The organism is Halorubrum cibi (genome assembly GCF_900182635.1).
In the GTDB taxonomy this organism is placed as follows: domain Archaea; phylum Halobacteriota; class Halobacteria; order Halobacteriales; family Haloferacaceae; genus Halorubrum; species Halorubrum cibi.
In genome coordinates this window covers 1-56,498 of sequence record NZ_FXTD01000002.1, presented here as the reverse complement: position 1 = coordinate 56,498, position 56,498 = coordinate 1, and the positions used below count along the sequence as shown (strand labels likewise).

Here is a 56,498-nt window from a genome sequence, read left to right as displayed (position 1 = left end):
CGTTTGGGCGCGATGGAGTCGAGTTCGTCAATGAAGACGATCGACGGCGACTCCTCTTTCGCGTCCTCGAAGATCTCCCGGAGCTGCTGTTCGGACTCGCCGTAGTACTTCGAGATGATCTCCGGGCCGGCGATCGAGAAGAACGAGGCGCTCGTCTCGTTGGCGACCGCCTTCGCGAGCAGGGTCTTCCCGGTTCCCGGCGGGCCGTGAAGAAGCACGCCCTGCGGGGGCTCGATCCCGAGCTTCGAGAAGATCTGCGGGTGTTTCATCGGCAGCTCGACCATCTCGCGGACGCGCTGGATCTCGCTCTGGAGCCCGCCGATGTCCTCGTAGGTGATCCCGCTGCCGGTCTTTTCGAACCCGGAGATCGGTTCCTCACGCAGTTCGACCTCCGTGTCCTCGGTGATGAGACAGACGCCGTCGGGCTCGGTCTCGACGGCGATGAGCGGGATCGCCTGGCCCGGCGAGCGCATGAACGGGTGGTTCGTCGAGGACATCACGGGGACGATGTCGCGCTCGACGACCGGCCGCTTGAGGATCTGACGTTTCACCATGCCGGCGGCATCCGAGCCGAACTGGACCGACGCTTCCTCCGGCGGGGCCAGAACGAGCTTGTCGGCCTTCTCCGCTTCGGCCTTCCGGATCGTGACGCGCTCGCCGATCCCGACGTCGGCGTTCTGACGGGTGAACCCGTCGACGCGGACCGTGTCGGTGTTCCAGTCCTGGCGGTCCGCGCGCCACACCTTCGCGGCGGTCGTCTCCGCGCCCTCGATCTCGATGATGTCGCCGGGCGAGAGCTTGAGATGGAGCAGGGTGTCGGGGTCGAGTCGCGCGATACCGCGCCCCGAGTCGTTCGGGTACGCCTTCGCCACTTCGAGTTGGACTTCGTTCATGGTTCCTCGCGGGGGATAGCCGTACCTGCACCCGGTTCGGGAATAAGCCTGTTGCTCCGAGGGGTCCCTCCCGTCGATCGGACGGTTCGTGGGCCGTCCGCGATGAGGTGTGCCATCTTATCTCATGGTACAGCCTCCGCGTTTAAAACCCCGTCGTCACCGTGCGTTTTCACCGGGGGACCGGGAGCGCGGTCGGTCGACGAGACGGCGGTCAGTGAGACGGCGGTCGGCGAGCGGGCCGATCGATCAGTCCGCGACCTCGAAGACCGCAACGTCCTCGACGGTCAGGCCCTCGGCCGCCGCCCGCGACTCGCCTGAGACGAGGTCGGTCGCGTCGACCGCCTCGTCGATCCCGACGACGGCGGGTTCGGATCCGAAGTTGAGCAGCACGACGTAGCTCGTCTCTTCGCCCTCGCGAGCGAAGGCGACGACGTCGGCGGCGTCGGTGTCGGCCGTCCCCGCCGTCTCGTAGTCGACGCGGGCGAGGTCGCCGGCGGAGCCGAGGACCGGATGCGCCTCGCGGAGCGCGAGCAGGTCGTCGTAGTGGTCGCGGATCTCCTCGCGGGCGTGATCCCACGCGAGGGGGTCGCGGTTGCCCCGTTGGCCGAGCTCCTGGCCGCCGTACAGCATCGGGATCCCCGGGAGGGTGAACAGCGCGCCGGCGGCGGCCTTCGCGGCGTCGTCGCCGCACTCGACGAGGTACCGCGTCTCGTCGTGGTTCTCCAAGTAGAGCATGAACGCGGCGTGGTCCGGGAAGCCGGAGCGCGCCCGGCCCTCGATCGCGTCGAGCAGGGAGTCGGCCGGCTCGTGGCCGCGGCCGACCTGTCGGAGGGTGAAATACAGCGTGGTGTCGAAGTGGACGTCGAACATCCCCTCGTGGAAGTCGGCGATGTACGGGATCGTCTCGTCCAACAGCAGGAACTCCGGATCCTCGGCTTTGAGCCGCTCTCTGAGTTCCTTCCAGAACGACTCGGGGACCGCCCACGCCATGTCACACCGGAACCCGTCCGCGACCGCGGCCCACGTGTCGGCGGCGTCGAGGAGGTGCCGGCGGACTTCGAGGCTGGTGAAATCGAAGTTGGCGATGAGCTCCCAGTCGAAGTAGGTGCCTGGCTCGCCCGACTCCTGCCACTCGTAGCGGTCGCGGTACGGCGAGTCGGGGTTTCCGTAGGCGTCCCGGAACCACTCGTGGTCGCGCGCGGAATGGTTCAACACGAGGTCGAAGAGCACCTTCATCCCCCGGTCGTGGGCCGCGTCGACGAACGCCTCGTAATCCTCGCGGTCGCCGAGGTCGTCGGCGATGGAGAAGAAGTCCGTGATGTTGTAGCCGTGGGGCGCGCCGTCGTGTTGGAGCACCGGCGTGAGCCACAGCGTGTCCACGCCGAGCTCCGCGAGGTAGTCGAGCCGCTTCTCGAGCGCCTCGAAGGTCGTCTCGGCCTCGTCGTCGTCGGCCGCGTAGCCACGGACGTAGATCTCATACAACGTGGCGTCCGTCGCCCACGCCGGCGGGTCGTTGAGCCGCGTGACGCCGAAGTCGTCGCCGTCGCCGAGCCGATCGACGCTGACCGCGTCGGCGACGCTGTAGCTCGCGCCGACTGCGACCCCGTGGACGCGGAGCCGATCGTCGATCGCCGCGAGCGGGACGCGAAGCTCGCGGCCCTCGATCGTCACGTCGCCGCGGGTCACGCCGTCGCGGTCGTCGAGGAGGAACTCCACGTCGAGGTCGCTCGCATCTCGCAACGAGTCCGGGTGCGGCGTCGGGGTCGCCCGGACGACCGCCTCCTCACCCTCGATATCGGCGTCGAGCCGGACGCGCGGCCGGCCGTCCTCGTGTTCCGTCGGCTCCTCGCGCGCACCCGATCCGGAGCCCGAGGCGAAGCCGCTCTGCCCGCCGCTCTTGCGGGCGGAGCCGCTCCGCCCGCCGTACCCGCTCTCCCCGCTGTGTCCGCTCCGTCCGGTGGCCCCGGCACCGCCGGCCCCCTCGCCGGTGGGTCTGTGGTCGCCCGGAAAGACGCGGATCGTCAGGTTATGGCGTTCCGCGGGCGTCTCCAGCGTGATCCGGTACCGTCCTGGCGTGTCGGGAACGAACTCCTCGACCGCCCCGTCGCCGACGGTCGCCTCGCTCGCGATCGGTGTCTCGGTGACCGTCCACCGGTAGGTGGCCTCGGGGTCGGGGTCGCGTGGCGCTAACTGTATCGCGTCGCCGACGGCGACGAACTGCGGCGGGCCTGGATGGTCCATATTACTTCCCGACTCGGCCACTTCGGGCTTAGGTGTTCGGAAATCACAGCGGGCAGACATACTGAACGTCCCTGATCCATATTCGGGTCGAAAGAGACGTTCTTCGCCGTTTCGTCGACGTTCGACGAACCGGTATCGTTCTCGAAATGTGATTGATATCCCGTGTAGTGGCGACCTATCCGTCCGTGGGTTCGGATCCGACGGCCGGTGTCGCGCCGGCATCGAGTGGGACGGCTCTTTATTCATCGGCCGTGTTCGTACCCCCATGCGTACGCTCGCTTTCGACGGTCGGACCGGCGCGGCCGGCGACATGATCTGTGCCGCGCTGATCGCGGCCGGTGCCGACCCGGCGGCGCTCGATCCGGTCGAGGAACGACTCTCCGTCCGCTACGCGGTCGACGAGACGACCAAAAACGGGATCCGGGCGACGACGGTCGACGTGCTTCTCGAGGAGGAGTTGGACGACGCCGACCGCGGCGCTGACGGGGAGAACCACGGCGACGGCAGTCCTCACGGTCATTCTCACGGTCACGGCCACGATCACGACCACGGCCATTCTCACGACCACGACCATAGTCATGATCACAGTCACGACCACGGACACACGCACGCCGAGGGAGCCGGCGTCCACCGGACCTACCCGGAGGTCGTCGAGGTCGTCGAGTCGATGGGGCTGCCCGCCGCGGTCGAGTCGACCGCGCTCGAAGCCTTCGAACTGCTCGGTCGGGCGGAGGCGTCGACGCACGGGACCGACCTCGAGGAGACGGCCTTCCACGAGGTGGGCGCGGACGACGCGATCGCCGACGTCGTCGGCGCGGCGCTGCTCCTCGACGATCTCGACGTCGACCGCGTCGTCACCACGCCCCTGGCGGCAGGCGGCGGCGAGGTCGAGATGGCTCACGGCGTCTACCCGGTTCCGGCTCCGGCGGTGGTCGGGATCGCGGAACGCGCCGGCCTCACGCTCGTCGGCGGCCCGGTCGACCGCGAACTGCTGACGCCGACCGGGGCGGCGATCCTCGGGGCCGTCGCCGAGGCCGTCGACGCGCTGCCGGAGCTCCGCGTCGACGGCGCGGGGTACGGTGCGGGCGACGCGACCTTCGACCGCCATCCCAACGTGCTCCGCGCAGTCGTCGGCGACGGCGGGACGGGGACCGAATCGATCGAGGAACGCGGCTCCGGTTCCGGCGGGCTCGTCGACGACGACGTCGCCGTTCTGGAGACCAACCTCGACGACGCGGCGCCGGAGGTGCTCGGCGGCCTCCAGGAGTCGCTCGCGGCGGTCGGCGCTCGCGACGTGACGGTCGTGCCGACGACGATGAAGAAGTCGCGGCCGGGCCACCTCGTGAAGGTGATCTGTAAGCCGGGGGACGCGGCGGCGGTCGCGGAGCGGCTCGCTCGGGAGACCGGTACCCTCGGCGTGCGACAGGCGGGCGCGAGCCACCGCTGGATCGCCGAGCGCGCCTTCGAGACCGCGACGCTCTCGATCGACGAGGTCGATCACGAGGTGTCGGTGAAGGTGGCCTCGACCGCCGACGGCGACGTCTACGACGTGAGCGCCGAGTACGACGAGGCGGCAGCGGTCGCCGCCGAGACGGGAATCCCCGTCCGCGAGGTGCTCCGCCGGGCCGAGTCGCGCGTCCGCGACGAACTCGCCGAGGTCGACGCGGACGAGTGAGCCGGGAGACCGCCCGGATCCGCGCGTACGACCCGTTCACCAACGCGAGGACGCCGGAGCTCCGACGCGAAGACGACAGGCCTATGACCGACGCCCGGCCACTCGGAGGTAAGCTACCCTATGATCGAGCGAATTCACACGTCGGAGGTCGACCCGGACGCGGACGAGGTCGCGATCGCGGGCCACGTCCACGAGATCCGGGACCTCGGCGGACTGGTCTTCCTAATCGTGCGCGACCGCGAGGGACTCATCCAGGTCGTCTTCAAGGAGGAGCGGGAGCCGGAGCTGTTCGAGGCCGTTCAGGACGCGGGCTCGGAGGACGTCGTCCGGGTCGTCGGTAAGCCGCTCGAAAGCGACCAGGCACCGGGCGGGGTCGAACTCGCGCCGACGGCCTACGAGGTCCTCGACGAGGCGGACTCGCCGCTTCCGCTCGAGATATCGAAGGACGTCGACGTCGACCTCTCGACCCGGCTCGACAACCGCGCGCTCGACCTCCGCAAGCCCGAGACGCTCGCGGTGTTCTCGCTGCGCTCGAAGCTGATGACCGCGATGGAGGAGTGGTTCGACGAGGAGGGGTTCGTCGACATCAAGACGCCGCTGATCTCGAAGGGCGGCGCGGAGGGCGGCGCGGAGCTGTTCCCGATCCTCTATTACGACCGTGACGCGTTCCTCTCGCAGAGCCCGCAGCTGTACAAGCAGATCCTGATGGCGGCCGGCTACGAGGCGGTCTACGAGACCGGCACCGCGTTCCGCGCCGAGGACTTCGCGACCTCCCGGCACGTCTCCGAGATCGCGATGTTCGACGTCGAACTGGCGTACATCGAGGACCACGACGACGTGATGGACGTCCAGGAGGAGTCGCTCCGGCACGCGATCCGGGCCGTCGTCGAGAACGCGGAGCGCGAACTCGACCTGCTCGACGTGGACCTGACCGTCCCCGAGGAGGACTTCCCCCGGATCACCTTCGACGAGGCGCTCGACCTCCTCGAGACGGAGTTCGGCCACTTCCCGGAGGACCCGACCGACCTCGACACCAAAGGCGAGAAACTGCTGGGCGAGCACTTCGCGGAGCAGGGGCACCCCGCCTTCTTCGTCGTCGGCTACCCCGACGAGAAGTTCTACTACATGCAGGACGTGGAGGGCGACGAGATCGCCTCCCGGAAGTTCGACCTCATCTACGAGGGCCAGGAGCTCTCCTCTGGAGGCCAGCGCGAACACGACGTGGAGCGCATGGTCGAAGTGATGGAAGAGGAGGGCGTCGAGCAGGCGAACTTCGAGTTCTACATCGAGGCGCTGAGCTTCGGGACGCCCCCGCACGGCGGGTACGGGCTCGGCATCGACCGGCTCGTCCAGCAGGTCGCCGGCCTCGACAACATCAAGGAGGCGATCATGTTCCCGCGCGACCCCAACCGGCTGGAGCCGTAGACGCCGGGATCGGCCTACTCCTTCGTTCCGGTCGCTGCCGCCCCGAGCAGCGCCTCGTACGCCGGCTCGTATCGATCCGCGACGACATCGGGATCGCCGCGCTCCCCGCCGGACAGCGCGGGCAACCGAGCCGTCGCGAGCGGCTCGATCATCTCCGTCACCGTTCCCGTGTGCTCCTCGAGGCTGCCCTCCCGCGGGCTGCCGGAGGCGACCGCGCGGGCCTTGCGGTACCGGTCGCCGGCGTAGATCCGCGCCCTACCGGGTTCGACGACGGCGACCGCGTCGTACTCGACGGACAGCGGGGCAGCGACGTCCCCGTAGGACTCGACGACGACCGGGACGGCCGCGTCCTCGACGCGCTCCGCGAGCCGGTCGAACGCGGGGAGGTACGCCTCGGCGGTCGTCTCGTCGAGTTCGGCCACGTCATCGACGCGGACCGCGTCGGCGAACGGGAGACGTTCCCGGAGCGTCTCCGGGATCAGCCCCGCGTCCGTGGCCGCGCCGTTGAGCACGAACCGCGATCCGCCCCCGTCGGCCGCCGGGGACGTGACCCGGTCACAGAGGAACGTCCGATCCGACTCTCCCAACATTCCGGTCCGGCCGGGCGTCGGTCGCCACAGCCGGTGGAGGGGGTTGATCGACTCCGGCGTGACCGCGCCGCGAGCGGGCGATTCGTCGTGACCGACGGCCTCACCGCCCGACGCGCCCAGCGGGCAGGTGCTCGCGGCCGCGAGCTTTCGCGCGTCCTTGCCGTACAGTCGGCCGGAACCGGTGGCAATCCGGACGTCGTCCTGGTCGAACCAGTAATCGTTTCCGGCGCGGGGTTTCACCCCGGTCGCGTCGCCGACCCGCGCCGCGAGCGTCGCGAGCAGCCCCGTCGAGAACGTCGTCTTCCCGGCGTCGACGCGCGCGCCGCCGGCGACGAGCAGGGTCGGCGGATCCGACGGGTCCTCGCCGCGTGCGTTCGCGCTCACCGTTCGTCGGCGGCGTCGGCATCGTCGCCGGGAGAGCCGGTGGCCGCATCCGTCGCCAGCCCGTAGTATCCGGGACTGTCGTCGGTCGGCGGCTCGGCGACGACCATGTCGTCGGCGTGGACCATCACCCACGGGATCGCCCAGTCGATCAGCACGGCCTCGGTGTCCGCGTCGATCTCGGCGTCGGGCTCGAGCCCCTGGAGCAGTCGCCCGATCTCCGGGATCGTGTACAGCAGGTCCGGATCGAACAGCTCGGCGGGCTCGTAGAAGTCACACGGAAAGGTCTCCTCGAAGGCGGATCTCGGTCTCGGCATGTCCGTCGGCTACGCGTGCGGTTGCGTAAACGCTGGCGATGTTCGACGCGCTCGACGAACTCGGGGACGATCAAACGGCCGCCGCTGGCGACCGTGGCGGTTCGAAAAAAACGTCGGGATTCGACGCGCGGGGTGGCGCGTTCCGGCTGTCGGGTTACTCGAACAGCTCGACGGCCTGCTCGTAGCGGGCGGACGGCTCCTCCCAGTCGACGACCTCGAAGAAGTTGTCGACGAACTCGCCGCGGGCCGGGCCGTAGTCGTGGTAGTAGGAGTGCTCCCAGACGTCCAGTGCGAGGATCGGGTGACCGCCCCAGATCGCTCCCTGGTCGTGTTTGTCGACCACGACGTTGCGGAGCTGGTTCGAGAACGTGTCGTAAACGAGAAGCGCCCAGCCGCCCGCCGCGGAGGCCGCCGCCTCGAACTCGCCCTTCCAGGCGTCGTACGAGCCGAAGTCCTCCTCGATGCGGTCGGCGAGGTCACCTTCGGGCTCGTCACCGCCCTCCGGCGACATGTTCTGCCAGAACAGGTCGTGGAGAATGTGACCCGAGGAGTTGTGGGTCACGTTGCGGATCGCGCCGCCGGACGAGGAGAAGTCACCCTCCTCGCGGTTGGCCTCGAGCGTCTCCTCGGCCGAGTTCCAGCCGTTCACGTAGCCCTGGTGATGGGTGTCGTGATGCCATTCGAGCACCTGCTCGGAGATGTGCGGTTCCAGCGCGTCGTAATCGTACGGAAGCGGATCGAGTTCGTAGCTCATGTCTGTATCACCTACCTCCGACATCGGTCGGAAACCTGTTAAAGATAATGCGGCACCTGATACCATACGTCACCGGACGCGAGTGTTACCGGACGTCGACGAACGAGGACGGTACGCTCGCGGTTCAGGCGAAACGGCGCTTCCGCAGACGACTGCGAGGAGGCCGGGTCAACCCCGCCGGGCGTAACTACTACCAGTTACACACAGAATCGGAGACGACGGCACCGCGGGACCACGTCGCGCGTTCACGGTGGGGCTGGGATTCGAACCACGGTCGCTCCCGTTCGCTCGCTCACCTCCCGCTCTCTGATTCGAATCCGCTTCACGAGACGCGCGCGACGAGAACTGCGTCACGCGCTCACGGTGGGGCTGGGATTCGAACCCAGGAAGCCGTGAGGCTACCGGTTTTCAAGACCGGCGCAATGGGCCGCTCTGCCACCCCACCTCGAGTTCACGTGTCGCGACCCTCCGACTAAGGGGTGTCGGTGTCGACCCGTCACGACCTCGTCGCCGACTCGAAAACCCCTAAGTCACGGCGACCCAACCTCGGGTATGGTCGAGGCACCAGCGACGGAGGAAGGGTGGTTCGCGCTACACGAGTTCCGGTCGATCGACTGGGACGCGTGGCGGGACGCGCCCGACCGGAAGCGGGAGCGCGCCGTCGAGGAGGGCCGGTCGTACCTGCTCCACCGTGAGAGGCTCGCGGCCGCCGACGCCGGCGACTCCGCGCTCTTCTCCGTGCTCGGGCACAAGGCGGATCTGCTCACGATCCACTTCCGCCCGACGCTCGACGAGCTGTCGACGATCGAGCGGGGCTTCGAGAACACCGCGCTCGCGGAGTTCACGACGAAGGAGTCGTCGTACGTCTCGGTCACCGAGGTGTCGGGGTACGTCTCGGACGACTACTTCGAGGGCGACGAGGAGGCGGTCGACGAGGGACTCCGCCGGTACATCGAGGGGAAGCTGAAACCGGAGATGCCGGACGACGAGTACGTCTCCTTCTACCCGATGAGCAAGCGCCGCGGCGAGGAGTACAACTGGTACGACCTCTCCTTCGAGGAGCGCGCCGAGTTGATGTCCGGACACGGCGACACCGGCCGCGAGTACGCGGGGAAGATCAAGCAGGTGATCGCCTCCTCCGTCGGTTTCGACGACCACGAGTGGGGTGTGACGCTGTTCGGTTCCGACCCGACCGACATCAAGGACATCGTCTACGAGATGCGCTTCGACGAGGCCTCCTCGCGGTACGGCGAGTTCGGGCAGTTCTACGTCGGCCGTCGGTTCCCGCCGGCCGACCTCGGCGCGTACCTGGCCGGCGAGGCGGTCCCGACCGGCGAGGGCGATTCGACTCACGGCCACCACGATGGGGACGACGCGCACGGCCACCACGGCGAGGACGACTCGGCTCATGGCCACCACGATGGGGACGACGCGCACGGCCACCACGGCGAGGACGACTCGGCTCATGGCCACCACGATGGGGACGACGCGCACGGCCACCACGGCGAGGACGACTCGGCTCACGGCCACCACGATGGGGACGACGCGCACGGCCACCACGGCGAGGACGACTCGGCTCATGGCCACCACGATGGGGACGACGCGCACGGCCACCACGGCGAAGACGACTCGACTCACGGACACCACGGCGGTGGTGACGGCGGAGGCGACGCGGATGGGTCCGCCGACGCCGACGAGATCCGCGGCGAACTCGCCGATCTCGACATCTACGCCGGCAAGCCCCACGGCGAGGACGTGTTCGCGACGGTGCTGTACAGCGAGGCCGACGCCGACGAACTGTTCGAGGAGGTCCAGGGCCTCCGCGCCAACTTCGACCACTACGGTACGCACGTGAAGACCGCGGTGTACGGGGGTCGTTCCACCGACCGCGCCGCGGTCGTCTCCCTCTGGGAGACCGCCTCGGCGGCCGAGACCGCCGCCGGGTTCCTCTCGGAGTTGCCGGACGTCGTGGGTCGCGCCGGCGAGGAGTCCGGCTTCGGGACGATGGGTATGTTCTACACCGTCAAACCCGAACACCGCGAGGACTTCACCGACACGTTCGACGAGGTGGGCGAGGCGCTCGCCGGGATGGACGGTCACCTCGAGACGGACCTGATGGTGAACGTCGAGGACGAGAACGACATGTTCATCGCCAGCCAGTGGCGCGCGAGGGACGACGCGATGGAGTTCTTCGGATCCGACGACTTCCGCGAGACGGTCAAGTGGGGACGGGAGGTCCTCGCGGACCGACCCCGGCACGTCTTCTTAGCCTGAGACGGATCGAGTCCGTCCCGGCGGACCGTCTCGACTTCGACCCGCGGAGCGCCACCGACCCCGCCCCGCGACCCGTCGCCGATCCCGCGACCGCCCCCTTTTAACTTCCGCGTCGGCGAACCGTCGGCCATGTTCGACACGATCGTGGTCGCGACGGACGGCTCCGACAGCGTGGGTCGGGCGGTCGACGTCGCGGTCGACGTGGCCGCTCGCTTCGACGCGACGGTCCACGCGCTGTACGTCCTCGACACCGGCGAGGTCGAGTCGTCGCCCGACGAGGTGCGCGAGGACCTCCGAAACGCGCTCGACGACCACGGGGAACGGGCGCTCGCGAACGTGGTCGAGAGCGGCACGGAGCGCGACGCCGACCTCGAGGTCGTGACCGGCGTCCGCGAGGGACGGCCGGCGAGGGAGATCGTCTCGTACGCCGACGAGATCGACGCCGATCTCGTGGTCACCGGGACGCGCGGGCGACACGGGGAGAACCGATTTCTCATCGGGTCGGTCGCCGAGAACGTCGTCAGAACCTGTCGCGTCCCCGTCCTGACCGTGCGGCGGCTCACCGAAGAGGACCCCCGACGAGTCACGTTCTGAGCGACGATCCGGACGGCAGATCAGACGAGGGCCGCTCAGAACACTCGATTTCGGAGTTCCTCGCCCGCGTCGAGTCGATCGAGGTTCTCCGCGAGGATGCCGGCGAGGCGGTCGAAGTACTCGGGCGTGTGCCCGGCGTTGTGCGGCGTGATCGTGACGTCCGAGAGCCCCCACAGGTGGTGGTCTTCGGGGAGCGGCTCGGGGTCGGTCACGTCGAGGGCGGCCCCGCGGATCCGGTTGTTCCGGAGCGCTGAGACGAGCGCGTCGGTGTCGACGACGCGGCCGCGCGCGACGTTGACGAGCACGGCGTCCGCGCGCATGGTCCGGAGGACGTCGCCGTCGACCAGTCCCTCCGTCGCGTCCGAGAGCGGACAGGCGAGCACGACGTACTCGGCGTCGGCGACCGCCTCGTGGATCCGGTCGAAGCCGACGACCTCGTCCGTCGGACCGCCCTTCTCCGGCGTGTAGCGGACGCCGACCGTCTCGACGTCGAACGCGGAGAGCCGGTCGACGATCGTCTCGCCGATCGCGCCCAGACCGACGACGGCGACGCGGGAACCGTACACCTCGGTCGTGGGGTACGAGCGCCACTCGCGGCGCTGTTTCTGGCGCTGGGCGCGGTGGAACCCGCGGGCGTGGCCGATCATCGCGCCGACGACGTACTCGGCGATGTTCGGCCCGTGAACGCCGGAGGCGTTCGTCACCGCGACCCCGCGCTCCTCGAACGCCTCGCGCGGGAGGTGGCCCGTCCCGGCGTACACGCAGGCGAAGAGTTCCAGGTTCTCGGCGGCCGCGAGGTCGTCCTCCTCGGCCGCGAAGCCGGTCGCGACCCGCGCCCGCGAGAGGTACTCGCGCTCCTCGGCTGGCGTCCGCGCGAGCGCGACCTCGCGATCCGGGAGCCGATCGCGGAGTCTCTCGGCGTAGTCGCTCCCCTCGATGCCGTGGATCTTCTGTCGCAGGACGACGACGTCCGGGTCCGTCATGGCCGTGGAGACGGCGAGGGGGACCAAAAGGCTCGGCACCGCGGCCCCGACTACCGGGACCGGCGGATCGTCCGCGGTCGGCTGGTTCCTCCCTCCGGAGAAGAATTCACGTGTTCGGATTTTAATTGTCTATTAAAATCATAGTAAAGTATATATTAAAACACTCACATTGGGTAGTGGTACCATGCCTAGTCCGAACTTTCCGGCGGAGCTCGCATCGATACCGTACGAGGAGGTCATCGGGACGCCGTTGCGCGCCGCCGTCGAGGCGAACGCGAGCGCGTCGATGACCGCGGCGGAGTTCATCCGGACGGTCGGGTTCACCGAACCGGTCGTCGGCGAGGCGGAACCGGTGACGGTCGATTTCGCCTACGAGCGCCGCGAAGTCGACCCGGAGACCGGCAGCGAACGGATCGAGAGCCACACGATGACCGTGCCGCTGCTTCTGTTGATCCACGTCCCGTACTTCGAGGTGGAGACCGTCACGATCGACTTCAACGTGAAGCTGAACTCGGTCGAGGCGTACTCGCGCTCCAGCGAGTTCGAGTTCGACTTCAGCAACCAGTCGGAGGGCGGGTTCGATCTCGGGTTCCTCGACGGAAAGACGAAGACGTCGGTCAACATGAGCTATCAGTCGTCGACTCGCCGCGGACGGGAGGTGGAGCGGACCTACGACCAGCGCGTCCACGTCGAGGCCGGATCCATCGACCCGCCGGAAGGGGTCTCCAAACTGTTCTCCGCGCTGGAGACCACGATCACCGACGTGACGGACGACGGCGACGGCGAAGAGGAGTGACCCGGCGTGAGCCCGACCGACACGCTCGCTGACCTCCCGCTCGCGACGCTGTTCTCCGCGCCGCTGATAGCGGCGATAGACGCCAGCGCGCAGGCGCAGACGGAGACGATCGACCTCCTCCGCGAGGTCGGGTTCGAGTCCGACGGGACTCCCGCGACGGTGTCGTTCGAGTACGCGACGACGGACGTTGACGACGCGACGGGCGAGCAGCGGCGGCGGCCGAAGACGCTCGAGGTCCCGCTGTTGTTGTTCCTCTCAGTGCCCGAACTCGTCGTCCACGAGATCGAACAGACGTTCTCCGCGCGGATCGTCGACGTCGAGGACGTCGAACGCGAGGACGACGATGAGGACGCAGTCACCGGTCGCACGAAGTCGCCGTCGCTGCGCCCGCAGCGGCTCCACGTCGCGCCCGCCGGACAGTCGGAGACGTTCGCGCGCCGGACCAAGACGACGTTCGATCTCGACGTCACCATGCGCGCCGAGGTGGAGAACCGCTCGACCGGGATGGACCTGCTCGAGCGATCGCTGATGACGACCGTCGTCGACGGCGACTCCGAGGCGGCGGGAGCGACGCCGACGGAGCGAGAGAAAGCGAAGCGGGCGAAGGCGGAACGCAAGGAAGCGAGACGAGAGAAAACGAGTCGAGAGGAGGCGACACGTGAGAGATCCGAAGATCCAACGATCAAGGGGGACGACGAATGACTGAGCTCAGACACTTCCTCACGTCGCTTTTCGACGCGGTCTCGGAGGCGGAGATGCAGGCGCTGTTGAACGGGCGAACTCGGCTCGAACGGATGGTCGAGTCCGGGCGATTTCCGGAGGACGTGAGCCTACCCGTCTACCACGCGAACGACCTCTCCGTGTCGCTCGACGTCGGACTCGAGGCCAAACGGACGAAACGCGGGATCCAGCTGTTCGTCACGGAACCCGGCGAGGGCGACGACACCGCCCTCGAGTTCGACCTCGAGGTGTACGACTTCCTCGAGGCGGGCGACCTCCCGGACGAAGGCCTCGAGCGGAGGAAACCGGACCACCGGACCGTCGACGTCCACGTGCCGCTCGAGGACCCCCCGGCGGGAGCCGGCCGCGAGGCCGATCCGGACGACTACGGGACGAGCGGAGAACGAGTCGATCCGAAAGAGGAGTACTATCGAAAACAGGAGCGTGAGGAGCAGAAACGGAAGGAACGCGAGGAACGCGAACGGCGCGAGGAACGCAAGGAACGCGAACGGCGCGAGGAACGCGAGAAGCAGTCGAGCGAACGAAGCGGCGCGAACGATGAGCGAACCAATGACGACACCGAAACGGACCGACGGCGGTCGGATCGATCGGCGGACGACGAGAAACGGGCTGAGCCTCCCTCGAGAAAGCGGAGATCGTCCGATCGAGGTGAATCCGGTTCGAGCCGGCCGTTCCTCGGGATCGACCTCCCGGAGGGCTGGCCGCTCCGGCGGGCGGGGACGCTCGACGCGACGGACGAGGGAGACGAACCGACGGGGGAGAAGCGATGACTGACGACGACGTCGTTCATCGGTACTTCGAGCCGCTGACGACCGACCAGCGCGAGTCGCTGCGGGCGCGCATGGAGCGGTACCGCGACGGACTGGAGAGTCGCGGGTACGCGCTCGCGCTCGCCGAGGGCGTCGGCGGACTCTTCGCCGGCGTCCTCGTGATCGACGACGAGCGGGGGCGCGCCGGATTCCTCGAGGCCAACGGCGCGGTCACTTGGCTCGACGGGTCGACTGGCGGGCTCGGCGCGCTCGGATCGGCGATCGCACAGAACCACACCGACGCGCTCGACGCGGCGGTCGACGTCCCCGACGGCGTCGACATCGAGTAGCACCCCGCCCGGATCGGACGCGGCCGAACGCCCGCCCGCTCACTCCAGTGCGGCGTCGAACGCTCGCTGGAGGTCCGCCTTCATGTCGTCGACGTGCTCGATGCCGACCGAGACGCGGATCAGCCCGTCGGTGAGCCCGGCGGCGAGCCGCTCATCGCGAGGGATCGCGGCGTGGGTCATCGCGGCCGGCTGCTCGATGAGGCTCTCGACGCCGCCGAGCGACTCCGCGAGGGTGAACACCTCCGTCTCCTCGACGACCGTCGAGGCCTGCTCGAGGCTGCCGTCGAACTCGAAGGAGAGCATCCCGCCGAAGTCGTCCATCTGTTCGGCGGCGAGGTCGTGGTGCGGGTGCGACTCGAGTCCGGGGTAGTAGACCCGGCTCACGTCGTCGTGGCCCTGGAGCCACTCGGCGAGCTCGGCGGCGTTCTCGCAGTGGCGGTCCATCCGCACCGGGAGCGTCTTCGTGCCTCGAAGGACGAGGAACGCGTCGAACGGGCCGGGCGTCGCGCCGACCGAGTTCTGATAGAAGCCGATCTCCTCGTCGAGGTCTGCGTCGTCGACGATCAGCGCCCCGCCGATCGTGTCGGAGTGGCCGCCGAGGTACTTCGTGAGCGACTGGCAGACGACGTCCGCGCCGTGCTCGAGCGGGCGCTGGAGGTACGGCGTCGCGAACGTGTTGTCGACCGCACACAGCGCGTCGTTCTCGTGGGCGATGTCGGCGAGCGCGCCGACGTCGTTCACGTTCATCAGCGGGTTCGTGGGCGTCTCGACCCAGACCAGCTCCGTGTTCGGCTCCATCGCCTCGCGGACCGCGTCGTGGTCGGTGGTGTCGACGAAGGTGGTCTCGAGGTCGTACTTGTCGTACACCTGCGTGAGGATCCGGTGGGTGCCCCCGTAGACGTCGTCGCCGGCGACGACGTGATCGCCTGCCGAGAGCAGGTTGAGGACGGTGTTTATCGCGCCCATGCCCGAGGAGAAACAGCGGGCGTGACTGCCCGATTCCAGCGCCGCGAGGTTCTCCTCGAGGTCGGTTCGCGTCGGGTTCCCGGTCCGGGAGTACTCGTAGCCGCGGTGGTCGCCCGGACCGTCCTGCTTATACGTCGAGTTGGCGTGGATCGGCGTCATCAGCGCGCCCGTCTCAGGGTCCGGATCCTGACCGGCGTGGATCGCCCGCGTCTCGAATCGGGCGTCTTCGGAATCGACGTCGTCGCCGCCGTCGGTCGCTGGGTCGCGGTCGCTCATGCCTGGGTCCTCGGCGGCCGGGGTCGTCACTCTTGTCCTTCCGGTCGGCGACGGGGAGGAAGCCGGCGGCTCCGAAGTCGGCTGCGCGAGAAGTGCTCGGTCAGGGATTTGAACCCTGGTCGTCGGCTGTCTTCCGAACCGGCACGGCGACGTACCGCGTTCGTCGAAAGGCCAACATGATTGGCCGGACTACACCAACCGAGCGCGTTCACCCGTTACGACGGGGTCGATTTAACTCTTCTCAACTCTCTTCACCGAGACACGCGTTCACACGCCCGCGAATCGAGACAGAGCTGTCGCGATCGTTGGTCAGTCACGATCGTCAGTCGGCAGTGACCGTCGATCGGAGGCCGATCACCACGCAGTCACGAGTCGATCGTGGGCCGATCACGCTCATATATATCTCTGGTTCAATATATGTATTCGGTAGAAAGCAACCGACTTCCTCATCCGAAATGATCCAGTCTCGCGACGCTCCACGCGTGGGGCGGAAGCCCTTTCGAATCGAACTATATATTTCCAGTACAGTCTTAAGTCGAGGCGACCACAACTCGCGTACATGGAAACGCGGAAGGTGCAAGTCACCGGCGGCTCGACGTACACGGTCTCGATCCCGAAGTCCTGGGCGACCGAAAACGACGTGGGCGCGGGCACCGAAGTCGAGTTCTATCCCGACGGCGACTCGCTGTTCCTCACGCCGCGCTCGGAGGAGGAGCGGACCCGAGGCAGCCTCGAGATCACCGACCTGACCGGTCAGGACCTCACCCGCGCGGTGACGACGATGTACGTCAGCGGGTTCGACGTCATCGAACTGACGGGCGGCGAGATCACCACCGAACAGCGCTCGACGGTCCGGGAGGCGGTCCAGAGCCTCGTCGGCCTCGAAGTGCTGGAGGAGACTCGCGACCGCGTCGTGGTCCGGGACCTGCTCGATTCCTCGGAGCTGTCGATCCACAACGCCGTCACCCGGATGCGGCTGATCTCGCTGTCGATGCTCCAGGACGCGATCACGGCGCTCTCCGAGCTCGACCACGACCTCGCACGCGACGTGATCGGCCGCGACGACGACCTCGACCGGCTGTGGCTCGTCGTCTCGCGGATCTTCCGGGCCACCCTCCGGACGCCGAAGGCCGCGGAGGAGCTCGGACTCCCCCGCGAGGAGTGTTTCGACTACCACTCGAGCGCCCGCCAGCTGGAGCGGATCGGCGACCACGCGACCAAGATCGCCCACCTGACGCTGAACATCGAGGAGCCGCTTCCCGAGGACGTGATCGACGCCATCGACGACCTCCACGGCGACGCCGTCGAGGTCGTCGACACCGCGATGGACGCGCTGTTCGCCGAGGACAACGACGAGGCCACCCGGCTGGCGAACGAGGCGCGAACCGGCGTGCGGGCCATCGACGAGCGCGTGCGGGCCATCGACGAGCTACTCCGCGGGCTCGACCCGACGCGGGCACAGCTTCTGGGTCTCGTGGTCGACTCCGTCCTCCGGTCGGCCGACTACGGCGGAAACGTCGCCGAGACCGCCCTCCAGAAGGCCGCGCCGACGCCGTGAATCGCCGGACCGTCCGTCGGCGATCCGGGCTCGAACGGGTAGCCGTGTCTTTTTGTCCGTTGACGCCGGACTCCGTGGCATGCCCGAGATCGAGTTAGGCGTCCCGCGAGGGGTCATCGAGTCGTTGCCGGAGGGAGACGAGACCGCCGAACGGGACATGCGGCGGGCCATCGCCGGGATCCAGTCCCGGCTGAACGAGGAGATCGGCGGGAGCGACCCGGCGGACGCGGCGGCGGTCGTCGTCGACGCGGTCGAACGCATGGAGGAGCAGGCGAGCACCTACCACGAGTTCGTCCCCGAGCTCCGCGCGTGGGGACAGTCGCCGATCTACGCGATCGCCTGGCGGAACCTCTACGTCGAGCTGATCGGGCAACTGTACGAACACGAGTGGCTCGCCGGCGAGCTCGACCGCGAGCGCAACTTCCGGCTCGTCGACGACGGGATCCGGCTCTCGGACCTGTAGCGACCCGACTCACAGGGGAGACGGAACTCGGCTGGTCCCCGGCTGGTCCCCGCGCTCCGCTCACTTCCCGTCGTCTCCGCTCTCCGCCGCTCGATACAGCCAGAGGTGGCCCCCGCCCTGCGGGAGGTCCACCGGTCGGTAGGTGCGACGGAGCGTCCGACCGTCGGCGAGGTCCAACCGCTCGTCGTAGACCGGCTCTCGATCCTCGACGACCGCGTTGATTCGCGTGACGAACCCCTCCGGGTCGGCACACCGGTCGCTCACCTCGATCGCGAACCGTTCGCAGTCGGCACCCACCGCCTCCTCCGGGTCGCCGTCGACGTCGAACAGGTCGTACAGCCGGTCGTTGACGGCGAGGACGTTCCGGTCGGCGTCCTCGACGAGCACGCCGTGCGGGAGCGTGTCGAACACGGTCGAGAGGACGGCGTTCGTGCGCTCGAGTTCGCGCTTCCGCTCCTCTCGTTCGGTGATGTCCTCGAACTGCGAGAAGACCCGGATCACCTCGCCGTCGTCGTCGGTCACCACCTGGTTGTGCCACGCACACCGGATCCGCTCGCCGTCGCGGGTGACGTTTTCGTTGACGCTCCGGTACCCGCCGCGGTCGGCGAGCAGACCGCGTTCGATCTCCGCCACGCGACGCCGCTGGTCCTCGGGGACGATCGGCATCCACGTGCCGCCGACGAGCTCCTCGGCGTCGTAGCCGGTTATCTCCTCGGCGATCGAGTTCACCCGAACGATCTCGAACGTCTCGTCGTACTCGATGGTGCCGAGCGGCGACTGCTCGATGAACCGCGAGAGCCGGTCCTGACTCGCCGCAAGCGCCCGCTTGGAGCGGTGCTGGTCGACCGCGTTTCGCACCCGGTTGGCAAGCACGGTGTACTGGTCGGTGCCGCCGTCCTTCTGGAGGTAGTCGGTGACGCCCGCGGAGATCGCCTCGCTCGCGATCTCCTCGCTTCCCTTCCCCGTGAACAGCACGAACGGGACGTCGACGTCTCGCTCGCGGACCGTCTCGAGGAGCTCCAGTCCGTCGGTCCCCGGCATGTCGTAGTCGCTGACGATACAGTCGATCCGTTCGTCTCCCGCCTCGAGCGCCTCCAACGCGTCGGCCGCGGTGGTCTCCGACCGGACCGAGAAGGCGTCGTCGATACGCTCGAGGTACGTGGCGACGAGTTCGGTGAACGACGGATCGTCGTCGACGTGGAGGACTCGGATCCCGTCGTCCCGGACGGTCTCCGACCGGTGGAGGGGATCGGCCATGATAGTACGACAGACTGTCGCGTGAAATATATCTTCGGGTGGGAGGACCGACGTGCGTCGTCTCGAGGTACCGGGACCGTCGATAGACGATCGAACGTGGTATTATGATCCGGAATCGGTCGGATAATTCCCGGCGTCTCGCGCGTTCGGTTTCGACCCGTCGGCGTTCGCGAGCCGGAAGAGCCCGACGAGCGCGCCGGCGACGACCACGGCTCCCTCGATCCGGGCGGCCGCGAGGACCCACGACTTCGGCTCCGCGTCCTCGGCGTTTCGGTAGGCGACGCGGGTGAGCACTCGGACGAGCGGACCGGGCGCGACCGCCTCGATCAGCCCGAGGATCCCGGCGGCGAGGAGTAGGTGAGCTCGCATGCTCGCCCTACCACGGGAGACGACAAAAGCGATGCGGCCACGCCGGGAAAGGTAGCTTTTACTCCGTCTCCGGGGAAGGTTGAGGTATGGATGAGGACTACCGCACGGAGGAGGACAGCCTCGGGGAGATGCGAGTGCCGGCCGACGCCTACTGGGGCGCACAGACCCAGCGGGCCGTCGAGAACTTCCCCGTCTCGGGGATCGGGTTCGGACGGCGGTTCGTCCGCGCTCTCGGCGTGGTGAAGAAGGCGGCCGCGCAGGCGAACCGGGACCTGGGGCTCGTCGACGACGACACCGCGGAGGCGATCGTCGCCGCCGCCGACGAGGTGATCGCGGGCGATCACGACGACCAGTTCCCCGTCGACGTCTTCCAGACGGGCTCCGGCACCTCCTCGAACATGAACGCCAACGAGGTGATCGCCAACCGCGCCGCCGAGATCGCGGGCGCGGAGATCGGCGACCGCGTCGTCCACCCCAACGACCACGTCAACTACGGGCAGTCCTCGAACGACGTGATCCCGACGGCGATGCACGTCGCCGCCCTCGAGGCCGTCGAGAAGGACCTCGTGCCCGCCCTCGAGACGCTCCACGCGGAACTGGAGGCGAAGGAAGCCGAGTTCGACGGCGTCGTCAAGACCGGGCGCACCCACCTCCAGGACGCGACGCCGGTCCGGCTCGGCCAGGAGTTCGGTGGCTACCGGACGCAGATCGTGAAGGGGATCGAACGCGCCGAGGCCGTCCAGCCGAACCTGCGCGAGCTGGCGCTCGGCGGCACCGCGGTCGGCACCGGACTCAACACGCACCCCGAGTTCCCGGCGCTCGCGGCGGAGTACATCTCCGAGGAGACGAACACGACCTTCCGCGAGGCCGACAATCACTTCGAGGCGCAGGCCGCCCACGACGCGATGGCCGAGGCGCACGGCGCGCTCCGCACCGTCGCCGGGAGCATGAACAAGATCGCGAACGACCTGCGGCTCCTGGCCTCCGGCCCCCGAAACGGACTCGGCGAGGTCGAACAGCCGGAGAACCAGCCCGGCTCCTCGATCATGCCCGGGAAGATCAACCCGGTCGTCGCCGAGTCGGTCAACCAGGTCCACAAGCAGGTGGTCGGCAACGACGCCGCCGTCTCCGCGGGCGCGGCCCGCGGCGAGATCGACTTGAACCTGTACAAGCCGGTCGTCGCGCACAACTTCCTCCAGTCGGCCGAGCTGCTCTCGAACGCGGCCGAGACGTTCGGCGAGAAGTTCGTCGCGAAGCTGGAGGCGAACGAGGAGCACTGCGAGACTCGCGTCGAGCAGTCGATGGCGCTCGCGACCGCGCTCAACCCCGCGATCGGCTACGACAAGGCCTCGAAGGTGGCCAAGCAGGCGCTCGCCGAGGACAAGAGCGTCCGCGAGGTCGCCGTCGCGGAGGGGTACCTCACCGAGGCGGAGGCCGACGAGGTGCTCGACCCCGAGGCGATGACCCACCGCGTCATCCTCGGCGACGAGGAGTGAACTGAGACGCGTTCCGCGACGCGTCGAGCCGGAATCGGCACCATTTAAGCCGGCGTCGCCCGCTCTTCGAAACGGATGAAACTTCACGAGTATCAAGCGAAGTCTATCTTCGCGGACGCCGGGATCCCGGTACCGGACTCCCGGCTCGCGACGACCGTCGAGGAGGCCCTCGACGCCGTCGACGAGATCGGGTATCCGGCCGCGATCAAGGCACAGGTCCACGTCGGGGGACGCGGGAAGGCCGGCGGGATCGAGATCGCGACCGACCGCGAGGAGGCCGAGGAGTACGCCGAGCGGATCCTCGGGATGGACCTCAAGGGGTACACCGTCGAGAAGGTCCTCGTCGAGTCGGGCGTCGACTTCGTCGACGAGCTGTACGTCGGCGTCACGATGGACCGCGGCGAGGGCGAGCCGGTCCTGATGGTCTCGACCGAGGGCGGCGTCGACATCGAGGAGGTCGCGGCGGAGAATCCCGACGCGATCGCCCGCGAACACGTCGATCCCGCGTTCGGGCTCCATCCGTACCAGGCCCGCAAGGTCGTCTACGAGGCCGGCGTCGACGCCGACGTGGCGCTCGACGTGGCGTCGATCCTCTCGACGCTGTACGACCTCTACGAGGACAGCGACGCCTCGGAGATCGAGGTCAACCCGGTGATGATCACGAGCGACCGCGACGTGATCGCGGCCGACGCCGTGATGAACGTCGACGAGGACGCGCTGTTCCGCCAGCCCGAGCTGGCCGAGATGGCCGAGGAGTCCTACGAGGACGACCTCGAGCGCAAGGCCGGCGAGTACGGCTTCGACTACGTCCGCCTGTCGGGCAACGTCGGCATCATCGGCAACGGCGCGGGCCTCGTGATGACGACGCTCGACCTGGTCGACTACTACGGCGGGAAGCCCGCCAACTTCCTCGACATCGGCGGCGGCGCGAAGGCCGACCGCGTCGCGAACGCGCTCGACATGGTCTTCTCCGACCCCAACGTCGACAGCGTCGTCTTCAACATCTTCGGCGGGATCACCCGCGGCGACGAGGTCGCGAAGGGGATCAACGAGGCCTTAGAGCAGTTCGACGAGATCCCGAAGAAGGTCGTCGTCCGGCTCGCCGGCACGAACGCCGAGGAGGGGATGGAGATCCTGAACACGGAACTCGTGGAGGTCGAGGAGACGCTGGAGGACGCCGTCCAGCGTGCGGTGGCAAACGCCGAGGAGGTGACCCAATGAGCATTTTCGTCGACGACGACACGCGCGTGGTGGTCCAGGGGATCACCGGCGGGGAAGGCAAGTTCCACGCCGAACAGATGATCGAGTACGGGACGAACGTCGTCGCCGGCGCGGTGCCCGGCAAGGGCGGCCAGGAGGCCGCCGGCGTTCCGGTGTACGACACGGTCGACGAGGCGGTCGAGGCCGAGGACGCCGACGCCTCCGTGATCTTCGTGCCGCCGGCGTTCGCCGCCGACGCGGTCTTCGAGGCGCTCGACACCGACCTCGACCTCGCGGTCGCGATCACCGAGGGGATCCCGACCCAGGACATGGCGAAGGTGAACAAGCGGCTCTCCGAGACCGACACGCGGCTGCTCGGCCCGAACTGCCCCGGAATCATCACGCCGGGCGAGGCGAAGCTCGGCATCCTGCCGGGCAACATCTTCGCCGACGGCAACGTCGGGCTCGTCTCCCGCTCGGGGACCCTGACCTACCAGGTCGTCGACAACCTCACCGAGCGCGGGATCGGCCAGACGACCGCCATCGGCATCGGCGGCGACCCGATCATCGGCACCTCCTTCATCGACGCCCTCGAGGCGTTCGAGGCCGACGACGAGACCGACGCGGTCGTGATGTGCGGCGAGATCGGCGGCGAGGACGAGGAGGAGGCCGCGGCGTTCATCGGCGAGCACATGGACACCCCGGTCGCCGGCTTCATCGCCGGCCGAACCGCCCCGCCGGGCAAGCGCATGGGCCACGCGGGCGCCATCGTCTCCGGCTCGGGGACGGGCACCGCGGAGTCGAAGATCGACGCGCTCAACGACGCGGGCGTCCCCGTCGGCGACACCCCCGAGGAGGTCGCCGACCACGTGGAGAGCTTCCTGTAGGGCGTTCCAGCCGACTCGGACGCGGCCCCATCATTTCTGATATTTTCACAAAAACTTCAAATAAACACGACCTGTTTCGGCTCGTATGGTAGCACGCCCCGGGAGCGACTCCGAGGAGTCGACGGGGGGGCGGGACGGGAGCCGGAACGAGCGCACGACGCGGCCCGCGAGCGACGCGAGGGGCGCGGTCGTCACGGACGGGGGAACCGCGGACCGGCGGGAGGTCGTGCTCGTCGTCGACGACGAGCCCGGCGCGGCGGATCTGGCGGCGACGTATCTCGAACGACTCCTCGACGGGATCGAGACGATCACGGTGACGTCGCCGACCGCGGCGCTCGAGCGGCTCCGGGAGCGGCCGATCGATTGCGTCGTCAGCGATCACGACATGCCGGAATCGACCGGGTTGGAACTCCTCGAGACGGTTCGTTCCGAGATAGGCGAGGTTCCCTTCCTGCTGTTCACGGGGAAGGGGTCGGAGGAGATCGCGAGCGAGGCGATCTCCGCCGGCGTCACGGACTACCTCCAGAAGGGCGGCGCGGACGGGTACGAGATGCTCGCGAACCGCGTGGACAACGCGCTCTCCCGTCGACAGGCCGAATCGGACCTGCGGGAAGTCAACCGGAAGGTGACCGCGATCCACGATTTCGCGACCGAACTCTCCTGTGTCGACACCGTCGAGGAGGTGTTCGAGCGGGTCATCGACGTCGCGTCCGAGGTCCTCGAGTTCGACCGCTGTCTCACCGCCCGACGGGAGGGAGAGTACGTCCACCCGGCGGCGCTCTCGGAGGGCGTCACCGAGGACGACGTGCGCCGGTTCGAACTCGGCGAGGGGATCGCTGGTCGAACCGTGGCGGAGGAGCGGACGTTCCTCGTCGAGGAGGTCGAAAGGTCGCCGGACGCCGACCCCGTCGCCGACGACATCGAATCGGCGATCAGCGTGCCGATCGGCGGGTACGGGAACTTCCAGGCGATCTCCAGCGGACGGGCCACGTTCGACGAACGGGACGTGGAGTTCGCGGAGTTGGTCACCGCACACGCCGCGGAGGCGATGGAGCAGATCGAAACGGAGGGGGCGCTCCGGGCCGAGCGCGACCGGCTCGCGGCGCTCTTCGACAACGTCCCCTCGCCGGTCGCACGGCTCGCTATCGACGGATCGGGAGCGCGCACGCTCGACGCGACGAACGACGCGTTCGAATCGACGTTCGGCTGTGCGGCCGGCGAGGTCACGTACGAGGAGATGTGTGCGAGGATCGTCCCCGACGGCGTCGACTCGATCGAGCCGGACTGGTCCGACACCGATCTGGACCCGATCCGGACGGAGGTCGAGCGCCGGACGTCGTCGGGGGTCAGGGACTTCATCCTGAACGCGATCCCCACGGAGCGCGACGACGAGGTGCTTCTCCACTTGGTGTACGCCGACATCGACGAACAGAAGCGGATCGAGCGGACCCTCCGCCGGCTCCACGAGGCGACGCGGGAGATGTTCTCCGGCGAGGGCCGCGAGACGGTCGCCGAGATCGCGACGCGGACCGCGATCGACACGCTCGGATTCCCCGCCAGCGGGATCCGGCTGTACGACCCCGACTCGGGGACGCTTCGACCCACGGCGATAAGCGAGGAGGCGACCGCGGTGTTCGGCGAGCGGCCGCCGTTCGGTCCGGGCGACGGGCTGGTGTGGGACGCGTACGATCGCGACGAGACGGTCGTCGTGGACGATCTCCGAAACGAGGAGACGAGCGTGGGGTACGGCGACCTCCGGAGCCTGCTCGTCGTGTCCCTCGGGGGTCACGGCGTGATGCCGCTCGGCTCGCCCGACCCGAACTTCTTCGACGACACGGGCGTCCAGCTCGCGCGGGTGTTGGCCGCGAACGTGACCACCGCGCTGGACCGCGCCGAACGGACCGAACAGCTCCGCGAGCGCGACGCCGCGCTCCAACGGGAGCTCGACCGCCTCGAGAAGTTCGCGGGCGTGGTCTCACACGACCTCCGAAATCCGCTCACGGTCGCGAGCGGGCGCGTCGAGCTCCTCCGTGCGCTGATCGACGACGACGCCGACGAGGTCCACGAACAGATCGACCGGATCGAGAACGCCCACGCGCGGATGGGCGAGCTGATCGACGACCTCCTCGCGCTCGCCAGGGAGGGGAGGACGGTCGACGAACCGGAGCCGGTCGCGCTCGCCGACGCCGCTCGGGAGGCGTGGAGGACCGTCGATACGGACGGCGTCGCTCTGGAGGTCGAAACCGGAAACGCGACCGTTCACGCCGACCCCGAGCGACTCCGGACGATGTTCGAGAACCTGTTTCGGAACAGCGTGGAACACGGTCGTTCGAGAGACGGCGTCGCCGTCTCTCGTGATGACGAAAACTCCTCCTCGGAGTTTTCGAACCATTCCACGAGCAGTCGGCCTACGGCCGACGACAGCGTCGAACACGGTTCGACTGGCAGCCGGATCTCACCCGAATCGGACGGCGACCCGGACGTCACCGTGACCGTCGGACCGCTGCCGGACGGCTTCTTCGTCGCCGACGACGGACCGGGGTTCGACGGGGTCGATCCCGATCAGGCGATGGAGTACGGCGTCTCGAGCGCGGACCACGGCTCCGGGCTCGGACTGGCGATCGTCAGGGAGATATCCGACGCACACGGGTGGCGGATCGCGGTCGGTGAGGGCGGAGACGACGCGGACGAGAACGGAAATGAATCGGGGGCGCGCTTCGAGTTCCGAACCGACGGATAGCGTCCGCGAACGGAGTGAGCCGCGGGCTCGGGATAGCCACCATCGGACGTGCGCAGCCTACGCACACCCGGACCACGGTTATGGCCGGCTCGCCCCACCGATCGGTATGGACGACGACGCGCGCGAACGGCTCGAACCGCTCCCGCCGAGCGCCAAGCTCGTGTACTACGTGCTGGACGCCGAGGGGCGGTTCGACCAGACCGGGCTCGCCGAGGAGACCCGACTCTCGACGCGTACGGTCCGGTTCGCCATCGAGAAGCTCGCCGAGGCCGACCTCGTCGAGGAGGGCTTCTGCCCCACCGACGCGCGTCGATCGGTGTACGAACCCGCCGATTCCGTTGACGCGGAGTCCGCTCGCGGTCCCGCACCGTCCGCGGTCGTCGCCGAGGACTGACCGTCACTCGGATACGTCCGCCATCGCCTTCGTTCGCCGATCCGTCGCCCTTTTGCCCGCCCGCCGGGTATGACGGGTAACCGATGGCGACGTACCACATCGAGACGTACGGCTGTACGTCCAACCGGGGCGAGAGCCGCGCGATCGAGCGCGCCCTCCGCGACGGCGGCCACCGCCCCGCGGACGGTCCCGAGGAGGCCGACGTCGCCATTCTCAACAGCTGTACGGTCGTCGAGAAGACCGAGCGCAACATGCTCCGGCGCGCCGAGGAGCTGGCCGAGGAGACGGCCGAACTCGTCGTCACCGGCTGTATGGCGCTCGCGCAGGGCGAGGAGTTCCGCGAGGCCGGCATCGACGCCGAGGTGCTCCACTGGGACGAGGTACCCGAACACGTGCTCAACGGCGAGTGTCCCACCCACACCCCCGACACGGAGCCGATCCTCGACGGCGTGATCGGCATCCTCCCCATCGCGCGCGGCTGCATGAGCAACTGCTCGTACTGTATCACCAAGTTCGCGACCGGCCGGGTCGACTCCCCGTCGATCGAGGAGAACGTCGAGAAGGCCCGCGCGCTGGTACACGCCGGCGCGAAGGAGATCCGCGTCACCGGACAGGACACCGGCGTCTACGGTTGGGACACGGGCGACCGGAAGCTCCCCGAGCTGCTCGACCGGATCTGCGCCATCGACGGCGAGTTCCGGGTCCGACTCGGGATGGCGAACCCCGGCGGGATCCACGGGATCCACGAGGAGCTCGCCGACGTCTTCGCGCGAAACGAGAAGCTGTACGACTTCATCCACGCCCCGGTACAGTCCGGCTCCGACGACGTGCTCGCGGACATGCGCCGGCAACACCGCGTCGACAAGTTCCGCGAGGTCGTGGCGGCCCTCGACGACCGGCTCGACCACTGGACGCTCTCGACGGATTTCATCGTCGGCTTCCCGACCGAGAACGAGGCCGACCACGAGGCGTCGATGGATCTGCTCTCCGAGGTCCGCCCCGAGAAGATCAACGTCACTCGCTTCTCGAAGCGGCCCGGAACCGACGCCGCCGAGATGAAGGGGCTCGGCGGGACGGTGAAAAAGGAGCGCTCGAAGGCGATGTCGGAGCTGAAGATGGAGGTCGTCGGCGAGGCGTACGAGTCGATGGTCGGCGACGAGTTCGAGGCGCTCGTCGTTGAGGAGGGAACGGGCGACTCGGTGAAGTGTCGAGACTCCGCCTACCGGCAGATAATCGTCCAGAGCGCGACCGATCGCGGGGTCGAGGTCGGCGACTTCCTCACCGTCGAGGTGACCGGTCACAACACCGTCTACGCGTTCGGGGAGCCGACCGGCGAGCGTCAGCGCCCCGGCGGTTCCAGGTCGTCGGCGGCGGGGAGTTCCCAGCCGTAAGTGACGGCCGCGAGCCGCGTGACGACGGTGACGGCCGCACAGAGGGCGGCGGCGGTACCGCCGGCGACTCCGACGGCTCCGGCGGCGACGTAGACCATCCCGCCCGATACGGCACAGCTCGCGTAGAAGTCCTCGAAGAGGATGAACGGGGCGCGGTCGAGAAGCAGGTCGGCGAACGCGCCGCCGCCGACCGCGTTTATCGTCGCGATCGCGACGACGCCGAACGCGGAGACGCCCGCGTCCGCGGCGACGATCGCCCCCGTGGTGGCGAACGCGGCGAGCCCGATCGCGTCCGACACGAGCGTTATCGGGTGCGTGTCCGGCGCGGCGAGCACGGCCCGCAACCCGATCGCCAGGGCGACGCCGAGCAGTCCGAGCGCGATCTCGACGGGCGACTGGAGCGCCAGCGGCGTTCGCATCACGAGGAGGTCCCGCGTCGCCCCGCCGGCGAACGCCATCGCCAGCCCGACGATCGCGATCCCGAACAGGTCGAACTCCTCGCGGATCGCCTTCGTCGACCCGACCAGCGCGAACGCGACGAGCCCGATCGTGTTCATCACCGCGAACGGATCGCCGAACAGCGCCACGAGGAGTCCCCGGCTCACTGGCGAGTGCTCCGCGAGCCGAAGGCTTGAATGTGCCGTCAGCGGATCCGCGGGTCCGCCGGGGACGAGTCGGACGGGTTCGCCCCCCGCGAGGCGATCAGCCTCCGATCACGTTCACGTCGATCTCTGTCGGCCCTGTGTCGACGTCGAGCGACGTGGCGACGTACCAGACGAAGGCCCCGATCGCGGGGAGAACGAAGACGGTCGTCGTGAACGCCGCGGAGACGAGATCACCCTGGGCGTAGTGCATCCGACCGACCCGCGACCAGAACAGCGACCAGCCGGCGAGCCCGAGGCCCACCAACAGCACGGTCGCCGCCTCGACGACGTGGGTCGTAGCTGTCGACGCGGTGCGTCGGACCGAATCGACGGCGTTTCGGATCGTGGACATCGTCGGCGACGTTCCGGTTCGAGCCTTGTGAAAGTATGATAAATTTAGATATGTATAACAAGGATGAAATTATGCGATCGGTGCGAAAAACTCGCTCGCTGCCGTGACGAACAGCATGGAACGTCGGGCGTTCGCCTCGAGGCGCTCGACCCCCTACTCCTCGTCGTATATCATCTCGATCTCGTCGGCGAACCGGTCGAGGATGTTCCGACGCTTCTTCTTCATCGTGGGCGTGAGGAGATCGTTCTCCTCGGAGAACTCCTCGGGGACCAACCGGAACCGCTTGATCCGTTCGTAGGGCTCGAACGCCTCGTTCACCGCGTCGACCTCGGTCCGGAACCGGTCGCGGACGCGCTCGTCCCGACAGATCCCCCGCCGATCGTCGGGGAGATCGATCCCCTCGTCGTCGGCCCACGTCTCGACCGCCTCGAAGTTCGGAACGAGGAGCGCCGAGACGAACTTGCGGCCGTCGCCGAGCACGACGCACTGCTCGACCAACTCGTTCGCGGCGAAGCGGTCCTCGATGGGCGCGGGCGCGACGTTCTTTCCCGTCGAGAGCACGAGCAACCGTTTGGCCCGTTCGCGGAACGCGACGTACCCGTCGGGACGGAGCTGGACGATATCGCCGGTGTGGAACCACGGATCTTCGGGGTCGCCGTCGCGCTCTCCCGGCGGCGTGCCCGCCACCGTCGCGTCCGCGGGGAGCGCGTCGTGTGCCGAGAACGCCTCGCGGGTTGCGTCCGGTCTGTTCCAGTACCCCGCCGTCACCTGTGGGCCGCGAACCAGCAGTTCCCCCACGTCGCCGGGGACGTCCGCGACCTCCTCGCCGACGACGCGGCCGTCGATCGCGACCTCGGTGTCGACGACCGGCGGTCCGATGGTCCCCACTTTCGGCTCCTCGGGGGGGTTGACGCAGATCACAGGCGACGTCTCCGTGAGCCCGTACCCCTCGAGGATCGGGAGGTCCATCGCGTGATACAGCGCGCACAGCTCCGCCGACAGCGACCCGCCGCCGGAGATGAAGAAGTCGACGTTCCCGCCGATCGCCTCCCGCACCGACGAGAAGACCAGCCGGTCGGCGAGCGCCCGCTTCGCGTCGAGAACCGGGCCGGGGTCGTCGGCCGCGTGGTGTCGCTTCCCCGCGTCGACGGCCCACTCGAAGATCCGTTCTTTCACCGGCGACGCCGACGCCTGCTCGCGGATCGCGTCGTAGAGCTTCTCGTAGACCCGCGGGACGCTGGTCGTCGTCGTCGGCCGGACGAGCCCGAAGTCCTCCCGGAGCGTGTCCGGGCTCTCGGCGTAGCCGACGGTCGCGCCGGCCGCGAACATCATGTAGTGGCCCGCGAGCCGCTCGAGGACGTGCGCGAGCGGGAGAAACGAGAGGGTCGTCGTCTCCGCGGAGATCCCGGGTACCCCCTCGTCGCGGTCGGGCCGGTCCGCGAAGCGCTTGTAACACTGGTTCACGTTCGAGCGGAAGTTCCCATGGGTGAGCCGGACCCCCTTCGGTTCCCCGGTCGTCCCGGAGGTGTAGATGAGGCTCGCGAGGTCGTCGACGGCGGTCGCGTCGAGCCACGAGTCGTAGGTTTCCTCGTCGAACGCGTCCGCGCCGAGTCCGTGGACCTCGCCGAGGGTGTAGACGTCGTCGTCTCCATCGGCGCTCTCGTCGGTGTCGCTGTCGTCGCCATCGACGAGTTCGTCCATCGTCACGATCGCGTCCAGGTCGTGTGCGAGGTCGTCGCGGACGTCGAGCACCTCCCGCAGGAGCGCCCGGTTCTCGACGACGACGACCGTCGCTTCGGGGTCCTCGAGCAGGTAGCGGACCTGCGAGGGCGACGAGGAGGCGTACACCGTCGTGACGACCGCGCCGGCCGCGAGCGCCGCGAAGTCCACCTGTGCCCACTCCATGCGCGTCTGTGCGTACACCGCGAGTCGAGTGTCGTCCTCGACGCCGATCTCGCGGAACCCGGTCGCGAGGTTCCGAACGATCGACCGCATCTCCGCGTAGGTGAGGTCGGCGTAGTCGCCGACGGGCGCGGGATCGAGGACGCCGGCGGCGACGAGTGACCGGTCATATATCCCGCCCTTGTATCGCTGAGCGACGCGGTCGGCGTTGCGGGCGGCGGAGCGCTCGAACGTGCGAGGGAGGGTCTCGCGGGCGACGGCGTCGTCCGCGAACCGGCGCTCGGCTTCCTGCCAACTCATACCGCCGAGACTCACGGACGTGTGATAAACGATCCGGTGGTTGTTCGTTTCTTTCGCTCGACCGGTCCGGTCGAGGGGTCTTCAAGGGTTCTCCGAGGGTTTAATTCCCGGAGCGCGCGAGGGGGTCGTGTGGACCCCGATCGGATCCCCGCGGAGTTCCCGGCTCCGAGCTTCCGCGGCGCACAGGAGCGCGCGCTCGCGGACGTCCGGGACGCCTTCGCCGCCGGCAACGACGTGGTGTTGGTGCGCGCGCCGACCGGCAGCGGCAAGTCCCTGCTCGCGCGGGCCGTGATGGGCGCGGCCCGCGAAGTCGCCGACGCGGCCCCGAGCGAGCCGACCGACGCCTACTACACCACGCCGCAGGTCTCCCAGCTCGATGACGTGGCCGCGGACGACCTCCTCTCCGACCTGAAAGTGATCCGCGGGAAATCGAACTACGACTGCGTCCTCCCCGGCGAACACGACACGCCGGTCGACCGCGCACCCTGCGTCCGCGAGCAGGGGTTCGACTGCTCGATCAAACACCGCTGTCCGTACTTCTCGGACCGCGCGATCGCCTCGTCTGGGCGGTTCGCCGCCATGACGCTCGCGTACTTCATGCGGACCGCGGGGTCGGAGACCTTCCGCAAGCGCGACGTCGTCGTGATCGACGAGGCGCACGGGCTCGCGGAGTGGGCGGAGATGTACGCGACGATCGACCTCTCGCCCGAGCGCGTCCCCGTCTGGGACGACGTCGGCGTCCCGGACGTGGAGCGGGACGCCGGCGCCGACGAGGACGCGCTCGACCGCACCGCCCGGTTCGTCGAGAGCCTCCGCGACGTGGCGAAGCGCGCGAAGGACGACCTCGTCGGACGGCCCGAACTGAGCCGCGAGGAGGTCGCCAGACGCGATCGGCTCCAGGAGCTGATCTCGGAGCTCGGCTGGTTCCTCGAGGACTACCGCGACCTCGACTCGCCGACGACGTGGGTCGTCGACCAGCCCGACGGCGAGGGGTCGGCGATCGCGATCAAGCCGCTCGACCCCGCCCGCTACCTCAGACACACCGTCTGGGACCGCGGCGAGAAGTTCGCGCTGCTGTCGGCGACGATCCTCTCGAAGGACGCGTTCTGCCGGGGCGTCGGACTCGACCCCGCGAACGTCGCCCTCGTCGACGTCGAGCACACGTTCCCGCTCTCGAACCGCCCGCTCTACGACGTGACGCAGGGGTCGATGACGTACGAGCACCGCGACGAGACGGTGCCGAAGATCGCTCGACTGATCGTCCGGCTGATGGCCGAGCATCCGGACCAGAAGGGGCTGATCCACGCCCACTCCTACGACATCGCGGGGCGGCTCGTCGAGAAGCTGGGCGAGTTCGGCGTGGCCGCGCGCGTCCGCCGACACGCGCGATCGAACCGTGACGCCGAACTCGAGGCGTGGAAGGCGAGTTCGGATCCCGAGGTGTTCGTCTCCGTGAAGATGGAGGAGGCGCTCGACCTGGAAGGGGACCTCTGCCGCTGGCAGGTGGTGTGTAAAGCGCCCTACCGGAACACCAACGACTCCCGCGTCGCTCGACGGCTGGCGGACGGGCAGTGGGCGTGGTACCACCGGACCGCGCTGCGCACCGTGATACAGGCGTGCGGGCGCGTCATCCGCGCGCCCGACGATCACGGCGCGACGTACCTCGCCGACGACTCGCTCCTCGATCTGTTCGACCGGGCTGCGGCTGACACCCCGCCCTGGTTCCGCGATCAGGTCGACGCGATGACGACTCCCGACCTCCCCGAGTTCGACCCGTCGGCCGCGCTCGCCGGGCTCGACGCCGACCCGTCCGGTCCCGGTCGAGCCGGACGCCGACGGTCGAGCGGCTCCGCCTCCGTCGGACTGTCCGGCGAGGGTGACGATCGCGACGGAACGTCGGGCGGATCCGGCTCGGCGAGCGACACCGACGGCGGCGAGACCACCCGAACCAGATCGGAAGCCGACGCGGAGCGACGGGAGAAGCATCCGCTCTCGGACGTCTGGGGCGACGGGTAGCGGTCGTTCGGGAGCCGGGTCCGTCCTCCGCGTGGCGGTCGAGCCGAGCTTTAGAGGAAGCTGATGCCCCAGGCGACCATCGAGCTCACCATGAGGAACGCGAAGAACAGCGCGATGGCCTGCTGTCTGTCCATGTCCCGCCTCGGCCGTAGAGGCTCATAATTCCTCCGGGCCGTCGTCGTCAACGAGCTCTGAAGACGATCGATCATTATATATTTCCACTGGTGGCTGTGTCACCTTATATCGTATAAGGTGTATCATGGTCCTGAATGAATTAGTAAGCTTCATAAACGTTCACACAGGATAGGTGGGTATGGCAACGAACGCGCTGTCGAGTGCGCTGACCCTGTACGGTGCGCGAACGCTGACGCTCGAACAGGCGGCGACGCAGGCGGGCGTCAGCGAGTCGGAGTTCATCCGGCAGCTGGAGCGGCGCGGCATCGAGGTAACCGAAGCCGAGCGCTCGGCAGCGGCCGGGAGCGACCACACCGCCCGCGCGGACTGATCGGGCGATCGATCCGGAATCGACCGACCAGGACCCTCACGCAGACTCGCGTTCGTCCTCACTTTTCGCGGATCCCGCACTCGCGAGCGGTCCGCTCTCCGGTTCCGTCTCCCTCCGAAAGCCTCCCGAGTGACGATCGCGACGCTACTCGTTGGGGACCAGGTGGACCTCCTCGCCGTGTTTGAACGCCAACACGGCGTCCGCGTCGTCGTCGACGAACGCGGGGTTCGGCACCGTCCGCGCCTCGTACGTCTCCGGGTCGAGCACCTGGATCGCGCGGTCGTCCTCGACGGTCACGACGGTGGTCTCGGTCGCGTCCTCCCGACTACCGAGCCGCGTCGCCTCCGGCGTTTCGCCCTCGTCGAACGCCGACTCGTACTCCTCGCCGGTCGCGAGGCGGACCCCTCGGATCCGGCCGGAGACGCCGGTGACGAGCACCGGTCCGTCGCCGTCCTCCGGGTCGACGACCTCGCCGGGCGCGTACCGGGGGAGCCGGACCGCGAACGTCACCCGGTACACCTCGTTGCCGTCGCCATCCTCGGTGACGAGCGTCGGGTACGACTCGAAGCTCCCGCCCATCTCCTCCGTGATCCGCGTCGCGACGTTCTGTGCGAGTCGGTTCGAGGAGACCTTGACGTCGGGACCGTCGTCGGTCTCTTTCACCTCCGTGATGAACGCCTCCCGGTCGCCCTTCGACTCCTGTTCGGCGACGTACGACTCCGCGATCTCGAGCGCCTCCGCGCGCTCCTCGGCGGTCAGCTGGCGATCGTCCGCGCGCACCTGAACGACCCCGGCGTAGTAGCCGCCGGCGATCCGGCCGCACCGGTCGCAGGTCCCCCGAGACACCTTCACCGGAACGACCGCCTCCGCCGAGCGGAGCGTCCCGCGGACGACCCCGGAAAAGCGGCAGTGCATCCGGACCGTGTTCTCGTCGACCTGTTCGGGCTCGACGCCCCACTCGACGTCCTCGGCGGCGACGTGGACGCCGAGCGCCTCCGCCACCTCGTCGACCGCGACGTCGGTGTAGTCGCGCGCGCCCACGTCCCGCCAGGACTCCCCGCGGCGGACCGCCCCGCAGCCCGAGCAGACGAGCACCTCTATCCGGTCCGGCGCGTCCACGAGCTCGAAGTCCTCGAAGTAACAGTCGTCACACAACAGCGCGTCCCGCCCCGCCGGATCGCCGGGTAAGGGGTCGCGACGCTCCGGAACCGCGTCGCCACACCGGGGACAGAACTCCCGCGACTCGCTCATGAACGCGAATACGGCGGTGAGCCGTTTAAGCGGCCCGAAGCGTCGGTCGAAACGCCGTCGGTTCTCCGGGGCGTCGGGACGCGGTCGATCCTCCGAAATCGTTTTTCGCCCGGACCGAGAACGGACGGGTATGAGCGGTAACTCCGACGACGAACGGCTCGAGGAACTGCGGGAGAAGAAGATGCAGGAGCTTCAGGACCGAGCGGGCGAGGGCGGCGGCGACGCCGAGGCCCAACAGGAGGCCCAACAGCGCGCGGAGGCCCAACAGGAGGCCGTTCTCAAACAGTACCTGACCGACGGCGCGCGCCAGCGTCTCAACGCGGTCGAGATGTCGAAACCGGAGTTCGCGAAGAAGGTCAAACAACAGGTCGCGGCGCTCGCACAGAGCGGTCGCGTCCAGGGGCGCATCGACGAGGACCAGATGCGCGACCTGCTCAAGGAGCTCCAGCCCGAGCAGAAGAGTTTCGACATCCGGCGGCGGTAGATGGAGCTCGCGCTCTTGTACAGCGGGGGAAAGGACTCCTCGCTCGCCGCGGCCCTGCTCGACCGGTTTTACGACGTTCGGTGCGTGACGGGCAGCTTCGGGCTCACCGACGACTGGGAGCACGCCGAGCGCGCGGCCGCGGAGATCGGCTTCCCGTTCGAGCGGATCGAACTCGACCGCGCGATCGCCGAGGAGGCCGCGGAGCGCATGATCGCCGACGGCTACCCTCGAAACGGGATCCAACGGGTCCACGAACACGCGCTGGAGACGATCGCCGAACGCGACGTCGACGCGATCGCCGACGGCAGCCGCCGGGACGACCGGGTTCCGACGGTCTCGCGCGCGCAGGCACAGAGCCTGGAGGACCGTCACGACGTCGACTACATCTCGCCGCTCTCGGGGTTCGGCCGGCACGCGGTCGACCGGCTCGTGGAGGCGACCTTCGAGGTCGAACAGGGCCCGAGCGAGCAGGTCCCGAAGGCCGACTACGAGGACGAGCTGCGCGCGCTCATCGCCGAGGAACACGGCGAGGAGACGGTCGCGGACGTGTTCCCGGACCACGACCAGACGTACGTCCACGGGCGGAACGACTGAGCTACGGGTAGCGGTCGAGCCGTGCGTTCCTGTCGGATGAGAGGAGCCGGAACGGCTTTCGGTCCACGGCGACTACGTGTTGGCATGGCATCAGACCGCGTCGTCGACCTGCTCCGGAAGGCGTACGCCGACGAGATCGAGACCGTGATGAACTACCAGACGAACGCGATCGTTCTCGACGGCGTCCGAGCCGAGGAGATCAAGGAGAGCCTCCAGACGGACATCCAAGAGGAGCTCGGCCACGCGGAACAGCTCGGCCAGCGGCTCAAACAGCTCGACGCGCGACCGCCGGGGTCCGCGGAGTTCACTGCCCGCCAGGACTCGCTCCAGCCGCCAGAGGACTCGACCGACGTGCTCGCCGTCATCGAGGGCGTGCTGGACGCCGAGGAGGACGCGATCGCGACCTACCGGGACCTGATCGACGCCGCCGAGGAGGCGAACGACCCCGTGACCGAGGACCTCGCCGTGACGATCCTCTCGGACGAGGAGGCCCACCGCACCGAGTTCCGCGGCTTCGAGAAGGAGTACCGGTCGGAGTAGCCGAGGCTCGCCGCGGTCCGTCCCGCCCGCTCCCGAAAGGATGGTTTCAAGCGGGCGCTCGTCGAAGCCGCGTCCATGTACGAGGGACTCAAAGGCTTTCGCGACTTCTACCCCGGGGAGCAGTCGGCCCGCCGGGAGGTGACGGACGCGATCGAGGGCGCGGCCGCGCGGTACGGCTTCCGCGAGGTCGCGACGCCCGCCTTGGAACGGACCGAGATGTACGTCGACAAGTCGGGGGAGGGGATCGTCGAGGAACTGTACGCCTTCGAGGACAGGGGCGGCCGCGAGGTGTCTCTCACTCCCGAGCTCACGCCGACCGTCGCCCGGATGGTCGTCGCCAAGGGCCAGGAGCTCTCGAAGCCGATCAAGTGGACGTCGACCCGGCCGTTCTGGCGCTACGAGCAGGTCCAACAGGGGCGGTTCCGCGAGTTCTATCAGACGAACATCGACATATTCGGATCGTCCGCGCCGGAGGCCGACGCCGAGGTCCTCGCGGTCGCGGCCGACGCCCTGACCGACCTGGGACTCACCGGAGACGACTTCGAGTTCCGCGTCTCCCACCGGGACGTGCTCGGCGGACTCGTTCGCGCGCTCGCCGAGGATCCCGACGCGGTCGACACCGAGGCCGCGATCCGCGCGGTCGATAAGCGCGCGAAGGTGGACGACGGCGAGTACTTCGGCCTGCTGTCGGACGCCGGACTCGACCGCTCGACCGCCCGCGAGTTCGACGACCTCATCTCGAACGTGGACGACCCCGCGGACCTCGACGCGGTCGCCGAGGCGGGCGGCGAGGACGTCGAGGACGCCGTCTCGAACCTCCGGAGCGTGCTCGCCGCCGCCGACGACTTCGGCGCGGGCGAGTTCTGTGAGATATCGCTCACGACCGCCCGCGGGCTCGACTACTACACCGGCGTCGTCTTCGAGTGTTTCGACTCCACCGGCGAAGTCTCCCGGTCGGTCTTCGGCGGCGGCCGCTACGACGACCTGATCGAGAGCTTCGGCGGCCAGCCCACGCCCGCGGTGGGCGTCGCGCCCGGGCACGCCACGCTCAAACTGCTGTGTCAGCGCGCCGGCGTCTGGCCCGACGAGGAGCTCTCGACGGATTACTACGTCCTCTCGGTCGGCGACACCCGCTCGAAGGCGGCCGAGATCGCCCGAGACCTCCGCGCGCTGGGCGACGACGTGGTCGTCGAAAGCGACGTCTCGGACCGCTCGTTCGGCGCACAGCTCGGCTACGCCGACTCGATCAACGCCGAGACGGTGGTCGTGGTCGGCGAGCGCGACCTCGCGAACGGCGAGGTGACGGTGAAGGACATGGAAAGCGGCGACGAGACGACCGCGCCGGTCGAGGAGTTCCCGCCGGAGTCGGGTCGACCGACGTACGACGACTACGAGTAGGTCGATCGACCGCGCACGCAGACCCGTTCCAGAAGCGTCGCCGTCGCGGGCTCGTCGAACCGCAGCGGTCGCCGCCACCACGGTCCCTTCCCGGAGTCGCTCGAGCGGTCGGTGACGAGTTCGTTCGCGTCGGATCCCGACTCCGGCGTGCTCAGCGGAACGACGCGTTCGAAGAGCCCGGACTCCTCCGTGTCGCCGGCAACGACGACCCGGGCGTCGAAGGGGTCGCGTTTCAGGTGGGCGTTCGTCGGGACGGCCTCGGCGGCCGCGGCGCGCTCGGGGTTCTCGATCACCCGATCGACCCGGATCCCGGCGAACAGGTACGCGCCCCAGTCGGGCGCGAGGTCGTCGTCGACGCGCTCGGTAACCGAGCCCCCTTCGGCATCCGGACCGCCCCACCCCGCCGGCCGGAGCGAGAGCGTCGCGTAAAAAAGCAGCCAGTCGCCCGGCTCGAGTTCGCCGATCGGACCGGCCTTGATCCCGTGGGGATCGCCGTACGTCGCGTGTTCTCGGCCGTGGACGCCGGGGAACTCCGGATCCATGTGGACCGGCCGGTCACGGAGCGGGTCGGGGAGCGCGAACGGGACGTCGAGGTCGGCGTACGTCGGGAGCGGTTCGTCGACCGGGAATCGGTCGCGGGGAAGCGTCTCGGCCGATTCAGGGATCGGGACGTACGCGAACGACCCGTCGGGGTACACCGGGCCGCGGAAGCCGGGATCGTTGGTGTTGGCGGCGACGTTGACGGCGACGGTGCGGGGCTCGAACTCGTCATTCACTGCGCCGACGTACGAGACGGGGTCGCATAACGGTGCTGGCTGCCCCGCGTCGGGAAAGCCGTTGTATCCGAACCGTCGGGAAAGCCGTTATACCCGATCACCTCCCACGTCCATCCATGAGTCTCTCGCTGGACGCCACGCAGCTCGACCGGTACTCCAGACACATCATCATGGACGAGGTCGGTCCGGAGGGACAGAAGCGACTCCTGGAGAGCAGCGCGCTCGTCCTCGGCGCGGGCGGGCTCGGCGCGCCCGTGATCCAGTACCTCGCGGCCGCCGGCGTCGGAACCCTCGGGATCGTCGACGACGACGTGGTCGAGCGCTCCAACCTCCAGCGACAGGTGATCCACGGCGACGCCGACGTCGGCGAGCCCAAGGTCGAGTCCGCCGAGCGGTTCGTCGACCGGCTCAACCCCGACGTCGACGTGGAGACCCACGAGACCCGCCTCGACGTGGAGAACGCCCGCGAGCTGATCGGCGGGTACGACGTCGTCGTCGACTGCGCGGACAACTTCCGGACGCGGTACGTCGTCAACGACGCCGCCCGGATCGAGGGCGTCCCCGTCGCTCACGGCGCGATCTACAAGTTCGAGGGGCAGGCGACGACGCTCGTCCCCGACGGCCCCTGCTACCGGTGTCTGTTCCCGGAAGCACCCGAGCCGGGAACCGTCCCCGACTGCGCGACGACCGGCGTGCTCGGCGTGCTCCCCGGCACGCTCGGGTGTATCCAGGCGACGGAGGCGGTCAAACTCCTGCTCGACGCCGGCGACCCGCTCGCGGGCCGGCTGCTGTTTTACGACGCGATGGACATGACCTTCGAGACGGTTCCGTATCGGCGGAACCCGGACTGCCCGGTGTGTGGCGAGGGCGGGATCGAGACGATCGAGGGCGTCGACTACACCGGCGGCTGTCGCATCGACGCGGACTAGTCGCCGGCGTCGACGGCGAGGCCGCCGGTCCGGCCGAATCGACCGGTCAGTACGAGGCAGCGCGTTTGTCGAGGCCCGCGGCCGCGATGTCCTCGCCGTCGACGGAGGTTCGGAGGACGTCCATCCCGTCGTCGCGGTCGATGTCGAAGTTGCGCGCGTACAACTCCTCGAGCCGGTCGTACTCGGCCTCGGAGATCGGGGGCACGTCGCTCGCGGCGCTCCACTCGGCGATGTCGTCGCCGTCGCGGAACGTCGGCGTCACGGAGGCGACCTCGTCGTGTGCGAGCAGCCACCGGATCGACGCCTGACTCAGGGTTCGGGTTCCCTCGGCGTGGTCGGGGTCCTCCAAAAAGCGGATCGACTCGACCTTCTCCCAGCCGGTCTCGTACCACTCCGTCGGGCGATGTGAGCGGTGATCGCCGTCCTCCAACACGGTGTCGGGCGTCACCTGCTCGTTGAGCAGTCCCGAGGAGTGCGGGACGCGCGCGATGACGGAGGTGTCGGAACCCGTCTCGCGGATCGTGTCGATGAAGTGTCGGCCGGGCTCCTGTTCGAAGAGGTTGAACACGGTCTGGACCGCGTCGAACTCGTCGTACTCGACGGCGGCGTCGCCCTCGGCCAACCAGCCGATCGAGGGACCGAGCGCCCAGCCGAGCGCCCGTACCCGCCCCTCCGATTTCCACTCGCGGAGGAGGTCCCGCACCTCGGGCGTGACCTCGTCGACGTTGGCGTTGTGAAGTTGGAGCAGGTCGACGTAGTCCGTGTCGAGTCGGTCGAGAGAGGACTCGAGCGCCTCGCGGAGGTACTCCTCGTTCAGCTCCTTCGGGAGTTCGCCGTGGCCGGCCTGCGGGTTGTCGTAGAAGTCGTAGCCGACCTTCGTCGCCAGCGTGACCTCCTCGCGGCGGTCGGCGATCGCCTCCCCGACGATCCGTTCGCTGTCGCCGTGGCCGTACACGTCGCCGGTGTCGACGTAGGTGACGCCCGAATCGAGGGCGTCTCGGACCATCGACACCGCCTGGTCGTCCGAGCGGTCGCCCCACCAGTCCGTCCCGACGACCCACGCGCCGAAGCCGATCTCCGACACCTCGACGCCGGAGGTCCCGAGTTCTCGGTGCTGCATGAAGCGCCGTTGGAAGCGAGGACACTTATCGGGCGCGGTCGTCCCCGGTCGCTGGGATCGCGGGACTCCCCCGGCGTGTCGACCGCTGTGGCCGACGAGACGGCCGCGCGGTGGCACGTGCGCCACACAACCGAACCCATTTGAGGGTCCCGGCCGAAATCCTTCCGATGACAAAGCGACACGTGTCCCTGCCGGACGACGCGGAGGCGTCGGTCCAGGGCTTCATCGACGAGGTCGACGACAGGCTCTCCTCGAACGAGGACACCTGCGACGTCGTTCGGGACACGCTGATCGACCTCCACGGCGACCGCGAGGCGTGGGAGGCGTGGCAGGCGGGCGAGGACGTCTCGAAGGCCGAACGCGTCCGGCTCCAGGGATACGACCCGTGTAACGCCACGCTCGAGTCGGAGTACTACGCCGAGAAGGACGAGGAGGAGTTCCGGCGCTCGAAACACCTCCAGTGGCTCTGGCGGCAGTTCGACGCCACGCCGATGGCCGACAACGTCGAGTTCGCCCTCCGGTTCCGACGGATGCTCGGCAACCACCTGTTCGCCGAGTGCGGCGACGGCGTGCGCTTCTTCAAGGGGATCTCCTTCACCTACGGGCACAACATCGAGATCGGCGACAACGTCGTGATCCACGACGACGTCCACCTCGACGACCGCGGCAGGCTGACGATCGGCGACCGCGCGTCCGTCTCCGACGGGGTCCACGTGTACAGCCACGACCACGACCTCGTCGATCAGACCGAGGTCCGAAACTTCCACACCGTCATCGCCGCCGACGCCAGAGTCACGTACGACGCGATGGTCCGAGCCGGCTGCCGGATCGGAGAAAACAGCGTCGTCGGTGCGCGAGCCGTCGTCCAGGGCGACGTCCCTGACCACCACGTCGCGGTCGGGACGCCCGCCCGCAGCATCCGCGTGAAACCCGGCTGGGAGGACGAAGCCGAGGACCTCGAGGACGGTCGGCTCCCCGACCGGAGCGACGAACGCGAGATCGAATACGAACTCCCCGACGACCTCGACCGATTCGACGAGTTCCAGCGAGACCTCCACCGGCCGAATCAGTCGCGGTGACGCCGGCGACGGCGCCGTGGTCGGCGGCGTAGTCATTGTCGGCGTGGCCGCGGGCGTGAGCGTGGAGTCGACTTCCCCTCCGGCCACGAGGGGTTTATAACCTCCACTCCACAAACCCGGAACGGTGGCCGTGACGACGTGTTACCCCCACTGAGCCCCTTGTGACGACGGGTTTCCACCGAGCCACCACTTCGAACCCGGAGAGCCGCGCGCACGATCGTCGATGAACGGATCGGGCCCTCCGGGTCGGCGGCGTTGCGTACGCCGGGACGGGCCTATCCGGATCGGACCGGTAGCTCCACGCACGTCGGGTGCTCGGCCCCGTGGTGGATCGTGTTCGTCGCGGTCCGGTACTCGCGGTCGCCGTAGAGGTCGCCGCCCGTGTTGTGGTTGACGTCGTACCGCGGGTAGTTCGACGAGGAGACGTCGAGCCGGATCCGGTGTCCCGGCTCGAACGCGTTCGCGGTGGGGTATAACTCCAGCTCGAACTCGTACACCTCGCCCGGTTCGAGGAGGTCCGGCTCGGCCCGGTAGTTCCTGTAGCGTCCCCGGCAGATCGAGTCGGTGAGGTTGAGCGCGAAGCCGGAGGGGAACTCCTCGCTCGCCGGGTACTCGTCGATCAGCTTCGCGGTGAAGTCGGTATCCGGGCCGTCAGTCGACGCGTGGAGGCGAACGCGGACCGGCCCCGCGACCTCGACGGCCTCCTCGAGCGGCGGCGTTCGGAAGACCACGACGTCGTCTCGCTCCTCCAGCGGGCCGTAGGGCGGGTCGGCCCCGAACGTCTCCGGGCGCGTCCGCTGGTCGTAGCCGCCGCGACCCGTGATGCTCACCGTCGGCCGGTCCGCGAGCGGGAGGTCCTCGATCCGCTCCTCGCGGGGCTCGAAGGTGTAGTACGACGAGCAGTTCCCGCCGAGCGTCGGCACCGGGTCCCGCGGGTCGAACTCGTAGGTCGTCGACGCGCCGACCGCCTCCGGCGGGTCGGTCGCGAGCGTGCCGTCGCCGTGCGCGTAGTAGGCGGTGACGTCGGTGTTCGGCAGCGGCCAGTCGCTCCCCGCCTTCCACTCGCCGCCGTGGCGGAGCTTCCCGTCCCCGGTCGCGGTGCCGTCGCCGGCACCCATCCGGAAGTACTGGACCCGCGGCTCGTTCCACGTGTCCAGCCCCTTGAGATAGCGATCGAAGAAGCGCAGCTTCGTCTCGAGGTAGTCGCGTTTCATCGCGTCGCCGAAGGCGGTCTCGCCCGAGTACGGTTTCGTCCACGTCGACTGGCCGCCGTGGGTCCACGCGCCCATGACGAGGAAGTGATCGCTCGCCTTGCGCTTCGAGAGCGCCTCGAAGTTGTCACAGGTCGCCTTCGCGTAGGAGTCGTACCACGAGCCGGCGTAGACGGTCGGCACGTCGGCGCTCTCCTCGTAGTGCGCCTCGAAGTTGATGCTCGGGTCCTCCCAGAACGCGTCGTCGCCGGGCGTCCGCGCGAAGTCGAAGACGTACTCCTCGTAGTTCGGGAGGTGTGAGAGGGGCGACTGGCCGGGGAGCACCGGCTCGTTCGCGAGCATGTCGCGCGTGTCGACGTCGGCGATCCGCCGCCGGAGATCCTCATCCTCGAGGACGCGCTTCGCGAATCCGCCGCCGATCGTCAACGACCACGTGAGCCACCGCAGCTCGAGGGCCCCGTGGTGTCGCAGCGTCGCCTTCCACGCGTTCGCCGCGCCCTGGTTGACGAACATCGCCGCCAGCCCCCGCGGCCGCTGGGTCGCCAGCGCGTTCTGGACCCACGCCATGTAGGAGGTGCCCATCGTCCCGACCTGGCCGTCGCAGTACGGGCGGTCGGCCAGCCACTCGACCGTGTCAGCGCCGTCCTCGGCCTCGTTGACGAGGAGGTAGAACTCGCCGTCGCTGGCGTACCGGCCGCGAACGTCCTGGAGCGCGACCACGTAGCCGCGCTCGGCGTACCAGTTCCCCGCCTGCTCGACGCGCTCGCGGGCGCGCTTGTCGTACGGCGTGCGGACGAGAAGCGCCGGCTTCGGCTCGTCGATCGGCTCGCCCGTCTCCGGGTCGGCCGGGCGGTACACGTCGGTCGCGAGCGCGACGCCGTCGCGCGTCTCCACCGTCGCGTCGTGACGCACCACGACTCCGTACTCGGGCGATGATACCATACGTCACGCTCTCGGACGAGGATCTTGAACTTTGCCCCGACGCGGTGGCCGTGACGACGTGTCTCCCCCACGATCCCGTCGTGACGACGAGGTTCCACCGAGCCGCCACCTTCCGACCGCCGAGAGCCGCGGCGGCACCCGCCGGTACCGCCGGAGACGCCCGTTTTTAAGCCGCCGCGGCCCGACCGGATCGACATGGAACTGGAGTTGCGGTTCTTCGCGACGTTTCGGGAGGCCGCCGGGGGGAAGACCGTCGTCCGCGAGTTCCCGGACGGGTCGGACGTCGGGGACGTGCTTCGCGCCCTGGAAGACGAGTACGACGGGATGGACGGTCGGTTGATCGTCGACGGCGAGTTGGCCCCGCAGATCAACGTCCTGAAGAACGGCAGGGAGGTGTTACACCTCCAGGGGCTCGACACCGATCTCGCCGACGGCGATCGGCTCTCCGTCTTCCCGCCCGTCGCCGGCGGGACGACCGGAACCGATGCCGTCGACTCCGAGGAACCCGCATCCGAACCGCCCGCCGAACGGGGATGGGTCCGCCGCGAGGTCGCGTACCGAGGGATATCTCGCCGGCTCGCGGCCCACTACCTCGAGAACCTCGGCGGCGAGCTCGTGGGGACTGACGACCCCGCGGAAGCGACGCGCGTCGACGGCGACGGTTGGCGGGCGACGCTGTCCGCGAGAAAGGTGACCGCGGCGGCGTCCATCAGGCTCACCGAGGTGACGGTGTCGTTCGCGGGCGAGGAGGGCGTCCTCGAGGAGCTCCTCCCGAAGTTCGAACGGAAGGCGATGCGTGCGGGCGGCTGATGGGCGCGGGATCGACCGGAAACGACGGCGGGGACCACCCGATCGACGGGACCGCTCTCTTGAAGGCCGCGGCGCTCGCGAGCGTCCCCGCCGACCGGCTTCCCTCGTTGCTGGCGCGCGTCCAGGCCGATCTCGGGCCGCGGATCGACGAGTACCGACGGCGGTACGAACGGATCGAGGCCGCACCCGACCGGGAGACGTTCCTCGTCGAGCGCGACCACTGGGAGGCGATCGCCGTGCGACTCGGCCTCTCCGAGCGCGAGCGCGACGCCGCCGAACGCGCCCACGAGACCGCCGTTGAGCGGTGGGGATCGACGACGGACCGGCGAGCCGAGTTCGAGACCGCCCTCGAGATCCGGTCGGCGGTCGTGATCGGCGTCGACGGGAGCGAGGAGTGAGACCGCCCGTACCGACGGACCTTTCTCGCCCGCCCGAGGACGGATCCGCATGCGACTCGCCCGCCTGCTGACACCCGATGGACCGGTCGCCGGTCGATACGAGGACGGAGCCGTCGTCGCCGACGACGGCCGGTACGAGGTCGGCCGCGACGGTCGGCTCCTCCCTCCGTGCGAGCCGAGCGCGCTCTACTGCGTCGGGCGAAACTACGCGGAGACGCTCGATCAGATGGAGTACGAACGCCCCGAGGAGCCGGACTTCTTCGTCAAGCCCCCGACGAGCCTCCGCGCACACGGGCAGTCGGTCCGCTACCCCGAGTGGACCGACGAGCTGACCTACGCCGGCGAGCTCGTCGCCGTGATCGACGAACGGTGTCGCGACCTCGAACCCGAGGACGTGCCGGACGCGGTCCGCGGATACACCGTCATGAACGACCTCGACGCCCTCGACCAGCAGGGGCGGACCGCGCGGAAGGCGTTCGACGGCTCCGGTCCCCTCGGCCCCTGGATCGAGACCGACGCCGACCCCGCGGGGATGGCGATGTCGACGACGGTCAGCGGCGAGCTACGGCAGGACGCGAACACGGACCTGATGCTGTTTTCCCCCGACGAGATCGTCTCGTATCTCTCCCGCCGGTTCACCTTTCGGCCGGGCGACTGCGTCGCGTTCGGGAGTCCCGCGAATCCCGGGCTCGTCGAGCCGGGCGAGCGCGTGGAGATAACCTACGAGGGGGTCGGGACGCTCTCGAACCGGATCGTGGCCGGGTCGGGCTCGGAGTAGTCACATCGGCTGGCGCTCGCCGTAGGTGAGCGTCCGCCAGAGCCACTCGACCGGTCCGAACCGGTATCGACGGAGCCACAGCACCGAGAGGACCACCTGTACCGCCCAGAAGGCGACCACCATCCCCAGCGCCTCGATCCGGCTCACGGAGCCGAACAGGCCGAGGCCGTGCCCGTAGAAGACGGTGGTCGCGACGACCGTCTGGAGGAGGTAGTTCGTGAACGCGGTCCGGCCGACGGCCGCGAACGCGCGGGTCGCGGGGCCGTCCGGACGCCAGCGCGCGTAGAGGGTGACGACGCCGACGTAGCCGCCGGCGACGAGGAGGCTTCCGACGTAGTTGAACTGCCGCCAGAACAGCGCCGCGTCGGCGCTCCAGTCGTTGGATTCGACGTACCAGACGCCGGCGAGAACGATCCCGACGCCGACGACCCCGCCCGCGACGAGCCGCCGATAGAACGCCGAGGACCGCTCGGCGGTGAACACCCCCCACTTGTAGAGGCCCATGCCGAGCAGGACGGTCCCGCCGACCCGCCAGAACGTCCCGCCGAGAAAGCCGACGGTCTGTCGCTCGAAGGCGGTGGGAACCCGGTGATCGAGTTGGGCGATCCAGCCGCTCCGGTAGGTCTCGACCTCCGCGCGGAGGATCGATTCCGCCGGTTGCCACTGGCTCGCGATCGCCTCGCCGCCGACGGTGAGCCCCGCGAACACCTCCAGAAGGGGCGTAACGAGGAGGAAGACGAGAGCCAGCCCGGCGAGCGCCCGCGGTTCCCAGTCGTGCGCGAAGACGAGTGCCAGCCCGCAGAACCCGTAGGCGACGAGGATGTCCCCGTACCAGAGCAGGTACGCGTGTGCCAGCCCGATGACGATCAGCCAGATCGTCCGGCGGTAGTGAAGCCTCATCGCCGGCTGTCCCTTCCGCTCCTTGCTCTCGATGAAGAGGACGATCCCCGCGCCGAACAGCGCCGAGAAGACCGTGATGAACTTCTGTTCGGCGAGGACGTGCCCGACGAGCCACGCCCAGTAGTTCACGCCGGAGAAGTCGCCGTACACGGTGGGGTTGAGGAGCGTCGTCTCGGGCATCGAGAACACTCGAATATTGATGACGAGGATGCCGAGGACGGCCACGCCGCGGAGCGCGTCGAGGCTCACGATCCGTTCGGAGGGAGGGGTGGGTCCGGGCGAGTCGCTCACGATACGCGGGTCGACGGACTACAGCGACGAATAGGTTCGTGATCCGGAGCGAAACGGATTCGCGATTCGATCGGCGGTCGATCCCCTCTTCCGTGTCAGTCCAACTGGACCGCGCGGCCGGTCTCGGAAGAGCGATAGATCGCGTCGATCACGCGCTGGACGGCCAGTCCCTCCTCGACCGTGTTGATCGCGGGCTGTTCGCCCGCCGCGACGGCCTCGAGGAAGACGTCCTGTTCGACCCCGTGGCTGTTGTCGTCGCGCGTCTCGACCTCCGTGTCCGAGAGGTGGTGTCCGCCGCCGACGCTCGCCTCGTGGAGCGTGAGCTCGTCGCGGCCGCGGTCGAACGTCGCGCCCGCTTCCGTGCCCCGGATCACGAACTCGTCGGTCGCCGGTCGGTTCGTCGCCCACGCCACCTCTAACGACACGGTGCTGCCGTCGGCTCCGCGGATGAACGCCGAGGCGGAGTCGTCGACGTCGAACCCCTCCGGTCCGGCGTCCTCCCCCCAGCTGTCGATGTACGCGTAGTCCTCCCGGTCGCCGAACTCCGATCGCGCCTCCCCGGTGACCTCGACGATCTCGGGGTGATCGAGGAAGTAGAGCGCCAGATCGATCGCGTGAACGCCGATGTCGATGAGCGACCCGCCGCCCGCGACGTCCTTCGAGGTGAACCAGGATCCGCGGCCGGGGATCCCGCGACGGCGGACGTAGTTGGCCTCGACGTGGTTCGTCTCGCCGAAGCGCCCCTGGTCTTGGTGGTGTTTGATGACCCGGACGGGGTGCCGAAAGCGGTTGTTGAACCCGACCATACAGAACCCGTCGGCGTCGGCGGCCGCGTCGGCGATCCGCTCGGCGCTCTCGAGGGTGTGTGCGAGCGGCTTCTCCAAGAGCACGTCGAGGCCGGCGTCCAGCGCCGCCGTCGCGTACTCCTCGTGGAACCGGTTCGGCGTGGTGATCAGGACGGCCTCGCAGTCGGCGTAGAGGTCCTCGGCCTCCTCGTAGGCGTGGAGGTCGAACTCCTCGTGGAATCGGCGACGGGCGTCGGCGTCGATGTCCATGCCGCCGACGAGGTTCGCGTCCCGCTCGAGGAACTGTCTCGCGTGGTGGGTGCCGATGCCGCCGAGGCCGACGATCCCGACGGCGACGTCGTTGGCGCTGGTCATGTCTCGAGATTCACAACGGGTGTTGTTAAGACTCACGCTCCGGTCGAAACGGGAGACGACGCCGATAGGCGGAGTCTCGGGACGCGTTCGTTCGGCGGCCTACCGTTCCCGAGTCATCCACTCGCTGGCCTGCGGCTCGTCCGGGTCGGTGACGATCTCGACGAGCGCCGGTCCGTCGTGCGCACGCGCGCCGTCGACCGCGTCGCCGACGACGGCGAGGTGGCTCACTCCGCCACGTTCGTCTCGCGCACCCGGACGCCCTTGCGCGCGAGGTGGCGCATCTGCCGCTGGGCGAACTCCTCCTCGCTCGTCCCGCGGGTCGCGAGCACGTACACGAGCGCCGACCCCTCGGGGCGCATCGTCCGCCCGGCGCGCTGAGAACCCTGTCGACGGCTCCCGCCGAGGCCGCTCGCGACGACCGCCAGCTCCGCGTTCGGGAGGTCGATCCCCTCGTCGCCGACCCGCGAGACGACGAGCACGTCGAGGTCGCTCCCTTCCTCGCGGAACCGTCGGAACAGCTCCGCGCGGTCGTGGTGGGGCGTCTCGCCGCTGACGAAGGGCGCGCCGATCGCGTCGGCGATCGCCTCGCCGTGATCGAGGTACTCGACGAACACGAGCGCCTTCTTCCCCCGGTGGGCGGCGAGCAGGTAGCGCACCTCCGCGACCTTCGCGGGGTTCTCGGCGGCGAGCCGGCGACGCTCCCGCCCGTCGGCGCTGACGTACTCGTTTCGCGCCAGCTCCTCGCGCCACGGGACGTACCGGATCTCGACTTCCGGTTCTTGGACGAACCCCGCCTCGAACAGCGCGTCCCAGTCGGCCCCGATCGGCTGCCCGATCAGGGTGTATATCTCCTCCTCGTTGCCCGTCTCCCGGACCGGCGTCGCCGACAGCCCGAGCCGGTGTTTGCTCTGGAGTTCGGCGGTGCGGGAGTAGACGGGCGCGCTGACGTGGTGCGCCTCGTCGAAGCAGATCAGTCCCCACTCGCGGGAGTCGAACAGGGAGCGGTGGCGGTCCATCCCGGCGATCTGGTAGGTCGCGATCGTGACCGGCCTGATCTCCTTTTCCCCGCCGTGATACAGCCCCACGTCGGCGGGGTCGACCGTGGAGTGAGCGAGGAGCTCATCGCGCCACTGTCCCGCGAGCTCGCGCGAGGGGACCAAGATCAGCGTCTCGCCGCCGACGGCCGCGATCGTCGCGATCGCGGCGATCGTCTTGCCCGAGCCCGGCGGTCCGACGTACACTCCCGAGCGCGACTCGAGGAAGGTATCGACCCACGTCTCCTGGTAGTCGCGAAGCTCGGTCGTGAGGTCGATGTCGACGGGATCGCCCGTCTCCAGGTCCCTGTCGTCCTCGACGGGATAGCCCGCGTCGTACAGCGCGCGCTTGACGCTCGCGACGGCGTCCTCGTTCACCCACGCCTCCGTCTCGGAGATCGGCGCGCGGAGCTGGCCGTCCTCGAGGTGGCTCTCGGCGACGTTGCCCATCAGGCTCTCGTTGGCCGCCTCGAGAACGACGTAGCCGTCCTCGTGGGTGTACAGCCGGAAGCGGTGCGCGCGCCGCCACTGGTCGCGGACCCACTCCTCGAGGTGGTCGGCGCGTCGCGGGAGGACGGCACGCAGGCTCCCGATCAGTCCGTCGGCGTCCTCGAACGGCGCGGCCCACACGTCCTCCTGACGGATCCGGTAGAGGTACCCCCGCGTGCCGGGCTCGGTCCCCGTGGTGTCGACGAGGTACGCGAACTGCGAGAGCCGCGCCCGGGTGAACTGCGTCGGCCGGTCGACGACGATCTCCCGGCGGCTCGGGAAGGCGACCACGCGCTCGCGGGACGCCAACGCACCCCAGTCGCTCGGGTAGAAGACGACCGGATCGCTCTCGACGTCGAGCCGGTCCACGTCCCCGCGCTCGACGAGGTCGGAGAGCGCGTCGCGGGCGGCGGCCTGCGTCGTCCCCAGCCGACGGGCCACCTCGCTGGCGGTCGCGACGGGGCGTTCCTCGGCCTCGAGCGCCTCGTGAAACCGATCGATCGGGACGTCGGTGGGGTCCCCTCCGGTGGCGGGGTCGTCGTCGGAGGCGGCGGGCTCGCCGGTGTCGTCGGTCATCGTGGGCGGTTCGGTCGCGACGCGGAAATGGGTAGCGTCCGCGCTCGCACGAACCGGCGACCGATCGCGGACCGCCCTCGGCGACTCAGCCGTCCCCGTCCGCCGGTCGGTCCCGAATCGCCCGATACAGCGGTCCAGCGAGCAGAACCGCGCCCGCGAGTCCGAACGCGACGAGCAGGCCGGGGTCGGCGACGGCCAGCTCCCCGCTCGCGAGTCGATCGGCGGAGACGCCGACCGCGACGCCGGCGATCACCCACGGAAACTCGCCGATCGCGGTTCCGGCGAGGAACGCTCGAGGACCGACGTTCGACACGCCGGCGGTCACCGAAACCGCGTCCGCGGGCACGGGGAGAAACCGGGTCCCCGCGACCGCTCGGAGGCCCCCCGCGTCGGCGACGAGTCGTCCGCCGGCCGACGAGACGCGCTCGACCGCCCGGGACCCGTTCACGAGACGGACGCGTCCGATCCGGGCGAGCCAGTAGGGCGGGACCGCCGTCGCCGTCAGGAGAACCGCGCCGACCGGGACGCCGGCCCAGCCGTACCCGAACCCGGCGACGACCGCGATAAGCGTCGTCGGCCACGCCAGAAACGGACGGATCGTCGCCAGTACGACGAGCGCGATCCCGAACCGGAGCGGGTCGGCCGCGAGCCACTCGAGCGTCGCGAGCGCCGCCGTCGGCGACGCGGCCCACGCCAGCAGAACCGCGACCGCGACGACCGCGCCGCCGAGGACGTACCGACGGTTCACGGAGGGGAGACGAACGGGCGCGATAAACGCCTTGTGGGAGCGAAAGAGCTCGGGGGAGACGTCACCCCTCGAAGTCGGCCTCCTCGACGAAGGCCTCGCGGAACTCCGCGGAGAGGTGCCGCCGCTGCCACGCCCGCACCTCCGCCTCGCCGAGCCGGCTCGCCCACAGCGTGAGCAGGCTCGCACAGAGCGCGATCCCCGGAACGACGAGGGCGGCCGCGTCGATCAGGAGGTCGGGGCGAAAGAGGAAGAATCCGATCCGATCGCGAAGCGCCCCCCACGCTGGTCCGAAGGCGAGCCAACGGGCCGCGAACGGGACGACCCCCACCGTCGCGATCGGGTACGCGAGCACGTCCGTCACCGGACCTCCCCTGCCGCGCACGAAGGCGACGGCGTAGACGGTCCAGCAGGCGAGCGACGCGAAGACGGACGCGACCCGCCGAGGGGCCGCCGATCCGCCGTGATCGAGCGCGCCGAGTCCGAAGAACAATGCGGCGGAACCGACGTATCCGACGAGACACGCGAGGGCGCCGAGCGCGAGGACGAGCGCGTGATCGCGGGGAGATTGATCGGCGAACGGTCCGAGCCCGAGCGGGAGGTTCATCGCTCGCGGGTCGGGTCGGCGGCGGGTTGAACGTTGCGCGTCGCCCTCGGCCGGAACGGCCGTCCCGTCAGGACAGCTTCTCCAGCGCCTCGAAGAAGTCCGACTCCGGTCCGGCGATCCGCATCGGGGGCGTGGTCCGCTCGATCGTCACCTCGACCGGCCCGGTGAGCTTCCGGGCGTTCCGTCCGTCGCTGACGACGACCGCCTCGTTCGGGTCCGACACCGACACCGTGACCGTCGCGTCGACGTCGACGACGAGGGGGGGCATCCCCGCCTCCGGAGCCATCTCGTTGACTATCAGGCCGTCGACGTCGGGGTGGACGAGCGGCCCCCGTTCGGAGAGGTTGTACGCAGTGGAACCGGTCGGCGTCGCCACGAGGACGCCGTCGGCGTGACCGCTCGCGTACCGCGATCCGTCGACGCGCAACTCGTAGTCGACGCCGCCGCCGGGACCGCGGCGCCCGCCCTGAACGACCACCTCGTTGGCCGCGGGGACGGACTCCCAGCCGTCGGCGCGCGCGGCGAGTCTCGGGACCTCCCGAACGGCCATCGCGCCGTCGAGGAACCCCTCGACCGCCGTGAGCACCGCCTCCTCGGCGGCTTCGGGCGGAACGGCGTTGAGGAACCCGACCTCCCCGAGGTTGACCCCGAGTATCGGCGTGTCGCCGGCGTTGCGCGCGACGAACAGGAACGTTCCGTCCCCGCCGACCGCGACCGCTAGGTCGCAGTCGGAGAGCGCGTCGACGGCTTGCCCCTCGACGTCGAGGTCGATCGCGGTCTCCTCGTCGATCCAGACCGCCTCCCCGGCGTTCCGAACGGCGTCGCGTATCCCGGCGGCGACCGACGCGGCTTCGGGGTTCCCCTTCCGCGCCACGATCCCGACTTCCATGTCCGCGGATTTCGCCCCGCCGAGTAAAAGCGTGTGGACCTCGCTGCCGCCGGAAAGGTTCAAGCCGGCGGCCCTCGTTCCCCGGTACATGGCGATCCCGAACGGACGCCTCGAACCATGAGCGACGAGGAGGAGGACTGGTTCGAACGCGCGCTGCGGGAACTCGACGACGAGAGCGATCTCGACGCCGACGAACGGGATGACGGCGAAGGAAACGCCGACGAACGGAACGGCGAGGAACCGACCTCGGAAGCCGAAGACGGCATCGACCTCGACGACGGGGCGGTCGGAGACGACGACGGAACCGAGCGCGGCGGCGCTCCGAGCGGCGGTGATCCAGCGCCCGAATCGGACGTCGAGACGGCGGACGAGGGCGACCCCGAGGCCGAGCGAGATCCCTTCGGTGGCGGTAGCGGCGGTGACGGGGACGGCGGTGGCGACGGTGACGGGGGCGGCACCGTCGACCGTGATCCGTTCGGCGGCGGTGGCGGCGAGAGCGGCGGTGCGGGATCCTTCGGCGACGACGACCCGTTCGGTGGCGGCGGTGGTAGCGGCAGCGGAGGATCCTTCGGCGAGGGAGACCCTTTCGGTGGCGGCGGTGGCGGCGGTGGCGGGTCCTTCGGTGAAGGAGATCCCTTCGGTGGAGGCGGTGGCGGGTCCTTCGGTGAGGGAGATCCCTTCGGTGGAGGCGGTGGCGGTGGCGACGCTGGGTCGGACGGGCCGACGGGGTTCGACGAGGCGGACGCCGAGGAGTTCGAGTCGGACATCGACCGGACGGACATCGGGATCGACGGGCTCGACGAGATGATCCTCGGGGGCGTGCCGAGCCGGTCGCTCCTGACGGTCATCGGCGGCGCGGGGACCGGCAAGACCACGTTCTCGCTACAGTTCCTCAACGAGGCCCTCGAATCCGACGAGCGGGGGGTGTACATCACGCTCGAGCAGAGCCGGGAGTCGATCCTCGCGACCGCCGAGGAGAAGGGGTGGCCGTTCCGGGAGTACGTCGAGGAGGGGAAGCTCGCGGTCGTCTCGCTCGACCCCATCGAGATGGCGAACTCGCTGGCGTCGATCCGCAACGACCTCACGCGGCTCATCGCGGACTTCGGCGCGGACCGTCTCGTGCTCGACTCCGTCTCGCTGCTCGAGATGATGTACGACCACCCCGCCAAGCGGCGCTCGGAGGTGTTCGGGTTCACCCGACTGTTGAAGGAGGCGGGCGTGACGACGCTTCTCACCTCCGAGGCGAGCGACGAGACGCCGTACGCCTCGAGATACGGCCTCGTCGAGTACCTGACCGACGGCGTGTTCGTCCTCCAGTACGTCCGCGGCTCCGATTTCCGGGAGACCCGTCTCGCCGTCGAGATCCAGAAGATCCGCGACGCGAACCACTCCCGCGAGACGAAACCCTACGAGATCACGAACGAGGGCATCTCGGTCTACCGACAGGCGAACATCTTCTGAAGCGGAGGCTCAGTCGAACTCTCGTTGTTCGGACGTTTCTTCCGCTGAAACGGTCGTTATTGGGACATCTTTCGGAAGGAACGGGCAAATCTATCGCCAGAACCGGGTGAAATACAGTGCTGCTCCGTCGAGGAAACCTAGTCCGTTGAGCACGAAGAGGACCGCCAGTACAACGCTCATCTCAATGGCCCGTGTCGTCGCCACGAGATGAATGATTCCCGTAGTGAAAGCCAAAAGAGTGGACCGGGAGGCCGCCCGCGGGATTTGTCGTCAGAGCAATGAGAGAGCGAGACATCGATCTCAGCGACCGAACGCCACGAGAGGTGACGCCAGACGAGCTCCAGGCGATCGATCTCGTCGTCAGGATGGGACGTTCGGCATCGAACGTGTGCCCGGCGACGTGGAACGGCGAGAATTGCGATTGGGGGCTCGACGACCCCCACGAGCGTCCGATCGAGCAGGTTCGTGAGATCCGTGACGAGATCGAAGAACGTGTCGTCTCGCTGTTCGACGAACTCCTGTCGCAAACTCCGTCCGCGGAGTGACGATTGGCAGGGTCGTCAGCCGGAACGACTTTTGTGATCTCCCCTAACAGCAGCCGTCGTCGTCGGCGCCGCAGACGCTCCCGTAGTCGACACCAGTCTCGTCGCCGATCGCCTCGTTACACTGCATCACCATGGTGGTGAACGTGAACTCCGAGGAGGACTCTTTCGCCGCCGCAAGCTCCTCGCCGAGCGCCTCGGCGGCCGCGACAACCTCTTCGTCCGTCACTTCTAACTCGCTAGCGTCCTGACCGGAAGCGCTCAACAGCACCCACCTCCGGTGGATCGCGCGAACTCCTCGCCGATCTCGTCGCTGATGGTGTCGTTCGTCCGCTGAAGCAGTTCTATCAGATCGGCCTGTGCGGCCTGCTGACGCTGGATCGTCTCGTTGTTCGACATTTCAGTCTGGAGCTGCTTCAGCTCGGCCATCACCGACTCGTCGAAGCCACCACGCTGCATCTGTTGTTGCTTTCGCTGGTACTCGCGGAGCAGCGCCATCGCGTCGTCATCGTCCTGTAACGCCTCGTCGGCCGCGACGAACTGTTGATACGTCTCAGACTCGCTGAGCGCGTCGAGGAACTCGCGGAGTGCTGCCTCAACGTTGGCTTCTACGTCTTCCTCACCGGGTACGCCCACGCTGTCCTCGGCCGCACCTTCCACGTCCTGTGCGTCGCTCACGAGGGCGTCACCTCCGGTGCGTCGGCTTCGACAACGTCTGCGAGTCCGGTAATCTCCTCACCGAAGGCGCTGAGTTCGTCGAGCCCGATTGGTTCATCCTGCCGGAGCGGCGCCAACATCAACGGTGCGTCGAACCGGCCTCGAATCTCTTCGAGATACTGGACCTGCTGGGCGCGCCGGTTCGCGAAGAAGGCGTTGTCGCCGTACTCCTCGGGGAGGAGGTAGTTGGCGACGACCAGCGAGGTCTCGATGCCGACCTGATCTTTGAGGTCGGCGGCAGCCCGGTACGCCTCCATCATCGGGGTGTACTCGGGGTACATCACGAACGCGAACGTGCTCCGTTCGGGGTCTTTCATCGTCTCGATGACTTCGTCGTACTGGTCACCCTTGGAGGGCGCGGCGCCCTTCGTTAGCGAGCCGAGGTCCATGAACCCCTTCCAGTCCGAGGGGAGTTCGAGCAGGCGGAGCGTGTGGCCCGTCGGCGCCGTGTCGAAGACGACGACATCGTAGCCGTCCTCGTCGAAGTAGCTCACGAACTTCTCTAAGGCGGCCATCTCCTCGGCACAGGGTGACTCCAACTCCTCTTCGACGTTCGCGATCGCAGCGTCGACGTCGATCTGCGTGTCGTCTTTGTCCTCGTACATCTCGGTGACGTGGTCGAGGACTTGCTCGCGGTACTCCGCAAGCGCTTTTTCTTGGTCGATCCGCGCCGCGTCGAGGTTCTCCTGGCCGACCGAGGTGGGTTCGTGGCCCACGGGCTCACCGAAGATGTCCTCTAAGTGCGCGGCCGGATCGGTCGTGACGACGAGCGTCTCGTGGCCCGCCTCGGCAAGTTTCGTCGCCGTCGTCGAGGCGATCGTACTCTTGCCGACGCCGCCTTTCCCGGTGAAGAAGAGGTACTGCGTCTCGTCGCCCGGCGTGAGTTGATCGACGACCGCGTCACGGTCCGCCATCGAATCGAACTCGGCCGCGCCGTCAGCATCGACGTCAGTCGCGGTCCCGACGTCGACGGTCGCTTCTTTGCCGTCGTAGAGGACACCACCCACGTCCGCGAGCAGGTCGAGCCCGGCGATCTCGCCGGGCTGGAGCGGGTACGTCGCCGTTGCGTCGGCATCGAACTCCTCGCGGGCGCGCTCGATGACGGCCTGCTCGTCCGCGCGTTTCCCCTCGAAGAAGGGGTCGTCACACACCGACTCGGTCAGGTAGCCGTTGAGGATCAACAGCTGTGACTCGATCCCGAGATCGCCGAGGTCGCTCGCGCTGCGTTCGATCTCGTCGATCGAGGAGTCCTCCGGCTTGCCGACGAAGGCGAAGGAAGTGCGCTCGTCGTCCTGGAG

The 56,498-nt window shown here is 68.7% G+C and carries 52 protein-coding genes, 2 tRNA genes and 5 pseudogenes (1 of these 59 running past the window's edge); 30 read left to right on the top strand and 29 right to left on the bottom strand.

Features of this window, described 5'->3' with window-relative positions:
• Both FN829_RS02845 and malA read right to left on the bottom strand, forming a co-directional pair.
• Positions 1-893, bottom strand: partial view of a CDC48 family AAA ATPase gene (locus tag FN829_RS02845; RefSeq protein WP_142985498.1) — the 5' end (the start) only. It extends 1,330 nt beyond the left edge of the window; only the first 893 of its 2,223 coding nucleotides appear in the window; the start codon lies at positions 891-893; the stop codon falls past the left edge of the window.
• 246 nt (positions 894-1,139) lie between these two features.
• Positions 1,140-3,134: an alpha-amylase MalA gene (malA, locus tag FN829_RS02840; RefSeq protein WP_142985497.1), complete on the bottom strand. Its 1,995-nt coding sequence runs from the start codon at positions 3,132-3,134 to the stop codon at positions 1,140-1,142.
• A 265-nt stretch (positions 3,135-3,399) separates the two neighbouring features.
• Between malA and larC the strand changes: the two genes are divergently transcribed.
• Positions 3,400-4,809 carry a nickel pincer cofactor biosynthesis protein LarC gene (gene larC / locus FN829_RS02835; protein WP_142985496.1) on the top strand — a complete coding sequence of 470 codons (1,410 nt, stop codon included), beginning with the start codon at positions 3,400-3,402 and terminating at the stop codon, positions 4,807-4,809.
• 120 nt (positions 4,810-4,929) lie between these two features.
• Complete coding sequence (gene aspS / locus FN829_RS02830; RefSeq protein WP_142985495.1) at positions 4,930-6,234, top strand: aspartate--tRNA(Asn) ligase; 1,305 nt, start codon at positions 4,930-4,932, stop codon at positions 6,232-6,234.
• A gap of 14 nt (positions 6,235-6,248) precedes the next feature.
• Here aspS and FN829_RS02825 read toward each other — a convergent pair whose 3' ends face one another.
• From FN829_RS02825 to FN829_RS02810, 4 genes are all read right to left on the bottom strand, one after another.
• A complete protein-coding gene (locus tag FN829_RS02825) occupies positions 6,249-7,208 on the bottom strand; it encodes an ATPase (protein ID WP_142985494.1) in 960 nt (319 codons plus the stop codon).
• Positions 7,205-7,522, bottom strand: a complete 318-nt coding sequence (locus FN829_RS02820) for a DUF5827 family protein (RefSeq protein WP_142985493.1) — start codon at positions 7,520-7,522, stop codon at positions 7,205-7,207. The genes FN829_RS02825 and FN829_RS02820 overlap by 4 nt, the downstream gene beginning before the upstream one ends.
• Positions 7,523-7,676: 154 nt before the next feature.
• Positions 7,677-8,276 (bottom strand): superoxide dismutase, encoded by a 600-nt coding sequence (gene sod, locus FN829_RS02815; protein WP_142985492.1) that lies wholly within the window; start codon positions 8,274-8,276, stop codon positions 7,677-7,679.
• 361 nt (positions 8,277-8,637) lie between these two features.
• Positions 8,638-8,721 (bottom strand) — tRNA-Ser (locus tag FN829_RS02810).
• A gap of 107 nt (positions 8,722-8,828) precedes the next feature.
• On the opposite strand from FN829_RS02810, the gene FN829_RS02805 reads away from it, so the two are divergent.
• Positions 8,829-10,550, top strand: coding sequence for a heme-binding protein (locus tag FN829_RS02805; protein ID WP_142985491.1), 1,722 nt, complete (start codon positions 8,829-8,831; stop codon positions 10,548-10,550).
• Between the two features lie 129 nt (positions 10,551-10,679).
• Positions 10,680-11,144, top strand: a complete 465-nt coding sequence (locus tag FN829_RS02800; RefSeq protein WP_142985490.1) for a universal stress protein — start codon at positions 10,680-10,682, stop codon at positions 11,142-11,144.
• A 35-nt stretch (positions 11,145-11,179) separates the two neighbouring features.
• Here the strand turns inward: FN829_RS02800 and FN829_RS02795 are convergent, their stop codons facing one another.
• The gene (locus FN829_RS02795; RefSeq protein WP_142985489.1) at positions 11,180-12,127 is read right to left on the bottom strand and encodes a D-2-hydroxyacid dehydrogenase; all 948 of its coding nucleotides are present in this window, start codon (positions 12,125-12,127) and stop codon (positions 11,180-11,182) included.
• 184 nt (positions 12,128-12,311) lie between these two features.
• Between FN829_RS02795 and FN829_RS02790 the strand changes: the two genes are divergently transcribed.
• Genes FN829_RS02790 through FN829_RS02775 form a run of 4 tightly spaced genes read left to right on the top strand, consistent with a single transcriptional unit; the run spans position 12,312 to position 14,763 of the window.
• Entirely contained in the window at positions 12,312-12,923 is a 612-nt protein-coding gene (locus FN829_RS02790) for a DUF2589 domain-containing protein (protein WP_142985488.1), read from the top strand.
• Between the two features lie 6 nt (positions 12,924-12,929).
• Positions 12,930-13,625: a DUF2589 domain-containing protein gene (locus FN829_RS02785; RefSeq protein ID WP_142985487.1), complete on the top strand. Its 696-nt coding sequence runs from the start codon at positions 12,930-12,932 to the stop codon at positions 13,623-13,625.
• Positions 13,622-14,434: a hypothetical protein gene (locus FN829_RS02780; protein ID WP_142985486.1), complete on the top strand. Its 813-nt coding sequence runs from the start codon at positions 13,622-13,624 to the stop codon at positions 14,432-14,434. The genes FN829_RS02785 and FN829_RS02780 overlap by 4 nt, the downstream gene beginning before the upstream one ends.
• On the top strand, positions 14,431-14,763 hold the full coding sequence (locus FN829_RS02775; protein WP_142985485.1) for a hypothetical protein: 333 nt from the start codon (positions 14,431-14,433) through the stop codon (positions 14,761-14,763). Before FN829_RS02780 ends, FN829_RS02775 begins: the two co-directional genes overlap by 4 nt.
• Before the next feature lie 39 nt (positions 14,764-14,802).
• Here FN829_RS02775 and FN829_RS02770 read toward each other — a convergent pair whose 3' ends face one another.
• Complete coding sequence (locus FN829_RS02770; RefSeq protein WP_142985484.1) at positions 14,803-16,005, bottom strand: cystathionine gamma-synthase; 1,203 nt, start codon at positions 16,003-16,005, stop codon at positions 14,803-14,805.
• 93 nt (positions 16,006-16,098) lie between these two features.
• Positions 16,099-16,209: transfer RNA gene (locus FN829_RS02765), tRNA-Glu, on the bottom strand.
• A gap of 355 nt (positions 16,210-16,564) precedes the next feature.
• Here FN829_RS02765 and FN829_RS02760 point away from each other — a divergent pair.
• Complete coding sequence (locus FN829_RS02760) at positions 16,565-17,563, top strand: phosphate signaling complex PhoU family protein (protein ID WP_142985483.1); 999 nt, start codon at positions 16,565-16,567, stop codon at positions 17,561-17,563.
• Positions 17,564-17,642: 79 nt separating this feature from the next.
• Positions 17,643-18,026 carry a hypothetical protein gene (locus FN829_RS02755; protein WP_142985482.1) on the top strand — a complete coding sequence of 128 codons (384 nt, stop codon included), beginning with the start codon at positions 17,643-17,645 and terminating at the stop codon, positions 18,024-18,026.
• 60 nt (positions 18,027-18,086) lie between these two features.
• On the opposite strand, the gene FN829_RS02750 is transcribed toward FN829_RS02755, so the two are convergent.
• Together FN829_RS02750 and FN829_RS02745 are read right to left on the bottom strand one after the other, a co-directional pair.
• Positions 18,087-19,283, bottom strand: a complete 1,197-nt coding sequence (locus FN829_RS02750; protein ID WP_142985481.1) for a PAS domain-containing response regulator — start codon at positions 19,281-19,283, stop codon at positions 18,087-18,089.
• A gap of 102 nt (positions 19,284-19,385) precedes the next feature.
• Positions 19,386-19,652, bottom strand: coding sequence for a hypothetical protein (locus FN829_RS02745; protein ID WP_142985480.1), 267 nt, complete (start codon positions 19,650-19,652; stop codon positions 19,386-19,388).
• Positions 19,653-19,738: 86 nt separating this feature from the next.
• Here FN829_RS02745 and FN829_RS02740 point away from each other — a divergent pair, with 86 nt between their 5' ends.
• From FN829_RS02740 to FN829_RS02715, 6 genes and pseudogenes are all read left to right on the top strand, one after another.
• A complete protein-coding gene (locus FN829_RS02740; RefSeq protein ID WP_142985479.1) occupies positions 19,739-21,148 on the top strand; it encodes a class II fumarate hydratase in 1,410 nt (469 codons plus the stop codon).
• Positions 21,149-21,217: 69 nt separating this feature from the next.
• Positions 21,218-22,369 (top strand): annotated as a pseudogene (sucC, locus tag FN829_RS02735) (ADP-forming succinate--CoA ligase subunit beta); the annotation flags it as partial.
• A complete protein-coding gene (gene sucD / locus FN829_RS02730; RefSeq protein WP_142985477.1) occupies positions 22,366-23,235 on the top strand; it encodes a succinate--CoA ligase subunit alpha in 870 nt (289 codons plus the stop codon). The pseudogene sucC and the gene sucD, both read left to right, overlap by 4 nt.
• A gap of 85 nt (positions 23,236-23,320) precedes the next feature.
• Positions 23,321-25,975, top strand: a complete 2,655-nt coding sequence (locus FN829_RS02725) for a GAF domain-containing protein (protein ID WP_142985476.1) — start codon at positions 23,321-23,323, stop codon at positions 25,973-25,975.
• 106 nt (positions 25,976-26,081) lie between these two features.
• A complete protein-coding gene (locus FN829_RS02720; RefSeq protein WP_142985475.1) occupies positions 26,082-26,369 on the top strand; it encodes an ArsR family transcriptional regulator in 288 nt (95 codons plus the stop codon).
• A gap of 83 nt (positions 26,370-26,452) precedes the next feature.
• Complete coding sequence (locus FN829_RS02715) at positions 26,453-27,760, top strand: tRNA (N(6)-L-threonylcarbamoyladenosine(37)-C(2))-methylthiotransferase (RefSeq protein ID WP_142985474.1); 1,308 nt, start codon at positions 26,453-26,455, stop codon at positions 27,758-27,760.
• Here the strand turns inward: FN829_RS02715 and FN829_RS02710 are convergent.
• The 3 genes from FN829_RS02710 to FN829_RS02700 all read right to left on the bottom strand — a co-directional run bounded on the left by FN829_RS02710 (position 27,709) and on the right by FN829_RS02700 (position 30,958).
• The gene (locus FN829_RS02710; RefSeq protein ID WP_142985772.1) at positions 27,709-28,317 is read right to left on the bottom strand and encodes a trimeric intracellular cation channel family protein; all 609 of its coding nucleotides are present in this window, start codon (positions 28,315-28,317) and stop codon (positions 27,709-27,711) included. The genes FN829_RS02715 and FN829_RS02710 overlap by 52 nt on opposite strands.
• A gap of 145 nt (positions 28,318-28,462) precedes the next feature.
• The gene (locus tag FN829_RS02705) at positions 28,463-28,756 is read right to left on the bottom strand and encodes a hypothetical protein (RefSeq protein ID WP_142985473.1); all 294 of its coding nucleotides are present in this window, start codon (positions 28,754-28,756) and stop codon (positions 28,463-28,465) included.
• Between the two features lie 153 nt (positions 28,757-28,909).
• The gene (locus FN829_RS02700) at positions 28,910-30,958 is read right to left on the bottom strand and encodes an AMP-dependent synthetase/ligase (RefSeq protein WP_142985472.1); all 2,049 of its coding nucleotides are present in this window, start codon (positions 30,956-30,958) and stop codon (positions 28,910-28,912) included.
• A 129-nt stretch (positions 30,959-31,087) separates the two neighbouring features.
• Between FN829_RS02700 and FN829_RS02695 the strand changes: the two genes are divergently transcribed.
• Both FN829_RS02695 and FN829_RS02690 read left to right on the top strand, forming a co-directional pair.
• Positions 31,088-32,974 (top strand): helicase C-terminal domain-containing protein, encoded by a 1,887-nt coding sequence (locus tag FN829_RS02695; RefSeq protein WP_142985471.1) that lies wholly within the window; start codon positions 31,088-31,090, stop codon positions 32,972-32,974.
• 313 nt (positions 32,975-33,287) lie between these two features.
• Entirely contained in the window at positions 33,288-33,479 is a 192-nt protein-coding gene (locus tag FN829_RS02690) for a UPF0175 family protein (protein ID WP_142985470.1), read from the top strand.
• A gap of 144 nt (positions 33,480-33,623) precedes the next feature.
• On the opposite strand, the gene FN829_RS02685 is transcribed toward FN829_RS02690, so the two are convergent.
• A complete protein-coding gene (locus FN829_RS02685) occupies positions 33,624-34,730 on the bottom strand; it encodes a 60S ribosomal export protein NMD3 (RefSeq protein ID WP_142985469.1) in 1,107 nt (368 codons plus the stop codon).
• Positions 34,731-34,860: 130 nt separating this feature from the next.
• Here FN829_RS02685 and FN829_RS02680 point away from each other — a divergent pair, with 130 nt between their 5' ends.
• From FN829_RS02680 to hisS, 4 genes are all read left to right on the top strand, one after another.
• The gene (locus tag FN829_RS02680) at positions 34,861-35,214 is read left to right on the top strand and encodes a DNA-binding protein (protein ID WP_142985468.1); all 354 of its coding nucleotides are present in this window, start codon (positions 34,861-34,863) and stop codon (positions 35,212-35,214) included.
• Positions 35,215-35,808, top strand: a complete 594-nt coding sequence (locus FN829_RS02675; protein ID WP_142985467.1) for a DUF7411 family protein — start codon at positions 35,215-35,217, stop codon at positions 35,806-35,808.
• Between the two features lie 84 nt (positions 35,809-35,892).
• On the top strand, positions 35,893-36,348 hold the full coding sequence (locus FN829_RS02670) for a DUF892 family protein (protein ID WP_142985466.1): 456 nt from the start codon (positions 35,893-35,895) through the stop codon (positions 36,346-36,348).
• A 75-nt stretch (positions 36,349-36,423) separates the two neighbouring features.
• Positions 36,424-37,746, top strand: a complete 1,323-nt coding sequence (gene hisS, locus FN829_RS02665) for a histidine--tRNA ligase (protein ID WP_142985465.1) — start codon at positions 36,424-36,426, stop codon at positions 37,744-37,746.
• Here hisS and FN829_RS02660 read toward each other — a convergent pair.
• A complete protein-coding gene (locus FN829_RS02660) occupies positions 37,737-38,522 on the bottom strand; it encodes an Nmad3 family putative nucleotide modification protein (protein ID WP_142985464.1) in 786 nt (261 codons plus the stop codon). The genes hisS and FN829_RS02660 overlap by 10 nt on opposite strands.
• A 116-nt stretch (positions 38,523-38,638) precedes the next feature.
• Between FN829_RS02660 and ubaA the strand changes: the two genes are divergently transcribed.
• Complete coding sequence (ubaA, locus tag FN829_RS02655) at positions 38,639-39,451, top strand: SAMP-activating enzyme E1 (RefSeq protein WP_142985463.1); 813 nt, start codon at positions 38,639-38,641, stop codon at positions 39,449-39,451.
• 46 nt (positions 39,452-39,497) lie between these two features.
• Here ubaA and FN829_RS02650 read toward each other — a convergent pair whose 3' ends face one another.
• Positions 39,498-40,571 (bottom strand): aldo/keto reductase, encoded by a 1,074-nt coding sequence (locus tag FN829_RS02650; protein ID WP_142985462.1) that lies wholly within the window; start codon positions 40,569-40,571, stop codon positions 39,498-39,500.
• A gap of 167 nt (positions 40,572-40,738) precedes the next feature.
• Between FN829_RS02650 and FN829_RS02645 the strand changes: the two genes are divergently transcribed.
• Positions 40,739-41,650, top strand: a complete 912-nt coding sequence (locus FN829_RS02645) for an acyltransferase (protein WP_142985461.1) — start codon at positions 40,739-40,741, stop codon at positions 41,648-41,650.
• Between the two features lie 275 nt (positions 41,651-41,925).
• Here FN829_RS02645 and FN829_RS02640 read toward each other — a convergent pair whose 3' ends face one another.
• Positions 41,926-43,803 (bottom strand): CocE/NonD family hydrolase, encoded by a 1,878-nt coding sequence (locus tag FN829_RS02640; RefSeq protein WP_142985460.1) that lies wholly within the window; start codon positions 43,801-43,803, stop codon positions 41,926-41,928.
• A 195-nt stretch (positions 43,804-43,998) separates the two neighbouring features.
• Here FN829_RS02640 and FN829_RS02635 point away from each other — a divergent pair.
• The 4 genes and pseudogenes from FN829_RS02635 to FN829_RS02620 form a co-directional block, all read left to right on the top strand.
• Positions 43,999-44,274: pseudogene (locus FN829_RS02635) on the top strand (ubiquitin-like small modifier protein 1); the annotation flags it as partial.
• Positions 44,275-44,316: 42 nt separating this feature from the next.
• A pseudogene (locus FN829_RS02630) lies at positions 44,317-44,613 on the top strand (hypothetical protein); the annotation flags it as partial.
• Positions 44,613-45,011 carry a hypothetical protein gene (locus FN829_RS02625; protein WP_142985459.1) on the top strand — a complete coding sequence of 133 codons (399 nt, stop codon included), beginning with the start codon at positions 44,613-44,615 and terminating at the stop codon, positions 45,009-45,011. The pseudogene FN829_RS02630 and the gene FN829_RS02625, both read left to right, overlap by 1 nt.
• A 49-nt stretch (positions 45,012-45,060) precedes the next feature.
• Positions 45,061-45,789, top strand: a complete 729-nt coding sequence (locus tag FN829_RS02620; protein ID WP_142985458.1) for a fumarylacetoacetate hydrolase family protein — start codon at positions 45,061-45,063, stop codon at positions 45,787-45,789.
• On the opposite strand, the gene FN829_RS02615 is transcribed toward FN829_RS02620, so the two are convergent.
• The 7 genes and pseudogenes from FN829_RS02615 to FN829_RS02590 all read right to left on the bottom strand — a co-directional run bounded on the left by FN829_RS02615 (position 45,790) and on the right by FN829_RS02590 (position 52,480).
• A complete protein-coding gene (locus FN829_RS02615; RefSeq protein WP_142985457.1) occupies positions 45,790-46,980 on the bottom strand; it encodes a DUF418 domain-containing protein in 1,191 nt (396 codons plus the stop codon). It abuts the gene before it with no gap.
• Between the two features lie 95 nt (positions 46,981-47,075).
• Positions 47,076-48,140, bottom strand: coding sequence for a Gfo/Idh/MocA family protein (locus FN829_RS02610; protein ID WP_142985456.1), 1,065 nt, complete (start codon positions 48,138-48,140; stop codon positions 47,076-47,078).
• A 99-nt stretch (positions 48,141-48,239) separates the two neighbouring features.
• Positions 48,240-48,368, bottom strand: a pseudogene (locus FN829_RS16345) (hypothetical protein); the annotation flags it as partial.
• Positions 48,365-50,239 carry a DEAD/DEAH box helicase family protein gene (locus FN829_RS02605; protein ID WP_142985455.1) on the bottom strand — a complete coding sequence of 625 codons (1,875 nt, stop codon included), beginning with the start codon at positions 50,237-50,239 and terminating at the stop codon, positions 48,365-48,367. The pseudogene FN829_RS16345 and the gene FN829_RS02605, both read right to left, overlap by 4 nt.
• Positions 50,240-50,324: 85 nt before the next feature.
• Positions 50,325-50,987, bottom strand: coding sequence for a TVP38/TMEM64 family protein (locus tag FN829_RS02600; protein ID WP_142985454.1), 663 nt, complete (start codon positions 50,985-50,987; stop codon positions 50,325-50,327).
• A gap of 61 nt (positions 50,988-51,048) precedes the next feature.
• Positions 51,049-51,591, bottom strand: a complete 543-nt coding sequence (locus FN829_RS02595) for a hypothetical protein (RefSeq protein WP_142985453.1) — start codon at positions 51,589-51,591, stop codon at positions 51,049-51,051.
• A 67-nt stretch (positions 51,592-51,658) separates the two neighbouring features.
• Positions 51,659-52,480, bottom strand: coding sequence for an NAD(+)/NADH kinase (locus tag FN829_RS02590; RefSeq protein ID WP_142985452.1), 822 nt, complete (start codon positions 52,478-52,480; stop codon positions 51,659-51,661).
• A gap of 117 nt (positions 52,481-52,597) precedes the next feature.
• Between FN829_RS02590 and FN829_RS02585 the strand changes: the two genes are divergently transcribed.
• Positions 52,598-53,941 (top strand): KaiC domain-containing protein, encoded by a 1,344-nt coding sequence (locus FN829_RS02585; RefSeq protein ID WP_142985451.1) that lies wholly within the window; start codon positions 52,598-52,600, stop codon positions 53,939-53,941.
• Positions 53,942-54,031: 90 nt separating this feature from the next.
• Here FN829_RS02585 and FN829_RS16505 read toward each other — a convergent pair whose 3' ends face one another.
• The gene (locus FN829_RS16505) at positions 54,032-54,175 is read right to left on the bottom strand and encodes a DUF7475 family protein (protein ID WP_449272318.1); all 144 of its coding nucleotides are present in this window, start codon (positions 54,173-54,175) and stop codon (positions 54,032-54,034) included.
• Positions 54,176-54,192: 17 nt separating this feature from the next.
• On the opposite strand from FN829_RS16505, the pseudogene FN829_RS02580 reads away from it, so the two are divergent.
• Positions 54,193-54,486: pseudogene (locus tag FN829_RS02580) on the top strand (arsenate-mycothiol transferase ArsC); the annotation flags it as partial.
• Positions 54,487-54,529: 43 nt separating this feature from the next.
• Here FN829_RS02580 and hcsS read toward each other — a convergent pair.
• The 3 genes from hcsS to FN829_RS02565 form a co-directional block, all read right to left on the bottom strand.
• Positions 54,530-54,754, bottom strand: coding sequence for a halo-CC-star protein HcsS (gene hcsS, locus FN829_RS02575; protein ID WP_142985450.1), 225 nt, complete (start codon positions 54,752-54,754; stop codon positions 54,530-54,532).
• Positions 54,745-55,161 (bottom strand): halo-CC-star protein HcsL, encoded by a 417-nt coding sequence (gene hcsL, locus FN829_RS02570; protein ID WP_142985449.1) that lies wholly within the window; start codon positions 55,159-55,161, stop codon positions 54,745-54,747. Before hcsL ends, hcsS begins: the two co-directional genes overlap by 10 nt.
• Positions 55,158-56,498 (bottom strand): TRC40/GET3/ArsA family transport-energizing ATPase (locus FN829_RS02565; protein WP_142985448.1); only part of this gene is annotated, 1,341 nt, incomplete at its 5' end. The genes hcsL and FN829_RS02565, both read right to left, overlap by 4 nt.

Coding starts and splice junctions, on each gene's coding strand:
- malA (WP_142985497.1), bottom strand. CDS start 3,134: ATGGACCATCCAGGCCCGCCGCAGTTCGTCGCCGTCGGCGACGCGATA.
- larC (WP_142985496.1), top strand. CDS start 3,400: ATGCGTACGCTCGCTTTCGACGGTCGGACCGGCGCGGCCGGCGACATG.
- aspS (WP_142985495.1), top strand. CDS start 4,930: ATGATCGAGCGAATTCACACGTCGGAGGTCGACCCGGACGCGGACGAG.
- FN829_RS02820 (WP_142985493.1), bottom strand. CDS start 7,522: ATGCCGAGACCGAGATCCGCCTTCGAGGAGACCTTTCCGTGTGACTTC.
- sod (WP_142985492.1), bottom strand. CDS start 8,276: ATGAGCTACGAACTCGATCCGCTTCCGTACGATTACGACGCGCTGGAA.
- FN829_RS02805 (WP_142985491.1), top strand. CDS start 8,829: ATGGTCGAGGCACCAGCGACGGAGGAAGGGTGGTTCGCGCTACACGAG.
- FN829_RS02800 (WP_142985490.1), top strand. CDS start 10,680: ATGTTCGACACGATCGTGGTCGCGACGGACGGCTCCGACAGCGTGGGT.
- FN829_RS02795 (WP_142985489.1), bottom strand. CDS start 12,127: ATGACGGACCCGGACGTCGTCGTCCTGCGACAGAAGATCCACGGCATC.
- FN829_RS02790 (WP_142985488.1), top strand. CDS start 12,312: ATGCCTAGTCCGAACTTTCCGGCGGAGCTCGCATCGATACCGTACGAG.
- FN829_RS02780 (WP_142985486.1), top strand. CDS start 13,622: ATGACTGAGCTCAGACACTTCCTCACGTCGCTTTTCGACGCGGTCTCG.
- FN829_RS02775 (WP_142985485.1), top strand. CDS start 14,431: ATGACTGACGACGACGTCGTTCATCGGTACTTCGAGCCGCTGACGACC.
- FN829_RS02770 (WP_142985484.1), bottom strand. CDS start 16,005: ATGAGCGACCGCGACCCAGCGACCGACGGCGGCGACGACGTCGATTCC.
- FN829_RS02760 (WP_142985483.1), top strand. CDS start 16,565: ATGGAAACGCGGAAGGTGCAAGTCACCGGCGGCTCGACGTACACGGTC.
- FN829_RS02755 (WP_142985482.1), top strand. CDS start 17,643: ATGCCCGAGATCGAGTTAGGCGTCCCGCGAGGGGTCATCGAGTCGTTG.
- FN829_RS02750 (WP_142985481.1), bottom strand. CDS start 19,283: ATGGCCGATCCCCTCCACCGGTCGGAGACCGTCCGGGACGACGGGATC.
- FN829_RS02745 (WP_142985480.1), bottom strand. CDS start 19,652: ATGCGAGCTCACCTACTCCTCGCCGCCGGGATCCTCGGGCTGATCGAG.
- FN829_RS02740 (WP_142985479.1), top strand. CDS start 19,739: ATGGATGAGGACTACCGCACGGAGGAGGACAGCCTCGGGGAGATGCGA.
- sucD (WP_142985477.1), top strand. CDS start 22,366: ATGAGCATTTTCGTCGACGACGACACGCGCGTGGTGGTCCAGGGGATC.
- FN829_RS02725 (WP_142985476.1), top strand. CDS start 23,321: ATGGTAGCACGCCCCGGGAGCGACTCCGAGGAGTCGACGGGGGGGCGG.
- FN829_RS02720 (WP_142985475.1), top strand. CDS start 26,082: ATGGACGACGACGCGCGCGAACGGCTCGAACCGCTCCCGCCGAGCGCC.
- FN829_RS02715 (WP_142985474.1), top strand. CDS start 26,453: ATGGCGACGTACCACATCGAGACGTACGGCTGTACGTCCAACCGGGGC.
- FN829_RS02710 (WP_142985772.1), bottom strand. CDS start 28,317: ATGAACACGATCGGGCTCGTCGCGTTCGCGCTGGTCGGGTCGACGAAG.
- FN829_RS02705 (WP_142985473.1), bottom strand. CDS start 28,756: ATGTCCACGATCCGAAACGCCGTCGATTCGGTCCGACGCACCGCGTCG.
- FN829_RS02700 (WP_142985472.1), bottom strand. CDS start 30,958: ATGAGTTGGCAGGAAGCCGAGCGCCGGTTCGCGGACGACGCCGTCGCC.
- FN829_RS02690 (WP_142985470.1), top strand. CDS start 33,288: ATGGCAACGAACGCGCTGTCGAGTGCGCTGACCCTGTACGGTGCGCGA.
- FN829_RS02685 (WP_142985469.1), bottom strand. CDS start 34,730: ATGAGCGAGTCGCGGGAGTTCTGTCCCCGGTGTGGCGACGCGGTTCCG.
- FN829_RS02680 (WP_142985468.1), top strand. CDS start 34,861: ATGAGCGGTAACTCCGACGACGAACGGCTCGAGGAACTGCGGGAGAAG.
- FN829_RS02675 (WP_142985467.1), top strand. CDS start 35,215: ATGGAGCTCGCGCTCTTGTACAGCGGGGGAAAGGACTCCTCGCTCGCC.
- FN829_RS02670 (WP_142985466.1), top strand. CDS start 35,893: ATGGCATCAGACCGCGTCGTCGACCTGCTCCGGAAGGCGTACGCCGAC.
- hisS (WP_142985465.1), top strand. CDS start 36,424: ATGTACGAGGGACTCAAAGGCTTTCGCGACTTCTACCCCGGGGAGCAG.
- ubaA (WP_142985463.1), top strand. CDS start 38,639: ATGAGTCTCTCGCTGGACGCCACGCAGCTCGACCGGTACTCCAGACAC.
- FN829_RS02650 (WP_142985462.1), bottom strand. CDS start 40,571: ATGCAGCACCGAGAACTCGGGACCTCCGGCGTCGAGGTGTCGGAGATC.
- FN829_RS02645 (WP_142985461.1), top strand. CDS start 40,739: ATGACAAAGCGACACGTGTCCCTGCCGGACGACGCGGAGGCGTCGGTC.
- FN829_RS02640 (WP_142985460.1), bottom strand. CDS start 43,803: ATGGTATCATCGCCCGAGTACGGAGTCGTGGTGCGTCACGACGCGACG.
- FN829_RS02625 (WP_142985459.1), top strand. CDS start 44,613: ATGGGCGCGGGATCGACCGGAAACGACGGCGGGGACCACCCGATCGAC.
- FN829_RS02620 (WP_142985458.1), top strand. CDS start 45,061: ATGCGACTCGCCCGCCTGCTGACACCCGATGGACCGGTCGCCGGTCGA.
- FN829_RS02610 (WP_142985456.1), bottom strand. CDS start 48,140: ATGACCAGCGCCAACGACGTCGCCGTCGGGATCGTCGGCCTCGGCGGC.
- FN829_RS02605 (WP_142985455.1), bottom strand. CDS start 50,239: ATGACCGACGACACCGGCGAGCCCGCCGCCTCCGACGACGACCCCGCC.
- FN829_RS02595 (WP_142985453.1), bottom strand. CDS start 51,591: ATGAACCTCCCGCTCGGGCTCGGACCGTTCGCCGATCAATCTCCCCGC.
- FN829_RS02590 (WP_142985452.1), bottom strand. CDS start 52,480: ATGGAAGTCGGGATCGTGGCGCGGAAGGGGAACCCCGAAGCCGCGTCG.
- FN829_RS02585 (WP_142985451.1), top strand. CDS start 52,598: ATGAGCGACGAGGAGGAGGACTGGTTCGAACGCGCGCTGCGGGAACTC.